The sequence below is a fragment of the Microbacterium sp. genome (assembly GCF_049650565.1).
Classification (GTDB): domain Bacteria; phylum Actinomycetota; class Actinomycetes; order Actinomycetales; family Microbacteriaceae; genus Microbacterium.
In genome coordinates, this window is the sequence record NZ_JBASAK010000018.1 from 1 (window position 1) to 43,102 (window position 43,102).

At 69.8% G+C, this 43,102-nt stretch carries 38 protein-coding genes, 1 tRNA gene and 1 pseudogene; 35 read left to right on the forward strand and 5 right to left on the reverse strand.

The annotated features are described in order from the left end of the window. The first annotated feature begins 25 nt into the window (after positions 1–25). The 29 genes from pyrR to WA967_RS02845 all read left to right on the forward strand — a co-directional run bounded on the left by pyrR (position 26) and on the right by WA967_RS02845 (position 31,559). Positions 26–556 carry a bifunctional pyr operon transcriptional regulator/uracil phosphoribosyltransferase PyrR gene (gene pyrR / locus WA967_RS02705; protein WP_424419359.1) on the forward strand — a complete coding sequence of 177 codons (531 nt, stop codon included), beginning with the start codon at positions 26–28 and terminating at the stop codon, positions 554–556. Then, positions 553–1,518 (forward strand): aspartate carbamoyltransferase catalytic subunit, encoded by a 966-nt coding sequence (locus tag WA967_RS02710; RefSeq protein WP_424419360.1) that lies wholly within the window; start codon positions 553–555, stop codon positions 1,516–1,518. Before pyrR ends, WA967_RS02710 begins: the two co-directional genes overlap by 4 nt. Continuing rightward, positions 1,515–2,816, forward strand: a complete 1,302-nt coding sequence (locus tag WA967_RS02715; protein WP_424419361.1) for a dihydroorotase — start codon at positions 1,515–1,517, stop codon at positions 2,814–2,816. The genes WA967_RS02710 and WA967_RS02715 overlap by 4 nt, the downstream gene beginning before the upstream one ends. After that, on the forward strand, positions 2,813–3,319 hold the full coding sequence (locus WA967_RS02720; RefSeq protein WP_424419362.1) for a hypothetical protein: 507 nt from the start codon (positions 2,813–2,815) through the stop codon (positions 3,317–3,319). Before WA967_RS02715 ends, WA967_RS02720 begins: the two co-directional genes overlap by 4 nt. After that, positions 3,316–4,509 (forward strand): glutamine-hydrolyzing carbamoyl-phosphate synthase small subunit, encoded by a 1,194-nt coding sequence (gene carA, locus WA967_RS02725; RefSeq protein ID WP_424419364.1) that lies wholly within the window; start codon positions 3,316–3,318, stop codon positions 4,507–4,509. Before WA967_RS02720 ends, carA begins: the two co-directional genes overlap by 4 nt. Then, entirely contained in the window at positions 4,509–7,796 is a 3,288-nt protein-coding gene (gene carB / locus WA967_RS02730) for a carbamoyl-phosphate synthase large subunit (RefSeq protein WP_424419365.1), read from the forward strand. The genes carA and carB overlap by 1 nt, the downstream gene beginning before the upstream one ends. Further along, entirely contained in the window at positions 7,793–8,653 is an 861-nt protein-coding gene (gene pyrF / locus WA967_RS02735; protein ID WP_424419366.1) for an orotidine-5'-phosphate decarboxylase, read from the forward strand. Before carB ends, pyrF begins: the two co-directional genes overlap by 4 nt. After that, positions 8,646–9,554, forward strand: coding sequence for a guanylate kinase (gene gmk / locus WA967_RS02740; protein ID WP_424419367.1), 909 nt, complete (start codon positions 8,646–8,648; stop codon positions 9,552–9,554). The genes pyrF and gmk overlap by 8 nt, the downstream gene beginning before the upstream one ends. A gap of 75 nt (positions 9,555–9,629) precedes the next feature. After that, positions 9,630–9,884, forward strand: a complete 255-nt coding sequence (rpoZ, locus tag WA967_RS02745; RefSeq protein WP_298864808.1) for a DNA-directed RNA polymerase subunit omega — start codon at positions 9,630–9,632, stop codon at positions 9,882–9,884. Positions 9,885–9,998: 114 nt separating this feature from the next. After that, positions 9,999–11,195 carry a methionine adenosyltransferase gene (metK, locus tag WA967_RS02750; RefSeq protein ID WP_424419368.1) on the forward strand — a complete coding sequence of 399 codons (1,197 nt, stop codon included), beginning with the start codon at positions 9,999–10,001 and terminating at the stop codon, positions 11,193–11,195. A gap of 67 nt (positions 11,196–11,262) precedes the next feature. Further along, positions 11,263–13,179: a primosomal protein N' gene (locus WA967_RS02755; protein WP_424419369.1), complete on the forward strand. Its 1,917-nt coding sequence runs from the start codon at positions 11,263–11,265 to the stop codon at positions 13,177–13,179. A gap of 36 nt (positions 13,180–13,215) precedes the next feature. Beyond that, positions 13,216–14,136, forward strand: a complete 921-nt coding sequence (gene fmt, locus WA967_RS02760) for a methionyl-tRNA formyltransferase (protein ID WP_424419370.1) — start codon at positions 13,216–13,218, stop codon at positions 14,134–14,136. Then, positions 14,133–15,518 carry an RsmB/NOP family class I SAM-dependent RNA methyltransferase gene (locus WA967_RS02765; protein ID WP_424419371.1) on the forward strand — a complete coding sequence of 462 codons (1,386 nt, stop codon included), beginning with the start codon at positions 14,133–14,135 and terminating at the stop codon, positions 15,516–15,518. Before fmt ends, WA967_RS02765 begins: the two co-directional genes overlap by 4 nt. A 3-nt stretch (positions 15,519–15,521) precedes the next feature. Next, a complete protein-coding gene (gene rpe, locus WA967_RS02770) occupies positions 15,522–16,202 on the forward strand; it encodes a ribulose-phosphate 3-epimerase (RefSeq protein WP_424419372.1) in 681 nt (226 codons plus the stop codon). Further along, entirely contained in the window at positions 16,199–16,462 is a 264-nt protein-coding gene (locus tag WA967_RS02775; protein ID WP_424419373.1) for a phosphoribosyl-ATP diphosphatase, read from the forward strand. Before rpe ends, WA967_RS02775 begins: the two co-directional genes overlap by 4 nt. Positions 16,463–16,501: 39 nt before the next feature. Next, positions 16,502–17,344, forward strand: coding sequence for an ATP phosphoribosyltransferase (gene hisG, locus WA967_RS02780; RefSeq protein WP_424419374.1), 843 nt, complete (start codon positions 16,502–16,504; stop codon positions 17,342–17,344). After that, positions 17,344–18,105, forward strand: a complete 762-nt coding sequence (gene hisF / locus WA967_RS02785) for an imidazole glycerol phosphate synthase subunit HisF (protein ID WP_424419375.1) — start codon at positions 17,344–17,346, stop codon at positions 18,103–18,105. The genes hisG and hisF overlap by 1 nt, the downstream gene beginning before the upstream one ends. Continuing rightward, positions 18,102–18,458, forward strand: a complete 357-nt coding sequence (gene hisI / locus WA967_RS02790; protein WP_424419376.1) for a phosphoribosyl-AMP cyclohydrolase — start codon at positions 18,102–18,104, stop codon at positions 18,456–18,458. Before hisF ends, hisI begins: the two co-directional genes overlap by 4 nt. A gap of 2 nt (positions 18,459–18,460) precedes the next feature. Continuing rightward, positions 18,461–19,054 carry a Trp biosynthesis-associated membrane protein gene (locus WA967_RS02795; protein ID WP_424419377.1) on the forward strand — a complete coding sequence of 198 codons (594 nt, stop codon included), beginning with the start codon at positions 18,461–18,463 and terminating at the stop codon, positions 19,052–19,054. Positions 19,055–19,088: 34 nt separating this feature from the next. Beyond that, positions 19,089–19,319, forward strand: a complete 231-nt coding sequence (locus WA967_RS02800) for an HGxxPAAW family protein (protein WP_298864771.1) — start codon at positions 19,089–19,091, stop codon at positions 19,317–19,319. A 2-nt stretch (positions 19,320–19,321) separates the two neighbouring features. Further along, a complete protein-coding gene (trpC, locus tag WA967_RS02805; RefSeq protein ID WP_424419395.1) occupies positions 19,322–20,122 on the forward strand; it encodes an indole-3-glycerol phosphate synthase TrpC in 801 nt (266 codons plus the stop codon). Between the two features lies 1 nt (position 20,123). Further along, complete coding sequence (gene trpB / locus WA967_RS02810) at positions 20,124–21,332, forward strand: tryptophan synthase subunit beta (RefSeq protein WP_424419378.1); 1,209 nt, start codon at positions 20,124–20,126, stop codon at positions 21,330–21,332. After that, the gene (trpA, locus tag WA967_RS02815; protein WP_424419396.1) at positions 21,326–22,132 is read left to right on the forward strand and encodes a tryptophan synthase subunit alpha; all 807 of its coding nucleotides are present in this window, start codon (positions 21,326–21,328) and stop codon (positions 22,130–22,132) included. Before trpB ends, trpA begins: the two co-directional genes overlap by 7 nt. Positions 22,133–22,142: 10 nt before the next feature. Then, positions 22,143–23,141, forward strand: a complete 999-nt coding sequence (gene lgt / locus WA967_RS02820) for a prolipoprotein diacylglyceryl transferase (protein ID WP_424419379.1) — start codon at positions 22,143–22,145, stop codon at positions 23,139–23,141. A 161-nt stretch (positions 23,142–23,302) separates the two neighbouring features. Continuing rightward, entirely contained in the window at positions 23,303–27,808 is a 4,506-nt protein-coding gene (gltB, locus tag WA967_RS02825; protein ID WP_424419397.1) for a glutamate synthase large subunit, read from the forward strand. Next, on the forward strand, positions 27,801–29,267 hold the full coding sequence (locus tag WA967_RS02830) for a glutamate synthase subunit beta (RefSeq protein ID WP_424419380.1): 1,467 nt from the start codon (positions 27,801–27,803) through the stop codon (positions 29,265–29,267). Before gltB ends, WA967_RS02830 begins: the two co-directional genes overlap by 8 nt. 56 nt (positions 29,268–29,323) lie before the next feature. Beyond that, positions 29,324–30,772, forward strand: a complete 1,449-nt coding sequence (pyk, locus tag WA967_RS02835) for a pyruvate kinase (RefSeq protein WP_424419381.1) — start codon at positions 29,324–29,326, stop codon at positions 30,770–30,772. A 63-nt stretch (positions 30,773–30,835) separates the two neighbouring features. Then, a tRNA-Leu gene (locus tag WA967_RS02840) sits at positions 30,836–30,918 on the forward strand. Between the two features lie 26 nt (positions 30,919–30,944). Further along, positions 30,945–31,559 carry an ANTAR domain-containing response regulator gene (locus tag WA967_RS02845; RefSeq protein ID WP_424419382.1) on the forward strand — a complete coding sequence of 205 codons (615 nt, stop codon included), beginning with the start codon at positions 30,945–30,947 and terminating at the stop codon, positions 31,557–31,559. A gap of 69 nt (positions 31,560–31,628) precedes the next feature. Here WA967_RS02845 and WA967_RS02850 read toward each other — a convergent pair whose 3' ends face one another. Then, positions 31,629–32,069: a hotdog fold thioesterase gene (locus WA967_RS02850; protein WP_424419383.1), complete on the reverse strand. Its 441-nt coding sequence runs from the start codon at positions 32,067–32,069 to the stop codon at positions 31,629–31,631. 45 nt (positions 32,070–32,114) lie between these two features. On the opposite strand from WA967_RS02850, the gene polA reads away from it, so the two are divergent. The 6 genes from polA to WA967_RS02880 all read left to right on the forward strand — a co-directional run bounded on the left by polA (position 32,115) and on the right by WA967_RS02880 (position 40,068). Continuing rightward, a complete protein-coding gene (gene polA / locus WA967_RS02855; RefSeq protein WP_424419384.1) occupies positions 32,115–34,754 on the forward strand; it encodes a DNA polymerase I in 2,640 nt (879 codons plus the stop codon). 33 nt (positions 34,755–34,787) lie between these two features. Next, entirely contained in the window at positions 34,788–36,461 is a 1,674-nt protein-coding gene (locus WA967_RS02860) for a DUF885 domain-containing protein (RefSeq protein ID WP_424419385.1), read from the forward strand. A gap of 68 nt (positions 36,462–36,529) precedes the next feature. After that, on the forward strand, positions 36,530–37,882 hold the full coding sequence (locus WA967_RS02865; RefSeq protein WP_424419387.1) for an MFS transporter: 1,353 nt from the start codon (positions 36,530–36,532) through the stop codon (positions 37,880–37,882). A gap of 43 nt (positions 37,883–37,925) precedes the next feature. Further along, positions 37,926–38,681, forward strand: coding sequence for an SGNH/GDSL hydrolase family protein (locus WA967_RS02870; protein ID WP_424419389.1), 756 nt, complete (start codon positions 37,926–37,928; stop codon positions 38,679–38,681). Next, complete coding sequence (locus WA967_RS02875) at positions 38,678–39,322, forward strand: YczE/YyaS/YitT family protein (RefSeq protein WP_424419391.1); 645 nt, start codon at positions 38,678–38,680, stop codon at positions 39,320–39,322. The genes WA967_RS02870 and WA967_RS02875 overlap by 4 nt, the downstream gene beginning before the upstream one ends. A 2-nt stretch (positions 39,323–39,324) precedes the next feature. Beyond that, complete coding sequence (locus tag WA967_RS02880) at positions 39,325–40,068, forward strand: formylglycine-generating enzyme family protein (RefSeq protein ID WP_424419392.1); 744 nt, start codon at positions 39,325–39,327, stop codon at positions 40,066–40,068. Between the two features lie 6 nt (positions 40,069–40,074). Here the strand turns inward: WA967_RS02880 and WA967_RS02885 are convergent, their stop codons facing one another. The 4 genes and pseudogenes from WA967_RS02885 to WA967_RS02900 all read right to left on the reverse strand — a co-directional run. Further along, positions 40,075–41,400: an MFS transporter gene (locus WA967_RS02885; protein WP_424419393.1), complete on the reverse strand. Its 1,326-nt coding sequence runs from the start codon at positions 41,398–41,400 to the stop codon at positions 40,075–40,077. A gap of 9 nt (positions 41,401–41,409) precedes the next feature. Beyond that, entirely contained in the window at positions 41,410–42,360 is a 951-nt protein-coding gene (locus WA967_RS02890) for a MerR family transcriptional regulator (RefSeq protein WP_424419394.1), read from the reverse strand. Between the two features lie 64 nt (positions 42,361–42,424). Continuing rightward, positions 42,425–42,730, reverse strand: a pseudogene (locus WA967_RS02895) (HIT family protein); the annotation flags it as partial. A gap of 97 nt (positions 42,731–42,827) precedes the next feature. After that, on the reverse strand, positions 42,828–43,102 hold a 275-nt coding region (locus WA967_RS02900; protein ID WP_424419398.1), incomplete at its 5' end, for an HNH endonuclease signature motif containing protein.

Genomic DNA, 43,102 nt, shown 5'->3' on the forward strand with positions numbered 1-43,102 from the left:
GTGAGGCGGAGAAGGGAAGTGGCCATTGTCTGCACGCACAGTGCTGCAGGAAGCCGACATCTCACGCGCGCTGACGCGCATCGCCCATGAGATCCTCGAATCCAACCGCGGTGCCGAAGGGCTCATCCTCCTCGGCATCCCGACCCGCGGGGTGACGCTCGCCGATCGGCTCGGTCCCATCGTCTCCGGCATCGCCGGCACCGAGATCCCGGTGGGCTCCCTGGACATCACGCTCTTCCGCGATGACCTGTCCAAGCATCCCACCCGCTCGCCCAAGCGCACTGAGATCCCCGACGGCGGCATCGACGGCAGAACCGTGGTCCTCGTCGACGATGTGCTGTTCTCCGGGCGCAGCATCCGCGCGGCGCTCGATGCCATCCAGTCCATCGGACGCCCGGCCGTCGTGCGGCTGGCGATCCTCGTGGACCGCGGCCACCGCGAGCTGCCCATCCGGCCCGACTTCGTCGGCAAGAACATCCCGTCCTCCCGCACCGAGCGCGTCAACGTGCGCCTGAAGGAGCTCGACGGCGCCGATGAGGTGACGATCGAGTCATGAGGCATCTGCTCGACACTCGCAGCCTCGCCCGCGAGGACGCGCTGCGCATCCTCGACGTGGCCGAGGACATGGCCGACACCCAGTCCCGTCAGGTCAAGAAGCTGCCGACCCTGCTGGGCAAGACCGTCGTGAACCTCTTCTTCGAGGACTCCACCCGCACCCGCATCTCGTTCGAGGCCGCCGCCAAGCGCCTCTCCGCCGACGTCATCAACTTCTCGGCCAAGGGATCCAGCGTCTCCAAGGGCGAGAGCCTGAAGGACACTGCGCAGACCCTGCAGGCGATGGGAGCGGATGCCGTGGTGATCCGCCACTCGGCATCCGGCGCTCCGCGCACCCTCGCCACCAGCGGCTGGATCTCCGCCGGCGTCGTGAACGCCGGCGACGGCACGCACGAGCACCCCACCCAGGCCCTGCTGGACGCGTTCACGATCCGCAAGCGCCGGTACGGGGCCGACAGCCGCGGCCGGGACCTGTCCGGCCTCCGCGTGGTCATCGTGGGCGACGTCCTGCACTCCCGGGTCGCACGGTCGAACGTGTGGCTGCTGTCGACGCTGGGTGCCGAGGTGACGCTGGTCACCCCGCCCACGCTGATTCCGCAGAACGTGTCGCAGTGGCCCGCGCGGGTTCTGTACGACCTGGATGCGGCCCTCGCCGAGGCTCCGGACGCCGTCATGATGCTGCGCATCCAGATGGAGCGCATGCACGCCGCGTTCTTCCCGACCGAGCGCGAGTACACCCGCCGGTGGGGCCTCGACGCGGTTCGGGCGGCGACGCTGCCCGAGAGTAGCATCGTGATGCACCCCGGCCCGATGAACCGCGGCCTGGAGATCTCCTCCGAGGCGGCTGACTCCGCACGCTCGACCGTGCTGGAGCAGGTCACCAACGGAGTCTCCGTGCGCATGGCGGTGCTGTACCTGCTGCTTGCAGGGGACCGGAACGAAGAACGAGGAGAAGCACAGTGACCGAGACCCTCGTCATCGCCGGAGCCAGGCTGCTCGGCGGCGACAGCGCCGACGTCGTCATCGAGAAGGGCGTCATCGCCGAGATCGGCACGGGCCTGAGCCGCAGCGGCGCACGCGTCATCGACGCGGCCGGCCTGATCGCGCTTCCCGGCCTGGTCGACCTGCACACGCATCTGCGCGAGCCGGGCTTCGAGACGTCCGAGACGGTGCTCAGCGGCACCCGGGCTGCCGCAGCCGGCGGTTTCACCGCCGTGTTCGCCATGCCCAACACGCAGCCCGTCGCCGACACCGCCGGTGTGGTGGAGCAGGAGCTCGCCTTCGGCGAGGCCTCCGGCTACGCGACGGTGCAGCCCATCGGCGCCGTCACCATCGGCCAGAAGGGCGAGCGCCTCGCCGAGCTCGGCGCCATGGCGGCCTCCCGCGCCCGCGTCCGCGTGTTCAGCGACGACGGCTCCTGCGTCTGGGATCCTCTGATCATGCGCCGCGCTCTGGAGTACGTCAAGTCCTTCAACGGCGTCATCGCCCAGCACGCGCAGGATCCGCGCCTCACGCAGAACGCCCAGATGAACGAGGGCGTCGTCTCCGCCGAACTGGGCCTGGCCGGATGGCCGTCCGTCGCCGAGGAGTCCATCATCGCCCGCGACGTGCTGCTGGCCGAGCATGTGGGCTCGCGTCTGCATGTCTGCCACCTGTCCACGGCCGGATCCGTCGACCTGATCCGCTGGGCCAAGAAGCGCGGCGTGCAGGTGACCGCGGAGGTCACGCCGCACCACCTGCTGCTGACCGACGATCTGGTGCGCGGTTACGACGCCCGCTACAAGGTCAATCCGCCACTGCGCACGGCGGAGGATGTGCAGGCCGTGCGCGCGGGCCTCGCAGACGGCACGATCGACATCGTCGCCACCGATCATGCCCCGCACCCCGCCGAGAACAAGGCGTGCGAGTGGCAGGCCGCAGCCAACGGCATGGTCGGGCTGGAGAGCGCGCTGCGCGTGGTGCACCAGGCGATGGTGCAGACCGGCATGCTCGAGTGGAATGACGTCGCCCGCGTCATGAGCACGGCTCCCGCACGCATCGGGCAGCTGGAGGGCTTCGGCTCGCTGGCAGTCGGCTCACCGGCTCATCTCGCGCTGTACGATCCGAGCGCGTCCGGCGTGTTCACGAACGCGGATCTGCACGGGCGCAGCCACAACTCGCCCTATCTCGGCCGGGAGCTGCCAGGTCGAGTGCAGTGGACGATCCATGGCGGCATCCCGACCGTCGAGGACGGCCGCCTCGTCGCGGAGCTGCAGAAGTGAGCCGCGAGGGCGCCGTGCTGATCACCGCCGCCATCGCGGTGGTCATCCTGGTGGCGATGTTCCTCGGATGGCGACGAAGGCTGCGCAGGGACTCCGGCCTCAGCGCGCCACTCGGCGTGCCCGAGCATGCGGAAGTCACTGCGCGGCACGAGATCCTGTATGTCGCGACCACCCAGCACGACCAGCCGCTGGAACGACTCGCGATCACACCGCTGGCCTACCGGGCTCGCGGTGAGCTGGTGGTCACGGACCGCGGCGCCGCCCTCAGTCTGGACGGCTCGCCCACCGTGTTCATCACCTCGTCACGGCTGGTGACGGTCGACCTCGCGACGGTCGCCATCGACCGCGTCGTGGAGCCGAACGGGCTGATCCGCCTGGTATGGCGGATCACCGACGACCTCCTTGTAGACACCTTCCTGCGTCACGCCTCCGGCGGACCGCAGCAGATCCTCCCCGAGCTCGAAGCGCTGTGCGCGAGCTCGGAGAACGGAGAACAGCTTTGACCAGTTCCACCACCGGGGCATCCGCTCTGGAGAAGCCCGCGGTGCTCGTCCTCGAGGATGGCACCCGATTCGCCGGTCGCGCCTATGGCGCCACCGGCATCACCCTCGGCGAGGTCGTCTTCGCCACCGGCATGTCCGGATACCAGGAGACGCTCACCGATCCGTCCTACGCCGGCCAGATCGTGCTGCAGACCGCGCCGCACATCGGCAACACCGGCATGAACCGCGAGGACGACGAGTCCAGCCGCATCTGGGTCGCCGGGTACGTCGTCCGCGACCCCGCCCGTCGCGTCTCCAACTGGCGCGCCGAGGAGTCCCTCGACGACGCGCTGATCCGCGACGGCATCATCGGCATCAGCGGCATCGACACGCGGGCGCTCACCCGCCGCATCCGATCGCACGGATCCATGCGCGGCGGCATCTTCTCCGGAGGGGATGCCGCGCTGGATGCTGATGAGCAGCTGAACCGCGTCATCGGCGCCCCCGAGATGTCGGGCCTGAACCTCTCTGCCGAGGTCTCGGTCACCGAGCCTCGGGTGCTGTCCGCGCGGGGGGAGAGGATCGGCAACCTTGCCGTGCTCGATCTGGGCGTCAAGCAGTCCTCGCTGGACAACCTCGCCGATCTCGGCTTCGACGTGCACGTGCTGCCGCAGTCGGCGACCTTCGCCGACATCCAGGCGGTGGAGCCAGTCGGCGTGTTCTACTCGAACGGGCCCGGCGACCCGTCCGCGTCCGATCAGCAGGTCGCCGTGCTGCGCCAGGTGCTCGACGCCGGACTGCCGTACTTCGGCATCTGCTTCGGCAACCAGCTGTTCGGCCGCGCTCTGGGCCTGGGCACCTACAAGCTCGCGTTCGGCCACCGCGGCATCAACCAGCCGGTGCTGGACCGCGCCACCGGCCGGGTGGAGATCACCGCGCACAACCACGGGTTCGCCGTCGAGGCGCCGTTGGAGGGCGTTTTCCAGAGCCCGAACGGCTACGGCGCCGTTGAGGTCAGCCACGTCGACCTCAACGACCAGGTGGTCGAGGGACTGCGCGCCCATGACATCCCGGCGTTCTCCGTGCAGTACCACCCCGAGGCCGCCGCAGGCCCGCACGACGCCCACTACCTCTTCGCCAGGTTCCGCGACCTGGTGCTCTCGACCCTTCGACAAGCTCAGGGCCCCATTTCCGGAAAGGACGCCGAGTAATGCCGAAGCGTGACGATATCGAATCCGTTCTGGTGATCGGCTCCGGCCCGATCGTCATCGGCCAGGCCTGCGAGTTCGACTACTCGGGCACTCAGGCGTGCCGCGTGCTGCGCGAGGAGGGCGTCCGCGTCATCCTGGTGAACTCCAATCCGGCCACCATCATGACCGACCCCGACTTCGCCGACGCGACCTACATCGAGCCGATCACTCCCGAGGTCATCGAGACGATCATCGCCAAGGAGAAGCCGGATGCCATCCTGCCGACCCTCGGCGGCCAGACCGCGCTGAACGCGGCCATGGCGCTGCACGAGCGCGGCATCCTCGAGAAGTACGGCGTCGAGCTCATCGGCGCCAAGGTCGACGCCATCCGCAAGGGCGAGGACCGCCAGATCTTCAAGGAGCTCGTCCTCGAGTGCGGCGCAGACGTCGCGGCATCCGTCATCTGCCACACCATGGACGAGATCCTCGCCGGGGCTGAGAAGCTCGGGTACCCGCTGGTCGTCCGCCCCTCGTTCACGATGGGCGGCCTGGGATCCGGCTTCGCGTACGACGAGGAGGACCTGCTCCGCATCGCCGGTGCCGGCCTGCACGACTCGCCCACGCACGAGGTGCTGCTGGAGGAGTCGATCCTGGGCTGGAAGGAGTACGAGCTCGAGCTCATGCGCGACACGGCCGACAACACGGTCGTCGTCTGCTCCATCGAGAACGTCGACCCGGTCGGCGTGCACACCGGCGACTCCATCACGGTCGCCCCGGCGCTCACGCTGACCGACCGCGAGTACCAGAAGATGCGCGACATCTCGATCGACATCATCCGCGCCGTGGGCGTGGACACCGGCGGTTGCAACATCCAGTTCGCCGTCGACCCGTCCAACGGCCGCATCATCGTCATCGAGATGAACCCGCGCGTCTCCCGCTCGTCGGCGCTGGCGTCGAAGGCCACCGGCTTCCCGATCGCCAAGCTCGCCGCCAAGCTCGCGCTGGGCTACCGGCTCGACGAGATCCCCAACGACATCACGGGCGTGACCCCGGCCAGCTTCGAGCCGACGCTGGACTACGTGGTCGTGAAGGTGCCCCGGTTTGCGTTCGAGAAGTTCCCGGCCGCCGACGCCACGCTCACCACCACCATGAAGTCGGTCGGCGAGGCCATGGCCATCGGCCGCAACTACACCACCGCGCTGCAGAAGGCGCTGCGGTCGCTGGAGCAGCGCGGCTCGTCGTTCCACTGGGGCCCCGAGGAGCGCTCCGCCTCAGAGCTGCTGGAGATCGCGAAGACGCCGACCGACGGCCGGATCGTCGTGCTCCAGCAGGCACTGCGCAAGGGCGCCACCATCGAGCAGGCCTTCGAGGCCACCGCGATGGACCCGTGGTTCCTCGACCAGATCGTGCTGATCAACGAGGTCGCCGAGACCGTCGCCGAGGCGCCCGAGCTCGACGCGTCCGTGCTGCGGCACGCGAAGGAGCACGGCTTCTCCGACACGCAGATCGCGCAACTGCGCGGCATCACGGAGGCCGAGGTGCGCAGCATCCGCCACGCACTCGACGTGCGCCCGGTCTACAAGACCGTGGACACCTGTGCGGGGGAGTTCCCTGCGCTCACGCCGTACCACTACTCCAGCTACGACTTCGAGACCGAAGTCGCCCCCTCGGAGCGCACCAAGGTCGTCATCATCGGCTCCGGCCCGAACCGCATCGGCCAGGGCGTGGAGTTCGACTACTCCTGCGTGCACGCGTCATTCGCGCTCTCGGATGCCGGATACGAGACCATCATGGTCAACTGCAACCCCGAGACGGTCTCCACCGACTACGACACCTCCGACCGGCTGTACTTCGAGCCGCTCACACTCGAGGACGTGCTGGAGGTGCTGGACGCCGAGGCCCGCAGCGGCACGATCCTCGGCGTGGTCTGCCAGCTCGGCGGTCAGACGCCGCTGGGCCTGGCGAAGGGCATCGAGGCGGCCGGCTACACGGTGCTGGGCACCAGCCCCGCCGCCATCGACCTGGCCGAGGAGCGCGAACTGTTCTCGCGCCTGCTGGACGAGGCCGGCCTGGTCGCGCCGCGCAACGGCACGGCCATCGACGTGGAGGGCGCGGTCCGGATCGCCGAGGAGATCGGCTACCCGGTGCTGGTGCGCCCGAGCTTCGTGCTCGGCGGCCGCGGCATGGAGATCGTGTACGACACCCCGTCGCTGCGGGACTACTTCGTGCGCACTGCGGGCAATGTGATCATCGAGGAGGGCAAGCCGCTGCTGGTGGACCGCTTCCTCGACGACGCGATCGAGCTGGACGTGGACGCGCTGTACGACGGCACCGACCTGTACATCGGCGGGATCATGGAGCACCTGGAGGAGGCCGGCATCCACTCCGGCGACTCCAGCTGCACGCTGCCGCCGATCTCGCTGGGACGAAACGAGATCGAGCGCGTCCGCACGGCGACCCTGGCCATCGCCGAGGGCGTGGGCGTGCGCGGCCTGCTGAACGTGCAGTTCGCGATCAGCGCCGGCGTGCTGTACGTCATCGAGGCCAACCCCCGCGCCAGCCGCACGGTGCCGTTCGTGTCCAAGGCACTCGGGGTGCCGATGGCCAAGGCGGCGAGCCGCATCATGGCCGGCGCCACCATCGCCGAGCTGAAGGTCGAGGGCATGCTGCCCGAGCAGGACGGCTCGAGGGTGCCGCTGGGCGCGCCGATCGCCGTCAAGGAGGCCGTGCTGCCGTTCAAGCGGTTCCGCACGCACCTGGGCAAGGTCGTCGACTCCGTGCTCGGCCCGGAGATGCGCTCCACCGGCGAGGTGATGGGCATCGCCGCGGACTTCCCGACCGCGTTCGCGAAGAGCCAGGCCGCCGCGTACGGCGGGATGCCGACCTCGGGCACCGTGTTCATCTCGGTGGCCGATTCGGACAAGCGCGACGTGATCCTGCCGGCGCACCGCCTCGCACAGCTCGGCTTCTCGCTCATCGCGACCGAGGGCACCGCTGAGATCCTGGCGCGCAACGGCATCGACGTGGCACTGGTGTCGAAGTTCAGCGACACGGCTGAGACCGGCGAGCGGAACATCGTCGACATGATCAACGACGGTGAGATCGACATCGTCGTCAACACCCCCAGCGGTGGTGCTGCGCGCGCCGACGGCTATGAGATCCGTGCGGCAGCCGTAGCCGCGGACAAGGCACTGTTCACCACCATGGCCGTGCTGGGCGCGGCCGTGAGCGGGATGGATGCCGCCGGCGAGGGCTTCTCGGTGCGCAGCCTGCAGGAGTACGAGCTGGATCGGCAGGCTGCGAAGTGACCTCGTTCGGGGCGCGCCTGCGTGCGGCCATGGATGCGCACGGGCCACTGTGCGTGGGCATCGACCCGCACGCGGCGCTCCTCGAGCAATGGGGGCTGAATCAGGATGCCGACGGCCTTCGCGCCTTCGGCCTGGCCGTCGTCGAGGCCGCGGCAGGGCGCGTGGGCGTCGTCAAGCCGCAGGTCGCGTTCTTCGAGCGGTTCGGCTCGAAGGGCTTCGCAGCGCTGGAGGACGTGATCTCCGCTGCCCGTGCGGCGGGCCTGCTGGTGCTTGCGGACGCGAAGCGCGGTGACATCGGCTCCACCATGGCCGGCTACGCGTCGGCCTGGCTCGAGCCGGGTTCGACCCTGGAATCGGATGCCGTCACCGTCAGCCCCTACCTGGGGCCGGAGTCCCTGCGGGAGACGATCACCACGGCGATCCGCGCCGACAAGGGCGTGTTCGTGCTGGCCGCGACGAGCAACCCCGAGGCGCCGTCCCTGCAGACGGCACGCACGGTCGATGTCGCGGCATCCGATGACCAGACCGTCGCTCAGCGCGTCGCGCGCGATGTGATCTGGGCCAACGGCTCACCGGCGTTCGCCGGAGGACTGGGGCCTGTCGGCCTGGTGATCGGCGCTACCGTGGACAGGAGTGAACTGGGCCTCGGCGACGACGTGCTGGACGGCACGCCGATCCTCGCTCCCGGATTCGGGGCGCAGGGTGCGACGGCGTCGGACCTGATCACGCGTTTCGGCGCCGTGGCGCCGCAGGTGCTGGCGAGCGAGAGCCGCAGCATCCTGCGCGCCGGGCCCGAGGGCATCGCGGCAGCCATCGATGAGCACGCCGCTCGGTATCTGGAGGTTCTCCGTGGTTGAAGGTCGTGTCGTCCCCGAGGTCGATCGCTTCGCGGCGTCGCAGCGCGCGCTGCAGCGCCGGCGCGGCCGGGCATCGCTGAAACGCGACCTGACCACGCGCGTCGCGACCCCGCAGGAGATCCTGCGGCGCGCGGTGGCCGACAGCGACTCGGACGCCGCGACCATGCGCATCACCGACTTCCTGATGGCGCTGCCCGCCATCGGCGCGGGCAAGCGCGATCGCATCCTCGAGGAGCTGCACATCTCGCCGGTCAAGCGCCTCGGCGGCCTCGGGGTGCGGCAGCTGGCTGCGCTGTCGGAATGGCTCGACGGGCGGTTCCCGCCTCACCGTGCGCGCGCCGGGCGCACCCGCTTGCTGGTGCTGGCCGGTCCCACGGCCGTCGGCAAGGGCACGGTGGCCGCGCACATCCGGGAGAACCACCCGGACATCCACCTTTCGGTCTCGGCCACCACCCGCGCGCCGCGTCCCGGCGAGGTCGACGGCGTGCACTACTACTTCGTCGACGACGCCGAGTTCGACCGGATGATCGCCACCGGCGAGCTTCTCGAACACGCCACCGTGCACAACAGGCACCGTTACGGCACCCCTCGCGGCCCTGTCGACGCGGCGCTTGCCGAGGGCCGCACGGTGCTGCTGGAGATCGATCTGCAGGGGGCCAGGCAGGTGCGGGCCGCCGATCCGTCCGCGACACTGGTGTTCCTGCTGCCGCCGTCCTGGGACGAGCTGGTGCACCGACTGATCGGCCGCGGGACCGAGGACGCCGAGGAGCAGGCCCGCCGGCTGCGCACCGCGCGCACTGAACTGGCCGCGCAGAACGAGTTCGATTACCTCGTCGTGAACGCCGACGTCGCGACCGCGGCCCAGGAGGTCGTAGAATTGTCGGCAGGGCTTGTGCGCTGAGCGTTCGCGCGCGCCTATAAACGTCTTCGCGGCATGCCATCATCCGATGACCGCCGCCTGAGCAGGAGGTCCACCATGGCCGCAGAGAACAAGGGCATCATCGACCCGCCCATCGACAGCCTTCTGGAGCGCGTCGAGTCGAAGTACGAGCTCGTGATCTACGCGTCCAAGCGCGCGCGTCAGATCAACGACTACTACTCCGACCTGCACGAGGGCAACCTCTTCGACAACGTGGGCCCACTGGTGGACTCGTCCGTGGAGGACAAGCCGCTCACCATCGCGCTGCACGAGATCCACGAGGACAAGCTCCGCATCCGTCACGCCGAGTGACCCTCTTCCAGACCCTGTGAGCCGCCGACGTCCGCATCCGGATGTCGGCGGCTCCCTGCAGAATGGCGCAGAGCCGGCACCGGCTCCGCATTTCAACCCCGCTTTGGAGCACAGATGAGCGCGCTGCGCCTGTTCACGTCGGAATCCGTCACGGAAGGGCACCCGGACAAGATCTGCGATCAGATCTCCGACAGCGTGCTCGACGCGCTGCTGAGCGTCGACACCGGCTCCCGCGTGGCCGTGGAGACGCTGGTGACCACGGGCCTGGTGCACGTGGCGGGGGAGATCCGAACCGACGGGTACGTGGACATCCCCACCATCGTGCGCGATGTCGTCAACCGCATCGGCTACACCTCCAGCGAGACCGGATTCGACGGCTCCTCGTGCGGCGTGACCGTGTCGGTGGGGGAGCAGTCCATGGACATCGCCCACGGCGTCGACGACGCGCAGGAGCACCGCGACGGCGGCTCCACCGACCCCCGGGACGAGCTCGGCGCCGGCGACCAGGGAATCATGTTCGGCTTCGCGACCGACGAGACCCCGCAGCTCATGCCGATGGCGGCGTGGACCGCGCACCGCATCGCCGAGCGCCTCACCGAGGTGCGCCGCTCCGGCGAGCTGCCCTTCCTGCGTCCCGACGGCAAGACCCAGGTGACGCTGGGCTACGACGGCTACACGCCCAAGACGGTGGATGCCGTGGTGCTCTCCACCCAGCATCACCCCGACATCTCGCAGGACGAGCTCAAGCAGCTCGTGCGCGCCCGGGTCATCGACCCCGTGCTCGCGCAGACCGGACTCGACTTGGCCGCCGACCTGAAGTACTACATCAACCCGGCCGGTCCGTTCGTCACCGGCGGTCCCAAGGGCGACGCCGGCCTCACCGGCCGCAAGATCATCATCGACACCTACGGTGGGGCGGCCCGCCACGGCGGTGGCGCGTTCAGCGGTAAGGACCCGTCCAAGGTCGACCGCTCGGGCGCGTACGCGATGCGCTGGGTGGCCAAGAACGTGGTCGCCGCGGGCCTCGCGCAGCGCGCCGAGGTGCAGGTCGCCTACGCCATCGGCGTGGCCCGCCCGGTGGGCCTGTACGTCGAGACCTTCGGCACCGGCACCGTCTCCGACGACGTGATCATCCGGGCGATCGACAGCGTCTTCGATCTGCGCCCGCAGGCCATCATCGAGGAGCTCGACCTGCTGCGCCCCATCTACGCGCAGACCGCAGCGTACGGCCACTTCGGCCGCGAGCTCCCGGAGTTCACCTGGGAGCGCACGGACCGCGCAGAGGAGCTGCGCCGCGCCGCCGGAGTCTGAGGCCACCGTGCCGCCGGTCCCCGAACCAGCGCCCGCCGGCAACGGGGGCGGGCGGCGCATCGCGCGCGTGCTCATCGATTCGCCGCTCCCGCAGCTGGATCGCCTGTTCGACTACGCCCTGCCGGCCGAACTCGATGAGGTCGTGGCCGGGGTGCGCGTCAAGGTGCCGCTGCGCACCGCGGGGCGGGTGGTCGACGGCTTCGTGGTCGAGGTCGCCGCAGAACCGGACGACGCCCGCGCGCTGTCCGACGTGGAGAGCGTCGTCTCATCCGTCCAGGTCTTACCCGACCGGCTGTACCGTCTCGCGCGACGGGCGGCGGACAGGGCCGCCGGCTCGGCCTCCGACATCCTGCGCCTGGCCGTCCCCAAGCGGCAGGTGCGCGTGGAGAGGTCCTGGCGCGCTCCCGAGTCCGTGCCGGAGGTCGATGCGGATGCCGTGGCGCGGGCGCACCTGGTCATCGGCGAGTACCGGGGGTTGGCGGACGTCCTCCGGGATGCCGGCCGCGCCGCCGTGGAGGCCATCCCGGTTCCGCGTGACGGGATACCCGGATGGGCTCTGCTGCTGGCATCCGCCGCCACCGTTCAACTGGCGGAAGGGCGCTCCAGCGTCCTGATCGTGCCCGACTACCGCGACCAGGAGCTGTTGCTGCAGGCGCTGGCGCTGCTGCTGCCCGATGAGGCCGTGGTCCGCAGCGACGCCAGGCAGAGCAATCCCGACCGCTACCGCGCGTTCCTGCGCACGCTCGATGAGGCTCCGTGCGTCGTGGTCGGCAACCGCTCCACCGTGTACGCACCCGTCCGCGCCGGACTCGTCGCGCTGTGGGACGACGGCGACCCATTGCTGTCGGAGCCGCTCGCCCCCTACGTGCACGCGCGGGATGCGGCCCTGCTGCGCCACGAGGACGAGGGCGGCGCGCTGCTGCTGGTGGGGCACACCCGATCCACTGACACGCAGCGGCTCGTGGAGCGCGGCTGGATGACGGACATCACCGCCACTCGTCGCATCATTCCGCAGGTGCGGTTGAGCACGCCGCAGGAGCTCGAGCAGATCGGGCGGCAGCGGGTGCCCTCCAGCGCGTTCGCGAGCGCGCGCGCGGCGACTGCCGAGGGCCCGGTGCTCGTCCAGGTGGCGCGGCCCGGGTTCGCTCCGACCCTGGTCTGCGCGAGCTGCCGTGCGCCCGCCCGCTGCCTGCACTGCGGCGGGCCGCTGGGCGCCCGCCGTCGGGGCGCGGTGCCCGTGTGCGGCTGGTGCGGCAGAGCGGCGAACTCCTGGCACTGCACGCACTGCTCCTCGGATCAGGTGCGCCTGGCATCCTCCGGCACCGAGCGCACCGCCGACGAACTCGGGCGCGCGTTCCCCGGTGTGCGCGTCATCGTGTCGGACGGCACTCATCCGGTGCAGCACGTCGACGCCAAGCCGGCCCTCGTCGTCGCGACGCGCGGTGCGGAGCCCGTCGCGGCCGGTGGGTACCGGGCGGTCATCCTGCTGGACGGCGCGCGCATGCTGCAGGCGCCCGAGCTGCGCATCGGCGAATCCTGCCTGCGGTGGTGGACCGGCGCCGCTGCCCTCGCCGCGCCCGGTGCGCCCATCCACCTCGTCGGGGTGGACGGCCCCGTCGCGCGGGCGCTGGCCACCTGGACACCCGCCGCGTACGCGCGCAGCGAGCTGGAGGCGCGCATGCCGCTGAAGATGCCTCCGACGGCCAGGGTCGCGCAGATCGAGGGTCTCGCGCCGTCCGTGCGCCGTGCCCTGGACGCGCTGGTGCCGCTGGGCGTCACGGGGGAGTCCGTGCTGGGTCCGCTGCCGGTCGACGACGACGGGCGGGTGCGCGCCCTGGTGCGGTTCAGCTACGCCTCGGGGCAGGCCGTGGCCGCGGCACTGCGCGGGGTGGTCGTCGCGGATGCCGCACAGAGCCGCCGCGGCCGTGGCAGAGCGCGCATCCTGCTCTCGGTGCACCTCGATATCCTCGAACCAGAGATCTGACCGTCCGTCGGATCGTCATCCATCCGGAGAACCTTCATGCGCCTCGTCTTCGCGGGAACACCCGCCGCCGCCGTGCCGACCCTGCACGCCCTCGCCGCCGATCACGAGATCGTCGGCGTCGTCACCCGTCCGGACGCCCCGCTGGGACGCAAGCGCGTGCTCACGCCCTCGCCCGTGGCATCGGCCGCCGAGCAGCTGGGGCTGCCCGTCATCAGGACGGCGCGGCTCGACGAGGACGCCACCGCGCGGATCACCGCGCTGGATGCCGACCTCGGTGTGATCGTCGCCTACGGCGGCATCGTCCGCGAGCCGCTGCTCTCGGCGCCCCCGCACGGGTGGATCAACCTGCACTTCTCGCTGCTGCCGGCCTGGCGCGGTGCGGCGCCCGTGCAGCGCGCCCTGATCGCGGGAGATGCCGAGTTGGGCGTGAGCATCTTCCAGCTGGTGCCGGCGCTGGACGCGGGCGACGTGTTCGCGATGCGCGCCGTCCCGCTGCCGGACGGCGCGACCGCTGAGGTCGCCCTCGGCGTGCTGGCCGCCGACGGCGCCGAACTGACCCGCGAGGTGGTCGCCGGGATCTCCGCGGGAACGGCATCCGCTGCACCGCAGGTCGGCGAGCCCACCCTGGCGCCCAAGCTCACGCTGGCCGACGGCCTTCTGGACTTCACGCAGTCGACGAGCACCGTCTTCGCCCGCTATCGCGGCGTGACGCCCGAACCCGGCGCGCACAGCACACTCGACGGTGCGCGGCTGAAGATCCTCGCAGCCTCTCCCGCCTCGGACGCTCCTGCTCTCGAGCCCGGCGAACTGCAGGGCACGAAGTCGTCGGTGCTCATCGGCACCGCCGACGGCGCGCTGGAGGTCACGCGCGTGCAGCCCGCGGGCAAGGGCGCCATGAACGCCGCCGACTGGTGGCGCGGGCTCCACGCCGAGCGCACGGTGCGGGTGGGCGCATGAGCAGTTCGAAGAAGCCCGGGATCCAGCCGGCCCGCTGGGTGGCCTACGACGTGCTGCGGGCGGTCTCGCAGGACGACGCGTACGCCAACCTGCTGCTTCCGCGGCTGATCTCCGACGCCGGTCTCGACACGCAGGATGCGGCGCTGGCCACCGAGCTGGCCTACGGCACGCTGCGCCGCCGTGGCACCTACGATGCCATCATCGCGAATGCCGCCGACCGCGGCATCGACACCATCGACCCGGGGGTGCTGGATGCGCTGCGACTGGGTGCCCACCAGCTGCTGGCCACCCGCGTCGCCCCGCACGCGGCGGTGAACGAGTCGGTCAATCTCGTCGCCGCCGAGGTGGGCCGCGGCGCCGCGGGCTTCGCGAACGCCGTGCTGCGGCGCATCAGCCGGGACGATGCCGACACCTGGCAGCAGCGCATCGAGGACGGCGCCCGCTCGGACGACGAGCGGCTGTCCCTGCGCACAGCCCACCCGGTGTGGGTGATCCGCGCCCTGCGCCGTGCACTGGCAGCCGAAGGGCGCGCCGATGAGCTCGCCACTCTGCTGGAGGCCGACAACCTCTCGCCGGAGGTCACCCTCGTGGCGCTGCCGGGCCTGGCAGACCGCGGCGAGCCCGCTCGCCCGTACGCGCCCACGGCGTTCGCCTCGCCCGGTGGCGACCCGCATGCCGTCATCGCGGATGCCGCAGGACGGATCCGCGTGCAGGACGAGGGCTCCCAGCTGGTCGCGCTCGCCCTGGCCGGCGCGACACCCGTGCGGGCGGGCGAGCGCTGGCTGGACCTGTGCGCAGGACCCGGCGGGAAGACCGCCCTGCTGGCGGCCATCGCCCACCGCGACGGCGCACAGCTGGAGGCCAACGAAGTCGTGCACGCCCGCGCGGACCTCGTCCGGCATGCGCTGGAGCCGCTGCCTGTCGACGTGCCCGTGCACGAGGAGGACGGCAGGGAGTTCGCCGCCCGGCATCCGTCGACCTTCGACCGCATCCTCGTCGACGCACCGTGCACGGGTCTCGGCGCGCTGCGCCGCCGTCCCGAGGCGCGCTGGCGCAAGGCCCCCGCCGACGTCGCCGAACTCGTCCCGCTTCAGACGCAGCTGCTGGATGCCGCCATCGACGCGCTCGCACCCGGCGGCATCGTCGCCTACGTCACCTGCTCGCCGCATCTGGCGGAGACCAGCGGCGTCGTCGAAGAGGTGCTGCGCGGCCGTTCCGACGTCATACGACTGGACACCCGCGCCGCGGTGTCCGCCGTCTCCGCCTCGCCCATCGACCTCCGCTCCGACACCGGTCCGGAGCAGGTGCAGCTGTGGCCGCACCGCCACGGCACCGACGCCATGTTCCTCGCGCTCCTCCAGCGCAACGACAAGGATGGATGACCCATGAACCTCCCCGCCGCACCGCGCATCAACCCCAGCATCCTCGCCGCCGACTTCGTCAACATGCAGGCCGATCTCGCTCGCATCGCGACGGCCGACTTCGCGCACGTCGACGTCATGGACAACCACTTCGTGCCGAACCTCACGTTCGGGCCGCAGATGGTCCAGCGCATCCAGGAGACCAGCCCCATTCCGCTGGACGTGCACCTGATGATCTCCGATCCGGATCGCTGGGCGCCCGGCTACGCCGAGCTGGGGGCCGCGAGCGTCACCTTCCACCTCGAGGCCGCCGCCGATCCGGTGGCGCTGGCGCGCAGGCTGCGGGGCATCGGCGCGCGCGCCGGCGTGGCCATCAAGCCCGGCACGGCGGGGGAGTCGCTGTACGACATCCTCGACGAGTTCGACCAGATCCTCGTCATGACCGTCGAACCGGGCTTCGGCGGCCAGGGCTTCATGCCGGAGACCATGCCCAAGCTTCGCGCGCTGCACGACGAGGCACGACGACGCGGGTCGAGCGTGTGGCTCCAGGTCGACGGCGGCATCTCCGACGCCACGATCGCGCAGGCTGCGCAGGCCGGCGCGGACACGTTCGTCGCGGGGTCCGCCGTTTACGGCGCGGATGACGTCGCAGCGGCCGTCACCCGGCTTCGGGAGCTCGCGCGAGCGGCTAGCCTGGAACAGTGAAGACATTCGACGAGCTGTTCGCCGAGCTCCAGCACACCGCGGCGACTCGCCCTGAGGGATCGGGCACCGTGGCCGAGCTGGACCGGGGCGTTCATGCGATCGGCAAGAAGATCGTCGAAGAGGCCGCCGAGGTGTGGATGGCCGCTGAGTACGAGACGCTGGACAACGCGGCGGAGGAGATCTCCCAGCTGCTCTACCACCTGCAGGTGATGATGATCGCCAAGGGCCTGGACCTGGAGGACGTCTACCGACATCTGTGAGCGCGTCTGAAGACCTCTCGCTCACACAGAAGGACATCCATGCTGCGCATCGCCGTACCCAACAAGGGCTCGCTGTCCGAGACAGCCGCCGAGATGCTCGCGGAGGCCGGCTACACCGGCCGCCGCGACGCCAAGACCCTGCACGTCATCGACGCCGACAGCGACGTCGAGCTGTTCTACCTCCGCCCGCGCGACATCGCCACCTACGTGGCCTCCGGCGCGCTGGACGTCGGCATCACCGGCCGCGACCTGCTGCTGGATGTGCGCCAGCACGATGCCCGCGAGATCGAGCAGCTGGGCTTCGCCCGCTCCACGTTCCGCTTCGCGGCTCCTCCCGGGAAGTACTCCTCGATCGAGCAGCTGGAGGGCGTGCGCGTGGCGTCCGCCTATCCCGGCCTCGTGGACGATTTCCTGCACGAGCACGGCGTGAACGCCACCCTGGTGCCGCTGGACGGCGCCGTGGAGTCCGCCGTGCAGCTGGGCGTCGCCGATGTGATCGCCGATGTGGTGGAGACCGGCACCACGCTGCGTCAGGCGGGCCTGGAGATCTTCGGCCCTGTGATCATCGAGTCCGAGGCCGTGCTGATCAGCCGCCCGGGCGATGTTCCGGGCACCGCGCGACTGCTGCGCCGCCTGCGCGGCGTGATGGTCGCCCGCCGTTACGTGCTGCTGGACTACGACCTGCCCGCCGACATGGTGGACAAGGCCACCGCCCTCTCGCCCGGCCGTGAGTCGCCGACCATCTCCCCGCTGCGCGATCCCGCGTGGGTGGCCGTGCGGGTGATGATCCCGCGCAAGGGGATGAACCAGCTGATGGACGACCTGTACGCGCTGGGCGCCCGCGCCATCCTCGTCACCGCGATCCACGCCGCGAGGCTCTGATGACGCTCGCCGCTCGCGTCATTCCGTGCCTCGACGTGGCTGCCGGTCGCGTCGTCAAGGGCGTCAACTTCAAGGATCTGCGCGACATGGGCGATCCCGTCGAGCTGGCCGCGCACTACGCCGCGCAGGGAGCCGACGAGATCACGTTCCTCGATGTCACGGCGACCGTCGATGACCGCTCCACCACGTACGGGGTGGTGCAGCGCACCGCCGAGCAGGTGTTCGTGCCGCTGACCGTGGGCGGCGGGGTGCGCAGCGTCGAGGATGTCGCGCGCCTGCTGGCCGTCGGCGCGGACAAGATCGGCGTGAACTCCGCCGCCATTGCACGGCCCGCCCTCATCGACGAGATCGCCGACCGCTTCGGCGCGCAGGTGCTCGTGCTCTCGCTGGATGTCAAGCGGGCGGCGACGACGGCATCCGGCTTCGTCGTCACCACCCACGGCGGACGCACCCAGACCACACTGGATGCCCTGGACTGGGCGCGCGAGGCCATCGAGCGCGGCGCGGGGGAGCTGCTGGTCAACTCCATCGACGCCGACGGCACCGAGGACGGCTTCGATCTGGAGCTCGTCCGGCTCATGCGGGAAGTCGCAGCCGTTCCCATCATCGCCTCCGGCGGTGCGGGATCGGCAGCCGACTTCCCGCCGGCCATCGAGGCGGGAGCGGATGCCGTGCTCGCGGCCAGCGTGTTCCACAGCGGGCGGCTGACCGTCGGCGATGTGAAGGACGCGCTGCGCGCGGACGGGGTGGTGGTGCGATGACCGCTGAAGACGCCGACATCGCCCGGGTCAACTGGAACGCCGACGGGCTCGCCCCGGTGGTCGTGCAGCAGTTCGACTCGCGCGAGGTGCTCATGCTGGCATGGATGGATGCCGAGGCGCTGCGCCGCACGCTCACCGGCGGACGCGCCGTGTACTGGTCGCGCTCCCGTCAGGAGTACTGGCGCAAGGGCGACACGTCCGGCAACACCCAGCAGGTGCATGCCGTGGCCGTCGACTGCGATGCCGACACGATCCTGCTCACCGTCGACCAGCACGGACCCGCCTGTCACACCGGCACGCGCACGTGCTTCGACGGACGCGAGTTGACGTTGTCGGCGGAAGCGGGGGAGTGATCATGCTCGCGCGCGCGCGCATGTACGCCGTCCTCGCCTTCCTCCTCTCCGGCGGCGTGGGGATCATCTCGTCCACCCAGACCTGGATCACCGCAAACAGGGCGGATGCCGCGGAGCCGCTGCTGGTGTCGGGCGCCGACGCCATGCCGCTGCTGGCGCCGCTGTCGCTGGCCGTGCTGGCACTGGGAGCGGCGCTGTCGATCGCGGGAGTCGTCCTGAGGTACGCCTTCGCGGTGCTCGGTCTCGGCGGTGCGGTCGTGCTGCTCACCGGAACCCTGCCCATCGTGCTGGATCCGCCGCTGGAGGCGGTGGCCCCGGCGCTGACCAAGGCCACCGGCCTCAGCGGGGACAAGACCCTGCAGGCCATGGTGAGCGGACTGCACTCAGGGGGCTGGGCGATCGCGGCCCTGTGCGCGTGGGCGCTGCTGGCGGCGGCCTGCGCGTTCGTGCTGGCCACTGCGCATCGCTGGAAGGCCGGCAGCCGTCGGTATGAGCAGATCTCCGACGGCCACCACGCCGAAGCCGGCCCCCTGGATGCCGTGGATTCGTGGGACGAGCTGTCGCATGGCACGGATCCCACCGGCCCTTCCCGATAGAATGATCACATCGCCGACCCTCCCGGAGGAGAACATGACCAACCCGATCGCCGACCCCGGCCACGGACATTCGCCTGCAGCCTGGACGATGGTCGTGATCATGCTCCTCGGCTTCGCCACCGGCACCGTCTTCTTCTGCGCCGGTCTGCCGGTCGGCGTCTACGTCGGCGTGGCCATCATCATCATCGGCGTCATCACCGGCTGGGTGCTCTCCAAGGCCGGTTGGGGCGTGAAGGGCCCGAAGTACACGCCCAAGGCGCACTGATGATCCTCGCCGACCTCACGGCCGGCGCTGTCGAGGACGCCGAGCGCCGCGCGCTGTCGCGACCGCTGGCCGATGTGGAGCGCGACGCTCTCGCACGCCCTGCCGCCCGCGACGCACTGGCAGCCCTGGCCCCCGCCGACCGGGTGAAGATCATCGCCGAGGTCAAGCGTGCGAGTCCTTCGCGCGGGGCCCTGGCGGAGATCCCCGACCCGGCGTTGCAGGCCTCGCTGTACGAGCAGGGCGGAGCCTCCGCGATCAGCGTCCTGACCGAGGAGCGCCGCTTCGGCGGCAGCCTGGCGGACCTCGAGGCCGTCACGTCGCGAGTGGACCTGCCCGTGCTGCGCAAGGACTTCCTCGCCACGCCGTACCAGGTCTTCGAGGCGCGCGCCGCGGGCGCCGACCTCGCCCTGCTCATCGTTGCGGGCCTGGACCGCACCGTGCTGGACGAGCTCTACGCGCTGGTCCTCGAACTGGGCATGACTCCGCTCATCGAGACGCACACCGCCGAAGAGCTCGACGTGGCTCTCGAGCTGGGCGCCGACCTCATCGGCATCAACGCCCGCAACCTGAAGACCTTCGAGCTGGACCGCGACCTGTTCGGCCGGCTCTCCGAGCGCATCCCTGACACCGCCATCCGCGTCGCCGAGTCGGCGGTCCTCGCGCCCGACGACGTCCGGCATTACCGCGAGGCGGGTGCGGATGTCGTGCTCATCGGCGAGGCGCTGGTCACCGGCGACCCCGTCGCCACACTGAACGCGTTCCTGCAGGCCGGCGACATGCCGGTGCGGCAGGGGAGAGGCTGAGATGGGACTCCGCGACCAGCACGGTCCGTTCTTCGGCGAGTACGGCGGCCGGTACATGCCGGAGTCGCTCATCGCCGCCATCGACGAGTTGACCGAGGCGTACGAGGCCGCCATCGTCGACCCGGCCTTCCAGGCCGAGCTGGCGACGCTGCTGCACTCCTACGCGGGTCGCCCGTCGCCGATCACCGAGGTGCCGAGGTTCGCCGAGCACGCCGGCGGTGCCAGGGTGTTCCTCAAGCGCGAGGATCTCAACCACACCGGCTCGCACAAGATCAACAACGTGCTGGGGCAGGCGCTGCTGACCAGGCGCCTGGGCAAGACCCGTGTCATCGCCGAGACCGGTGCGGGGCAGCACGGCGTGGCGACCGCCACTGCCGCAGCACTGTTCGGCCTGGACTGCACGATCTACATGGGCGAGGTCGACACCGAGCGCCAGGCCCTCAACGTCGCGCGCATGCGCCTGCTGGGCGCCGAGGTCGTGCCGGTGAAGACCGGGTCGCGCACCCTGAAGGATGCGATCAACGACGCGTACCGCGACTGGGTGGCCACGGTAGAGACCACCAACTACATCTTCGGCACCGCCGCAGGGCCGCATCCGTTCCCCGCCATGGTGCGCGACTTCCAGAAGATCATCGGCGAAGAGGCGCGCGAGCAGCTGCTCGCGCAGGCCGGCCGGCTTCCGGATGCGGTCGTCGCCTGCGTCGGCGGCGGGTCGAACGCCATCGGCATGTTCGACGCGTTCCTGGATGACGAGGGCGTGAGGCTCTACGGCGTGGAGGCCGCCGGCGACGGCGTCGACACGCCGAAGCACGCGGCATCCATCGAGCGCGGTCGCCCCGGCGTGCTGCACGGCGCGAAGACCTACGTGCTCCAGGACGAGGACGGCCAGACCGTCGAGTCGCACTCCATCTCCGCCGGGCTCGACTACCCGGGCGTCGGGCCGGAGCACGCCTGGCTCAGCGACATCGGCCGCGCGACGTACATCCCCGCCACCGACGACGAGGCCATGCAGGCGCTGCGGCTGCTGAGTCGCACCGAGGGCATCATCCCCGCCATCGAATCCGCGCACGCACTCGCCGGTGCGCTGCGCATCGGACGTGAACTGGGGCCGGGCGCCATCATCGCCGTCTCGCTGTCCGGGCGCGGAGACAAGGACATGGACACCGCCGCGCGGTACTTCGACCTGTACGACCGGGAGGATGCATCGTGAGTCGCGTCGAGGACGCCATCCGCAAGGCGCATGAGGCCGGCCGTGGCGCGTTCATCGGCTACCTGCCCGTCGGATTCCCCGATCTGCAGACCAGCATCGATGCGGCGCTGACCCTCGCGCGCAACGGCGTCGACGTGATCGAGCTGGGTCCGCCGTACTCCGACCCGGTGATGGACGGCGAGGTCATCCAGCAGGCCACGCAGCAGGCGCTGGCGAAGGGCTACCGCACTCGCGACCTGTTCACGGTGCTCAAGGAGATCACCTCCCGCACCGAGGTGCCGGTGGTCGTCATGACGTATTGGAACCCCGTGCTGCAGCACGGCGTCGAGCGCTACGCCGACGACCTGCTCGCCGCAGGGGGTGCGGGTCTCATCACGCCGGACATCACGCCCGAGTCCGCCGCCGAGTGGATCGCCGCCAGCACCCGCACCGGGCTGGACCGCATCTTCCTGTCCGCCCCCACTTCCTCGGATGCTCGGCTGGAGCTCGTGACGAGCTCATCCACCGGCTTCGTGTACACGGTCTCCACCATGGGCATCACGGGGGAGCGCGCCGCGCTCGACCGCGCCGCCCGCACTCTCGTCGGCCGGCTCCGCGAACACGGCGCACGCTACGCCTGCGTCGGCATCGGGATCTCCAATCCCGAGCAGGTCGCCGCGGTCGTGGACTACGCCGACGGTGCGATCGTCGGCACGGCGCTGGTGAAGGCCCTCCGCGACGGCGGGCTCGAGCAGCTCGCCGCGACCACCCGAGCCCTTGTCGACGGCACGCCGTCGGCGCGATTCTCGACAGGAAACTAGACTCTCTCTCATGTCCCTTGCGCTTCACAGCCTTGCCTCGAGTGTGCCCGCCAGCATCCCGAGCCCCCCGGTCAGCACGTTCCCGGTCTTCGGGATCACGATCCACTACTACGCGCTGTGCATCATCGCGGGCATCATCGCCGCCACGCTGATCACCAACCACCGCCTCACCCGGCGCGGTGCGGAGAAGTGGGTCGTCATCGACATCGCCATCATCGCGGTGCCGCTGGCCATCATCGGCGCGCGCATCTTCCACGTGCTCACGCATTTCAACTTCTACTTCGGCCCGGGCAAGAACACCTGGAACCCCTTCGAGCCCGGCTCCGTCTGGGCGATCTGGGAGGGCGGCATCGCCATCTTCGGCGCGCTCATCGGCGGCGCCATCGGCGCCTACCTGGGCTGCCGGTGGACGGGCATCCGGTTCTGGAGCTTCGCCGACGCCCTCGCACCGGGGCTGCTGCTGGCGCAGGCCATGGGCCGCTTCGGCAACTGGTTCAACCACGAGCTGTTCGGTCTGCCGACCGACCTGCCGTGGGGCCTGCAGATCGAGTCCACGAACCCGGCTTTCCCCGCGGGACTGCCCGACGGGACGCTGTTCCACCCCACCTTCCTGTACGAGGTCATCTGGAACAGCCTCGGCGTGCTGGTGCTCCTGTGGCTCGGCCGCCGTCTGGGCCTGCAGTGGGGCAAGCTGTTCGCCTGCTACCTGATCTGGTACAGCGCCGGCCGCATCGTGTGGGAGAGCATCCGCATCGATCCCAGCGAGGTCTTCCTGGGACTGCGCAGCAACGTGTGGGCCGCCATCATCGGCGTGCTCGTCGGAATCGTCATCCTGATCGTCCAGACGCGTCGTCACCCCGGCCTGGAGCCCTCGCCGTACACAGATGGTCGGAAGAACCCGGATGCGGTTGTAGACTCTGATCACGATTCGAACGATTACGTCGATCTGAGTGAGCCTCCGACCGACGAGATCGACGCAGGAGCACCCGCCACAAGCACGGCTCCCTGAGGCGGGCGCGTCACGCGACACGTCACCTCGCAGCGTGTGATCACTTCACACTGAACGAGCGGGCCAGCGCTGTCCCCGGTTTCACTCGACACTGAGGACGGTGACTGGTGTACTTCCAGCCTCCCTACGGCGCCTCCGGCGCTTACCCCCCGAAGCAGGGGATGTACAACCCCGCGTTCGAGAAGGACGCCTGCGGCCTGGCCATGGTCGCGACGCTCCGCGGGGAACCAGGCCACGACATCATCGCGCTGGCGCTTCAGGCGCTGCGCAACCTGGAGCACCGCGGTGCGATCGGCTCTGACGCCGGCACCGGCGACGGAGCCGGCATCCTCACCCAGATGCCGGACGAGTTCCTCCGCTCGGTCACAGGTTTCGAGCTCCCCCCGCTCGGCGAGTACGCCGCGGGCCTCGCGTTCCTCCCCAGGGAGTCGAGCGCACGCCGCGAGCAGAAGGCCGGCATCGAGCGCATCGCCGCCGACGAGGGCATCACGGTCCTCGGCTGGCGCGAGGTGCCCACCGTCAACGAGCACCTGGGCAAGCTGGCCGACGAGGCGCGCCCCGCCTTCGAGCAGCTGTTCCTGACCGCGCCCGGCCATCTGTCCGGTCTGGCGCTGGACCGCGTCGCCTACCGGCTGCGCAAGCGTGCGGCCCACGAGCTCGACGCCTACTTCGTCTCGCTGTCCTCGCGCACTCTCGGGTACAAGGGCATGGTCACCACGCTGCAGCTGGAGCCGTTCTACCCCGATCTGCAGGACGAGCTGTTCGCCTCGGAGCTGGCCGTCGTGCACTCGCGCTACTCGACCAACACGTTCCCGTCCTGGCCGCTCGCGCAGCCGCTGCGTCTGCTGGCGCACAACGGCGAGATCAACACGATCGGCGGCAACCGCAATTGGATGCGCGCCCGGCAGTCCCAGCTGGGTTCGGAGCTGCTCGGCGAGATCGCTCCGCTGCTGCCGATCTGCACCGAGGGCGAGAGCGACTCGGCCTCCTTCGATGAGGTCCTCGAGCTGCTGACGCTCACCGGGCGCAGCCTGCCGCACGCCGTCATGATGATGGTGCCGGAGGCCTGGGAGAAGCAGACCGGCCTCGACCCCGACCTGCGTGCGTTCTACGAGTACCACGCAGGTCAGATGGAGCCGTGGGACGGCCCCGCGGCGCTCATCTTCACCGACGGCACGCAGGTGGGCGCCACCCTCGACCGCAACGGCCTGCGCCCCGGGCGCTGGACCGAGACCACCGATGGACTCGTCGTGATCGGCAGCGAGACCGGGGTGCTGGAGTTCGCCCCCGAGCGCATCAAGCGCCGCGGCCGGCTGCGCCCCGGCCACATGTTCCTCGTCGACATGGAGCAGCACCGCATCGTCGAGGACGCCGAGATCAAGCGCGATCTCGCCGCCCTGCACCCGTGGCAGGAATGGCTCGACGAGGGCGCCGTGCGCCTGGCGGATCTGCCCGAGCGCGAGCACATCGTGCATCCGGCGGCATCCATCACCCGCCGTCAGCGCACCTTCGGCTACACCGAGGAGGAGGTGCGCATCCTTCTCACGCCGATGGGCCAGAACGGCGCCGAGCCCCTCGGCGCGATGGGCACCGACACTCCGATCGCCGCTCTCGCCGACCGTCCCCGGCTGCTGTTCGACTACTTCGTGCAGCAGTTCGCGCAGGTCACCAACCCGCCGTTGGACGCCATCCGCGAGGAGGTCGTCACCAGCCTGCGCCTGGGCCTCGGCCCCGAGCGCAACCTGTTGGAGTGGGGGCCGGACCACGCGCGGACGGTGAGCCTGGACTTCCCGGTGATCGACAACGACGAGCTCGCCAAGATCCGCCACATCGACCGGGCGCTTCCCGGCCGCTCCAGTGCCGTCATCCGCGGGCTCTACCACTTCGACGCCGGCCCGCAGACGCTCGCGGAGCGGCTCGATCAGATGTGCGCCGAGGCGGATGCCGCCATCGCGCGCGGTGCAGAACTGCTGATCCTCTCCGACCGCGACTCCAACAAGGACCTGGTCCCGATCCCGTCGCTGCTCATGGTCGCCGCCGTCCACCACCACCTGATCCGTCGCGAGAACCGCATGAAGGTGGGACTCATCGTCGAAGCCGGCGATGTGCGCGAGGTGCACCACGTGGCAACCCTCATCGGCTACGGCGCCTCCGCGGTGAATCCGTACCTGGCGATGGAGACCGTGGAGCACCTGGTGCGCACCGGCTACATCACCGGCATCACGCCCGAGCAGGCCGTGCACAACGTCATCCACGCGCTGGGCAAGGGCGTGCTGAAGATCATGTCGAAGATGGGCATCTCCACGGTGTCCTCCTATGCGGGCGCCCAGGTGTTCGAGGCGCTCGGCCTCAGCCAGGAGCTCGTCGACACCTACTTCACCGGCACCGAGACCAAGCTGGGCGGCATCGGGATCGAGGACGTGTTCGCCGAGAACCAGGCGCGGCACGACTTCGCCTACCCCGAGGACTCCGCCCCGCGCGCCCACGAACGGCTGTGGACGGGCGGCGAGTACCAGTGGCGCCAAGACGGCTCACCGCACCTGTTCAACCCGGAGACGGTGTTCCGCCTGCAGCATTCCACGCGCACGCGCCGCTACGACATCTTCCGCGAGTACACGAAGCTCGTCGACGACCAGTCGCATGAGCTGAAGACCATCCGCGGTCTGTTCGAGCTGCGCACGGGGGAGCGGCCCGCCGTGCCCCTCGACGAGGTCGAACCCGTCAGCGCGATCGTCAAGCGGTTCTCGACCGGGGCGATGAGCTACGGCTCGATCTCCCAGGAGGCCCACGAGACCCTCGCCATCGCGATGAACCGCCTGGGCGGCAAGTCCAACACCGGGGAGGGCGGCGAGGATCCCGACCGCCTGGTCGACCCCGAGCGCCGCAGCGCCATCAAGCAGGTCGCCTCCGGCAGGTTCGGCGTCACCAGCCAGTATCTCACCGAGGCGACCGACCTGCAGATCAAGCTCGCACAGGGGGCCAAACCCGGCGAGGGCGGGCAGCTGCCGCCGCAGAAGGTGTACCCGTGGATCGCCCAGACCCGGCACGCGACGCCAGGAGTGGGTCTCATCTCCCCGCCGCCGCACCACGACATCTACTCGATCGAGGACCTCAAGCAGCTCATCTACGACCTCAAGCGCGCCAATCCCGCCGCTAGGATCCACACGAAGCTGGTGAGCCAGTCCGGCATCGGTGCGGTGGCGGCCGGTGTGGCCAAGGCCCTCAGCGACGTCATCCTCGTCGCCGGGCACGACGGCGGCACCGGCGCGAGCCCGCTGAACTCGCTCAAGCACGCCGGCACGCCGTGGGAGCTGGGGCTGGCCGAGACCCAGCAGACGCTCATGCTCAACGGCATGCGCGACCGCGTGGTGGTGCAGGTCGACGGGCAGCTGAAGACCGGCCGCGACGTGATCATCGGCGCGTTGCTGGGCGCGGAGGAGTTCGGTTTCGCGACGGCGCCCCTGGTGGTCTCAGGCTGCATCATGATGCGCGCCTGCCACCTGGACACCTGCCCGGTGGGCGTCGCCACGCAGAATCCGCTGCTGCGCTCCCGCTTCACCGGCAAGCCGGAGTTCGTGATCAACTTCATGGAGTTCATCGCCGAGGAGGTCCGCGAGCATCTCGCGGCTCTCGGCTTCCGCTCTCTGGACGAGATCATCGGGCACACCGAGCTGCTGCGCGCGGATGCGGCCATCCGGCACGGCAAGGCGAGCGGCCTGGACCTGTCGCCCATCCTCGAGGGACCGGCGTTCCCCGCCGGTGAGCCCCGCAAGAGCGGCCGCGCCCAGGATCACGAGCTGCACCGGCACTTCGACACTCAGCTCATCGCCCTCAGCGGCGACGCGCTCGAGCACGGTGACCCGGTGCGCATCGACCTGCCCATCCACAACACCGAACGCGCGGTGGGAACCATGCTCGGGCATCACGTGACCGCCCGGTACGGGGGCGCCGGACTGCCGCCGGAGACCATCGACATCACGCTGCGAGGCACGGCGGGGCAGTCTCTGGGGGCCTTCCTTCCCTCCGGCATCACGCTGCGTCTGGAGGGCGACGCCAACGATTACGTGGGCAAGGGCCTCTCGGGCGGTGACATCGTGATCCGTCCGCCGCGGGATGCGGTCTTCGAGCCGGAGTCCAACGTCATCGCGGGGAACGTCATCGGCTACGGCGCGACCAGCGGCTCGCTGTTCATCTCCGGCGTCGTGGGGGAGCGCTTCCTGGTGCGCAACTCCGGCGCCACCGCCGTCGTCGAGGGCGTGGGCGACCACGCGCTGGAGTACATGACCGGCGGCGTCGCGGTGATCCTCGGAACCAGCGGGCGCAACATCGGCGCCGGGATGTCGGGCGGCGTGGCCTACGTGCGGAACCTGCAGGAGTCGCAGCTGAACACGGCGGCGCTGGCGAGCGGGGAGCTGCTGCTGTCCGCGCCGGATGCCGAGGACGTGGAGCTGCTCACCCACCTGCTCACCGAGCACGCCGAGCGGACCGGGTCGGCTCTGGCATCCGCTCTGCTCGCGGATGCCGACGGACTGAGCACCGCGTTCGTCAAGCTGCTGCCTCGCGACTACGCGGCCGTGCAGCAGTTGCGCAGCGATGCGCGCACCGCCGGGGAGAACCCCGACGGCGAGGAGATCTGGACCCGGATCCTGGAGGTGACCCGTGGCTGACCCGAGGGGTTTTCTGAAGACCACCCAGCGCGAGCTTCCGGCTCGCCGCCCCGTGCCCGTCCGGATCATGGACTGGAGAGAGGTCTACGAGGACACCGACCGCACCGTCCTGCGCCGCCAGGCGAGCCGCTGCATGGACTGCGGCGTGCCGTTCTGCCACTCCGGGTGCCCGCTGCACAACCTGATCCCGGAGTGGAACGACCTCACCTGGCGCGACGAGGGGGAGGCCGCCATCGAGCGGCTGCACTCCACGAACAACTTCCCGGAGTTCACCGGGCGGCTGTGCCCCGCCCCCTGCGAGAGCGCCTGCGTGCTGGGGATCAACCAGCCGCCGGTGACGATCAAGCACATCGAGCAGTCCATCGCCGACTACGCCTTCGAGAACGGCTGGATCACCCCGCAGCCCCCGCAGCGGCTGACCGGCAGGACCGTCGCCGTGGTCGGGTCCGGTCCCGCCGGACTCGCCGCCGCCCAGCAGCTGACCCGGGCAGGGCACACCGTGGTCGTGTACGAGCGGGACGACCGCATCGGGGGTCTGCTGCGGTACGGCATCCCCGACTTCAAGATGGAGAAGCACCTCGTCGACCGCCGCGTGGCGCAGCTGGAGGCGGAGGGCACGCGCTTCCGCCCCGGCGTGGAGATCGGCGTCGACCTGTCGTGGACCGACCTGCGCGCCCGCTACGACGCCGTGCTGATCGCCACAGGGGCGACAGTGCCGCGCGACCTGGCCATCCCGGGCCGCGACCTGCCCGGCGTGCACTTCGCCATGGACTACCTCGTGCAGTCCAACCGCGCCGTGGCCGGCGATGCCGTCCCCGACCAGCTCACCGCCGAAGGCAAGCACGTCGTCGTGATCGGCGGCGGCGACACCGGATCGGACTGCATCGGCACCGCGCATCGCCAGGGCGCCCTCAGCGTCACCAGCCTCGCCATCGGCCGACGCCCGGGCGATGAGCGCAGAGAGGACCAGCCATGGCCCACCCAGCCGACCCTGTTCGAGGTGCAGTCCTCGCACGAGGAGGGCGGTGAGCGCACCTACCTGGCGTCCACGGTCGAGTTCCTCGCCGACGAGCACGGTGCGCTGCGCGCCCTGCGCGTGGCGGAGACCGCGTTCGTAGACGGGCGCCGCGTGCCGCAGAGCGGGACGGAGCGGGAGATCCCCGCCGAGCTCGTGCTGCTCGCCATGGGCTTCACGGGACCGGAGACCGGCACGATCGGTCACGAGGGCGCCGCTCACGTGAGCGCGGGCGGCCGGCTCCGTCGTGACGGCAGGTTCGCGACCTCGGAGCCCGGCGTGTACATCGCCGGCGACGCCGGGCGCGGGCAGTCCCTCATCGTGTGGGCGATCGCCGAGGGCCGTGCCGCGGCCGCCTCCATCGACCACGACCTGATGGGCGGCACCGCGCTGCCGACACCCGTGAGTGCAACGGATGTCGCGCTCCGTGTCCAGCCCGCGTAGGCTGAGCGCGGCAACGTCGCCATGATCCCCCTGTTCCTCTTACCCTGGAGATGCCGTTGAGACGCGCCAAAATCGTGGCCACCCTCGGGCCTGCAACCTCGACCTATGAAACGGTCCGTGCACTGATCGAGGCCGGAGTCGACGTCGCGCGACTCAACCTCAGCCACGGGGACTACTCCGTGCACGAGACGAACTACGCCAACGTGCGCAGAGCGGCGGAGGATGCTGGACGCGCCGTAGCCGTGCTGGTCGACCTGCAGGGCCCGAAGATCCGTCTGGGCAGGTTCGAGAACGGGCCGTACGAGCTGGCCGTCGGCGACATCTTCAAGATCACGACCGAGGAGATCATCGGCAACAAGGAGATCTGCGGCACGACGTTCAAGGGCCTGCCACAGGACGTCAAGCCCGGAGACTTCCTCCTGATCGACGATGGCAAGGTGCGCGTGGAGGTCGTCTCCACCGACGGCACCGTCGTGACCACGAAGGTCGTCGTCGCCGGCGCCGTCTCCAACAACAAGGGCATCAACCTGCCCGGCGTCGCCGTCAACGTCCCGGCACTCAGTGAAAAGGACGAAGCCGACCTGCGCTGGGGCCTGCGCACCGGTGCCGATCTGATCGCGCTCTCGTTCGTGCGCAACGCCGCCGATGTCGACCGCGTGCACGAGATCATGGCCGAAGAGGGCGTGCGCGTTCCCGTGATCGCGAAGGTCGAGAAGCCGCAGGCCGTCGATGCGCTCGAGGAGATCGTCAACGCGTTCGACGCGATCATGGTGGCCCGCGGTGACCTGGGCGTGGAGCTGCCGCTGGAGGCCGTTCCGATCGTGCAGAAGCGCGCGATCGAGCTGGCCCGTCGCAACGCCAAGCCCGTCATCGTCGCCACGCAGATGCTCGAGTCGATGATCTCCAGCCCGGTGCCCACCCGCGCCGAGACCTCGGATGTCGCCAATGCCGTCCTCGACGGCGCCGACGCCGTGATGCTCTCCGGCGAGACCAGCGTGGGGGAGTACCCGGTGGTGGTCGTGGAGACCATGGCACGCATCATCGAGTCCACCGAGGAGCACGGACTCGAGCGCATCGCCCCGCTGAAGAACAAGCCCCGCACGCAGGGCGGCGCCATCACGCTCGCAGCGCTCGAGGTCGCCGAGTTCGTGGACGCGAAGTTCCTCTGCGTGTTCACGCAGTCCGGTGACTCGGCTCGCCGCCTGTCGCGGCTGCGCTCGCGCATCCCGATGCTCGCGTTCACGCCCGAACCGGGCATCCAGCGCCGCATGGCGCTGACCTGGGGCATCAGCTCGACCCTGGTCGAACTGGTGCAGCACACCGACTCGATGTTCCACCAGGTGGACGACTACCTGCTCGGGACGGGTCTCGCCGCAGAAGGCGACAAGGTCGTCGTGATCTCGGGTTCCCCTCCCGGGATCATCGGCTCCACCAACGACATCCGCGTCCACAAGGTCGGGGATGCCGTTGGCGGAGCGGCGCCGGTCTACAAGACCCGCGCCTGAGTGCATCCGGAAAGGGGCGGGCCTGCGAGCTCGCCCCTTTCTCGTGCGCTAAAGTCGATCCGGGCCGGCGTGGCGGAATGGCAGACGCGGAGCACTCAAAATGCTTTGTCCGAGAGGACGTGTGGGTTCGAGTCCCACCGCCGGCACAAGGTGAACAGATAGGATCGATCCCGTGACCGAAGAACAGCCTGAACAGCCCACGGCATCCGCTCCGCGACGCGTCGTCGTCGCCGAGGATGAGTCGCTGATCCGCCTCGACATCGTCGAGATCCTCCGCGACAACGGCTTCGACGTCGTCGGCGAGGCCGGCGACGGCGAGACCGCCGTGCAGCTGGCCACCGAGCTGCGCCCCGATCTGGTCGTCATGGACGTGAAGATGCCGCAGCTGGACGGCATCAGCGCCGCCGAGAAGCTGCATAAGGCCAACATCGCGCCCGTGGTGCTGCTGACGGCGTTCAGCCAGAAGGAACTGGTCGAGCGCGCCAGCGAGGCCGGCGCGCTGGCCTACGTGGTCAAGCCGTTCACTCCCAACGACCTGCTGCCCGCGATCGAGATCGCGCTGGCCCGCCACGAGCAGATCATCACGCTCGAGGCCGAGGTCGCCGACATGGTCGAGCGCTTCGAGACCCGCAAGCTCGTCGACCGTGCGAAGGGCCTGCTCAACGAGAAGATGGGCCTGTCCGAGCCCGAGGCGTTCCGCTGGATCCAGAAGGCGTCGATGGATCGCCGCCTGACCATGCAGGATGTCGCCAAGGCGATCATCGAGCAGCTCGCACCCAAGAAGTGAGCGCGACCCACTGACCTGGAAGGCCCTGCCATGCGGCGGGGCCTTCTCCGTTCCGGCCGGGAGCTCCGTTCAGGCCGGGAGCTCCTTGATGAGGTTCGTGATGCGGATGGTCGAGCAGCGACGGCCCTGATCGTCGCTGACGGCGATCTCGTGCACGGTCATGGAGCGGCCGAGGTGGATCGGCGTGCACACCGCGGTGACGGTCCCGGAGGTGGCGGAACGGGTGTGCGTGGCGTTGATGTCCACGCCCACTGCGAGGCGCCCAGGGCCCGCGTGCAGGTTCGCGGCGGTGGAGCCCAGCGATTCGCCCAGCACCACATAGGCGCCGCCATGCAGCAGGCCGACCGGCTGGGTGTTGCCCTCGACGGGCATCGTGCCCACGCACCGCTCGACGGAGAGCTCGGTGAAGACGATTCCCATCTTCTCGGCCAGCGCGCCCATTCCGCGCTGCGTGGCCCACTCCATGCTCGTCATCTGAGCCTGGTCCGTGATCCGGGCCTGGTCCGTCATGCGTCCTCCTCGGCGAGTGTCCGTCGTGCTCGTTAGGCTGGCAGGGTGACGGACTCCGCAAAGCCTACCCTCATGGTCGTCGACGGCCACTCGCTCGCGTACCGGGCGTTCTTCGCCCTCCCGGTCGAGAACTTCACGACCAGGGACGATCAGCACACCAACGCCATCTACGGCTTCCTGTCCATGCTCGTCAACCTCATCAAGGCCGAGAAGCCGACCCACATGGCCATCGCGTTCGACACCTCGCGGCATTCGTTCCGCACCGATGAGTACCCCGAGTACAAGGGCACCCGCTCGGAGACGCCGCAGGAATTCCGGGGTCAGATACCGCTGCTGCAGGAGTGTCTGGCGGCCATGTCGATCCCTGTGCTCACCAAAGAGGGCATCGAGGCCGACGACATCCTCGCCACGCTGTCATCCCAGGGCGCCGCGCAGGGCTTCGAGGTGCTGGTGGTCTCCGGCGACCGCGACTCGATCCAGCTGGTCAACGACGAGGTCACGCTGCTGTACCCCTCCGTGCAGGGCGTCTCCCAGCTCAAGCGCTACGACCCCGCCGCCGTGCAGCAGCGCTACGGCGTGCGGCCCGAGCAGTATCCCGACGTCGCGGCATTGGTCGGCGAGACCAGCGACAACCTCCCCGGGGTGCCGAAGGTGGGGGAGAAGACCGCCGTGAAGTGGCTCACCCAGTTCGGCACGCTCGACGAGTTGCTGGAGCGCGCCGACGAGATCAAGGGCGTCGTCGGCGGCAACCTCCGCGAGCACATCGAGGATGTCAGGCGCAATCGGCGCCTGAACCGTCTGCTCACCGATGTCGAGCTTCCCGTCGGGCCTGCCGACCTGGCCGTCGCCCCCATCGACGCGCAGGCCGTGCGCGACATCTTCGCGCGTCTGGAGTTCCGCACGCTCCTGCCGCGCGTGTTCGAGGCCGTCGGCGCCGGCGACGACGCCGTTCACGGCGAGCCCGCCGTCGCGCTGCCGGACGCCGTCGAGTCGACCGCATCCGAACTGGTCACGTGGCTGTCCGCGCAGACCGGGGAGGTGGGTCTCACGCTGGTGCGGAACGGACGCGCGATCACGCGCGTGGGGGTAGCCACCGTCGGCGAGCTGCGCGAGTGCGACTGGGACGACGAGACGGCCGCGGCGCTGCGTTCCTGGCTGGAGTCGGATGCCGCCAAGGTGCTCAACGACGCCAAGCCGCAGGTGAAGGCTCTGCTGCACGCCGGCATCCGCCTGGGCGGCCTGGCCTACGACACGCTGCTGGCCGGCTGGCTGATGCGCCCGAGCTTCCCTGACAAGACTCTGGCGCACCTGGTGACGCGCTATCTCGACGAGAAGCTGCCCGAGGCCGACCCGACCCAGCTGGTCCCCGAGCACGACGGCGCCACACCCGCGCAGGAGGCCTGGTTCACCCTCCGCACCGCCACCGCGATCCGCGAGGCCATGCCCGAGCCGGTGGCGTCCGTGCTGGTCGACATCGAGTTCCCGACCCTGGCGACCCTCGCCGACATGGAGGTGGCGGGCGTGGCCGTCTCGCACGAGGTGCTCACCGGCTTCTCGGGCGAACTGCTCGCGCGCGTCGACGCACTCGCCGCCGCCTCGTTCCAGCTCGTGGGGCGCGAGTTCAACATGGGCTCGCCGAAGCAGCTCCAGGAAGTCCTGTTCGAGGACCTCCAGTTGCCGAAGACCCGCAAGACGAAGACCGGGTACTCCACGGATGCGGCATCTCTCGCCGACCTGCAGGAGAAGTCCGCGGACCCGCATCCGTTCCTCGAGCTGCTCTCGCAGCACCGCGAGGCCACCAAGCTGCGCCAGATCATCGAGTCGCTTGATGTCGCAATCGGCGCGGAGGGACGCATCCACACCACGTACGTGCAGACCGGCAGTCAGACGGGGCGCCTGTCCAGCACCGACCCGAACCTGCAGAACATCCCCGTGCGCACCGAGGAGTCCCGCCGCATCCGCAGCGCGTTCCAGGTGGGCGAGGGGTACGAGACCCTGCTGACCGCCGACTACTCGCAGATCGAGATGCGCATCATGGCGCACCTGTCGGGTGACGCGGGCCTGATCGAGGCGTTCAACACCGGCGAGGACCTGCACCGCTTCGTGGGATCCCGCGTGTTCGGCGTCGCGCCGTCCGAGGTCACCGCGCACATGCGCACGAAGGTCAAGGCCATGTCGTACGGCCTTGTCTACGGTTTGTCGGCGTTCGGCCTGTCCAAGCAGCTGCGCATCGAGCAGTCCGAGGCCAAGCAGCTCATGGTGGAGTACTTCGCCCGCTTCGGCGCCGTGCGCGACTACCTGCGGGCCTCGGTGCTGCAGGCCAAGGAGGACGGCTACACCGAGACCATCTTCGGCCGCCGCCGCCCGTTCCCCGATCTCAGGAGCCCCAACCGCGTGCTGCGGGAGAACGCCGAGCGTGCGGCGCTGAACGCTCCCATCCAGGGCAGCGCGGCCGACATCATGAAGATCGCGCTGTTCCGCATCCACTCCGACCTGCGCGAGGCGGGTCTCCGGTCGCGCGTGCTGCTGCAGATCCACGACGAGCTCGTCGTGGAGATCGCGCCGGGGGAGTGGGATGCCACCGAGCGCATCGTCCGCGATCGGATGTCCGGTGCGGCCGATCTCACGGTTCCGCTGGACGTGCAGGTCGGGCGCGGCCGCAATTGGAACGAGGCGGCGCACTGATCTCGGGGAAGCCACGGCGCTAGGCTCGAGGCCATGACTGCTGAACCCCGCACCCCCTCCGCGATCGACCAGGTCGCCGAGCGCTGGGTGGACACCCTCGTCGAACTGTCGCCGACGCTGGCGACCTACATCGGCCGCAACGAGGCGAATGGAAGACTCGACGATCTGAGTCTCGAGGGCCAGGAGCGCTCGGTCGACGCCGCCCGAGCGACCCTCGCGGAGCTGGACGCCCTGGAGCCGGCGGATGAGATCGACCGCGTCACCAAGACCGACCTGTCGGCGGAGCTGCGCCTGCAGATCGAGCTGCACGAGGCGAACTGGCACCTGCGCGAGCTCAATGTCATCGCCTCCGCACCGCAGGACTTCCGTCAGGCGTTCGACCTCATGCCGACCGCGAGCATCGACGACTGGAGCGTCGTCGCCGAGCGGTTGGCGGCGATCCCCGCGGCGCTGAAGGGCTACGCGCAGACGCTCCGCGAGGGCATCCGCCGGGGTGTCGTGCCCGCACGGCGCCAGGTGACCGAGGTCGCCACGCAGGTCGCCCGGTACACCGCCGACGACGGCTTCTTCGCCTCGTTCGTCGCCGACGCCGCTCCCGAGGAGGGCCAGCTGCCGGCGTCCCTCGCGAAGGAGCTCGCCGACCGCTCGGGTGCGGCACGGGTCGCGTACGACGAGCTGCGCGACTTCCTCACCGGTGAGCTGGCGCCTGCCGCATCCGAGCAGGACGCCGTGGGCCGCGAACTCTACGCGCTGAACTCCCGCCGATTCCTGGGCGCCACGATCGACCTCGATGAGACGTACGAGTGGGGCCGCGAGGAGCTCGCGCGGATGATCGCCGAGCAGGAGTCGATCGCGAATGAGATCCTTCCCGGCGCGAGCGTCGAGGAGGCCGTCGCGCACCTCGAGGCCGACGCGTCTCGCAAGCTGCACGGAACCGATGCACTGCAGCGCTGGATGCAGGAGACCAGCGACAGGGCGATCGCCGACCTCGGCGCCAGCCACTTCGACATCCCGGAGCAGATCCGCGAGCTGGAGTGCATGATCGCCCCCACGCAGGAGGGCGGGATCTACTACACCGGCCCCACGGACGACTTCTCGCGCCCCGGACGCATGTGGTGGTCCGTGCCCGAGGGCGTGACCGAGTTCGACACCTGGCGCGAGCTGACGACGGTCTACCACGAGGGCGTTCCCGGCCATCACCTGCAGATCGCGCAGGCCACCTACAACCGCGCAGAGCTGAACACCTGGCGACGCGTGCTGGCGGGCACGTCCGGGCACGCCGAGGGATGGGCGCTGTACGCGGAGCGGCTCATGGAGCAGCTGGGCTATCTGGACGACCCGGCCGACCGGCTCGGAATGCTGGACGGCCAGCGCATGCGCGCCCTGCGCGTGGTGCTGGACATCGGCGTGCACCTGGGCAAGCCGCGCCTGGACGGCGACGGCATCTGGGACCACGACTACGCGCTGGACATGATGCGCCGCAACGTGAACATGTCCGACGAGTTCCGCCAGTTCGAGGTCAACCGCTACCTGGGATGGCCGGGACAGGCGCCCTCGTACAAGGTCGGCCAGCGCATCTGGGAGCAGGTGCGCGACGCGGTGCGCGAGCAGCAGGGCGAGGCATTCTCGTTCAAGGAGTTCCACAAGCGCGCCCTCGACGTGGGCGGAGTCGGCCTCGACACCCTGCGCTCGGTGTTCCTCGGCTGAGAGCTGCGCACGGTTCTCGGCGTCGTAGTAGGTGTGGTCATGATGACCACACCTACTACGATGGGAGCATGTCCGAACCCACTCTGACGAGCCGCTCCTCGCTCTCCGCGCGCCTGGATGCGCTGCCGTTCACCCGCTCCCACTTGCGCGTCCTGACGGGATCCGGCGTGGGCTGGGCGCTGGACGCGATGGATGTCGGCCTGATCTCGTTCATCATCGCGGTTCTGGCCGAGCAGTGGTCGCTGAGCCCGGCCACTGCAGGCTGGATCGCGTCGGTCGGATTCATCGGCATGGCCGTCGGCGCCAGCGTGGGCGGGCTGCTGGCCGACCGGCTGGGCCGCAGGCACGTGTTCGCGATCACGCTGCTCATCTACGGCATCGCCACCGGCGCCAGCGCGCTCGTCGGCGGCGTGGCGCTGCTGCTGGTGCTGCGCTTCTTCGTCGGTCTCGGGCTCGGCGCGGAGCTGCCGGTCGCGTCGACCTACGTGAGCGAGTTCGCACCGGCCCGCATCCGCGGTCGCGTGATCGTGATCCTCGAGGCCTTCTGGGCGGTCGGCTGGACGGCATCCGCGCTGATCGGATACTTCGTGATCCCGGCATCCGAGAGCGGGTGGCGGTGGGCGTTCGCGCTCGGCGCGATCCCCGCCGTGTACGCCGTAGTGATCCGCTGGGGCCTGCCGGAGTCGCCGCGCTGGCTGGCGTCACGCGGTCGCCTCTCCGAGGCCGAGCGGATCGTGTCGAGGATGGAGACGGATGCTGCGCTGCAGCGCACGCCGGCGATCAGGAAGGAGCCGGTGCGCGAGACGCTGGTCGTCTCCGGCGTGGGCCGGGTCGGGATGCTGTGGGCGCCGGAGTTCCGGCTGCGCACGCTGAGCGTCTGGACGGTGTGGTTCTGCGTGAACTTCGCCTACTACGGCGCGTTCATCTGGATCCCGTCGATCCTGGTGAAGTCCGGCTACGACCTGATCCACTCCTTCGGTTTCACCCTGGTGATCACGCTCGCGCAGCTGCCCGGATACGCTGCCGCTGCATGGCTCATCGAGGTGTGGGGCAGGAAGGTCACCCTGTCGGTGTTCCTGGCCGGGTCGGCGATCTCGGCGATCGTCTTCGGTCTGGCGGACTCGCAGGCCATGGTGATCGGCGCTGGCATGGCGCTGTCCTTCTTCAACCTCGGAGCCTGGGGCGCACTGTACGCCGTGACGCCGGAGATCTACCCGACCTCGCTCCGCGGAACAGGCGCGGGATGGGCCGCCGGCATCGGGCGCATCGCCTCGATCATCGCGCCCCTGCTGGTGCCGGTCATGCTCGCGAGCGGCGGCGCACTGCTGGCCTTCGTCGTGTTCTCCGTGTTCTTCGCCATCGCCACGGCCGCGGCGTGGGGCCTGGTGGATCGCCGCGGCGCCGCTCTCGACGACCGCTGACACGGCGGCGCCTGAGGCATCCGCTCGGTTCTAGGCTGGTGTGATGGCAGAAGTGCGTTTCGTGGCGATCGGCGACTCGTTCACCGAGGGCGTCGGCGACGAGCTGCCGGACGGCGGTGTCCGCGGCTGGGCCGACATCGCCGCGCAGGGCTGGGCGGATGCCTCGGGCCACAGCATCCATTACGCGAATCTCGCGATCCGCGGCAAGCTGGCCTGGCCCATCGTGCAGCAGCAGCTGGAACCAGCGCTCGCCCTGAAGCCCACGCATCTCTCGTTCAACGCGGGTGGCAACGACATGCTGCGTCCGAACGCCGACATCGAGCACATCGCCGACTCGTTCACGCGCGTCCTGCGACGCTGCGATGAGGAGGGTGTGCGACTGATCGTGCTCTCCGGAGCCAACCCCAGCGAGCGTCTGCCGATGGGGAGGATGGTGCAGCGCCGAGGGGACGAGCTGTCGGATGCCGTGATGCGGCGCATCGAGGATCGCCCCGACGTGGTGCGCGCTCTGAACTGGCCCGACACCGAACTGTCCCGCGCCCCGTACTGGTCCGACGACCGGCTGCACATGAACGCGCACGGCCATCACCGGGTGGCCGCCCGCGTGCTGGACGCGCTGGGCCTGGAGCCTCCGCAGGAGTGGTGGGAGCCGGTGCGGACACCCCGGATGGGTCCCAGCGGCTACACCTACTACCGGCAGTTCGTCGGTCCGTGGATCACGCGACGCCTCACCGGCACGTCGTCGGGCGACGGTCGCACCGCCAAGTTCGGCACCTGGTCGCAGAGGGACCCGCGGTGAGGGCTGGGTCGAGCAGGCGGCTGGGGCGCCGCATCCTGCAGCTGCTGATCGGCCTGTTCCTGTACGGTCTCGGCATCGCGCTGATGATCCGCGGAGTGATCGGCGCCGCGCCCTGGGACGTCCTCTCGCAGGGGCTGGCCACGCACCTCCCGCTCACCTTCGGCACGGTCACGATCATCGTCAGCGGCATCGTGCTGCTGATGTGGATCCCGCTGCGGCAGAGGATGGGCATCGGCACGATTCTCAATGCGCTGCTGATCGGCCCCTCCGCCGACGTCGGATTCCTGATCATCCCGGTCACCGAGGTGCTGTGGATCCGCGTGATCTCCTTCGCGGTCGGACTCACGATGGTCGGCGCAGCGACGGGACTGTACATCGGCGCGCGCTTCGGCCCTGGCCCGCGCGACGGCCTGATGACCGGGTTGCACCGGGTGACCGGACGCCCCATCTGGGTGGTGCGCACGGCGCTGGAGGTGACCGTGGTCGTGATCGGATGGCTGCTGGGCGGCAACGTCGGCATCGGGACCGTCGCCTTCGCCTTGCTGGTCGGGCCGCTGTGCCAGTACTTCATGCGCATCTTCGACGTCGTGCCGCAGGGGGAGAGGCCGCTCCAGCCGCACTCCGACCCCGTGGAGGGGTGAGCATGGATCTCCCGGAGATGCGCGGCCTCCCGCCGGGCACCGTGACGCTGCACGACGCGCGGCGCGGAGAGCACCGGACAGTGCACCTCGAGGCGTTCGAGATCGGCGTGTTCGCGGTCACGGAGGAGCAGTTCGCCGAACTGCTGGGGATCCCCGCATCCCATCCCCGTCGCCCCGCAAGGGATCTGAGCTGGCAGCGGGCTGTCCGATTCTGCAATGCGGCCTCGGAGTGGGAGGGCCTGGACCCCGCCTACGCGTTCGACGGCGAGGAGGTCGCCTGGCACATCGACAGCGACGGCTACCGTCTGCCCACCGAGGCGGAGTGGGAGTACGCGTGCCGTGCCGGCTCGACAGGGCCGCATTACGGGCCGCTCGAGGAGGTCGCCTGGACAGCGCTGGATGGCGTCGATCATCCGCAGGGTGTGGGGATGAAGTTGCCGAACCTCAACGGCCTGTTCGACACGCTCGGGAACGTCTGGGAGTGGTGCTGGGACTTCCTGGACGTGGAGCGCTATGACGACTACCGGGTGTTCCGTGGCGGCGGCTTCGCCGATGATGCCTGGAGCGTGCGGGCTTCGGTGCGTCGCGGGGGCGGACCGCGGATGCATCACGACGATGTCGGCATGCGGCTCGCGCGAGGCGGGTTCGATGCGGCGGACGCGGCTCAGGGCTGGTCCGCGCAGGCGGATGCGGAACGCGCCGGGCGCGGGGGAGCGCACTCCGTGGGGTGGACGCCGCGACGCTGACCGGACTCAGCGGCGCTTGCGCTCCGGGTCGAGCCCCATTCGGATGCGGGTGTGCTTGCGTTCGATGACGATCATCGTGATGCCGAGGATCCACAGCGGCAGCTGGGTGATGAACGCCCAGCGGAACGGCCCCAGCGCATAGGTGGCGGGAGTGCCGGCGCCCTGCAGATCGAGGGTGAGCCCGATGAGGAAGATCGCGGTGAGTGCCGCGAGGAATCCGCCGGAGTTGGTCACGCCGGTGGCGGTGCTGAGTCGGTGCACCGGGTTGTGGGTGCGAGCGTGGTCGAAAGCGATCATGGATGCCGGACCGCCAGCCCCCAGGCACACCACGAGCACGGCCAGCAGCCACACCGGTGCGGGGCCGGGCCAGACGGCGATGGCGATCCACGCGATGACCTGGACGCCGATGCTGGGGAGCACCAGGGCTAGAGAGCGGCGCGTGGGGATGCGCCGGGACAGCTCGCCGAGGATGGGCCCCAGCACCATGGCGACGATCACGTTGAGGGAGAGCAGCCCTGCGGCAGCGGCCTTCGACAGGCCCTCGCCTTCGGTGAGGTACGGCATGCCCCACAGCAGCAGGAAGGCCGTACCGGCGAACGGGGTGGTGAAATGCGTCCAGAAGGCCAGTCGCGTGCCCGGGTGCGCCCACGCGGCGCGGATGCCGACGCCGGTGTCGATGGCGGAGGTGACCACACGGACGACGCCGGTCTCGGTGTTGACGGAGACGTCCTCGTCGCGGTGCGCGGGGCGGTTGCGCACGATGGCCCACAGCAGCACCGCGAACAGCACGCCCAGGCCCGCAACACTGCCGAACGTGATGGTCCAGGTGGTGGAGTGCAGGAGAGCTGCGAGTGGGAGAAGTGCGACGAGCTGCCCGCACTGCCCGGCGATGCCCGTCATCTGCACCATGATGGGCGCCCGCTGCGCGGGGAACCAGGTCGCGACCAATCGGATGACGGCGGGGAAGATCGCGGCGTCGCCGGCGCCGAGGAGCACACGGGCGATGATCGCGACGCCGATGCTGGGGGAGACCGCCATCACGAACTGCCCGACGCTCATCAGCAGCATCCCGATGACCATGACCGGACGCGACCCGTACTTGTCGAGCAGGATGCCGATCGGGATCTGCATCCCGCCGTAAACGGCCAGCTGCACCACGGCGAACAGCGACAGCGTCGCGGCATCCGCATGGAATCGCTCGGCGGTGTCGACGCCGACAGCGCTCAGCGAGCTGCGGTTGACGATCGCAAGGACATACGCGGCGACGGCGACGGTCCAGATCAGCCAGGCGCGCCAGCCCGGACTCAGACGGGGGAGGGGAGCGGCTGTCACCGTCTCAGGTTAGTCGGAGTCGAGCGGATGCCGGACCAGCCACTCCAGCACCTGCTGCGCATGTTCGTTCGGCGGGAAGATCGGGTAGAACGCGTGCTCGATGACGCCGTCTCGGATCACGAGGGTCAACCGGGAGTACAGGCGCGGATGGCCGGGGGCGGCGAAGGTGGGCAGGAGCAGCGCGTCGGCGAGCCGGAAGCCCGCATCGGAGAGCATCGCGAAGGGGAGTCGCAGTCGGTCGACGACCTCGGCCTGGTAGTCGATGCTCTGGCTCGAGAGCCCCCAGACCCGCGCAGCGCCCGCTGCCTGCAGGTCGTCATGGTGATCTCGGAAGTCGCAGGCCTCCGTCGTGCAGCCTCGAGCTCCGGGGATCGCGTCCCAGCCCTCGGGCAGATCCACGCCGGGGCGGCCGGTGAGCGGGTAGAGGTAGAGGATGGTGCGTCCGGCGCCGAGATCAGTGAGGTCGACGCTGCGGCCGTCGCTGGCAGTGAGCGTGATTGGCGGCATCCGCATTCCCGGAAGAGGGGAGGCGGCGCCGTCGTCGGTCGGTACCGGCAGGTCATCGGGGATGCTGGTGTAGTCGCTCATGGTGTCCTCCTGGATGAAGCCGCGTTCGGCGCTGTCGTTCAGCCGCGAGACGAGTCGCGCGCGGCGGTCGTGGAGGAGCTCGATCAGCCGATCGACCTCGCGGATGCTGTCGCGGTACGACGCGAGCGACGACACGCAGTCGTCTCCGTGCTGGTGACCGAGATCGAGGCATTCTACGAACGGCGCCGTCGCCCGGGCCGGAATGCCGATGCCCGTGAGGTCGCGAATCTCCCGGACCGCGCGGAGGTGAGCCTCGCCGTAATCGCGGTAGCCGTTGGGCAGGCGCTCGGGCGTGATCAGGCCGAGCCGCTCGTAGTACCGTACGGCTTTCACCGTGGTGTTCGCTCGGTGCGCGAGTTCGCTGATCTGCATGATGTTCCTCCGATGACGACGCTAGACCTTGACCTGCAGGGCAGAGTCAAGCCGGCTCGCTCGTTCAGCCCTGCTCACGCGTCGGCACTGGATGCTGACCGACGTGCCTTGAATACTCGAATGCGCTGCGGGCGATATCCTCGTGGGATTCGATGCCGATCACGATGGGCACGATGCGCTGGAGGCGCGCGAGCAGGATGACGCCGTCAGCACCCAGCGCAGGCTGCAGAGTCCGCCCGATCCGCTGAGCCGTGAACATGGTTGCTGTCAGGTCATCAGGGGAGATCTCGAGGAGATCGGCGCTGTGCCGGTTGGGGATCACCAACAGGTGTCCGTCGGCGCCGGGATCGGTATCCATGAACGCGAACGTGTCCTCGTCCTCGTCCTCGTAGACCTTCGCGCAGGTCCCTGACCCTGTCGAAGGGTCGGTGGTGAAACGCTGTGGCTCGAGGCGGACTGGGTCCGGTTCAGAAGGGTGATCTGGTTTGTTGTGCGGTGAGGGGTGTGTTGGGCCAGGTGATGCTGGTGCGGAGGGTGTCGGTGGGGATGAACATGACGCGGGACTGCTCGAAGTCGGGGTAGGTGCGGCCGTCCGGGCTGGTCCATTGCACGGTGCGGTCGCTGGTCTGCCGGGCGGTCCAGCGGGCGAGGTCGGGCAGGGTGGGGTGCTTGAGCCCGTGGTGGGTCTTGCAGAAGTACGCCAGGTTGTCGATGCTGGTTTCGCCGCCTTGTGCCCAGTCCT

Coding starts and splice junctions, on each gene's coding strand:
- metK (WP_424419368.1), top strand. CDS start 9,999: ATGAGCGCGCTGCGCCTGTTCACGTCGGAATCCGTCACGGAAGGGCAC.
- rpe (WP_424419372.1), top strand. CDS start 15,522: ATGAACCTCCCCGCCGCACCGCGCATCAACCCCAGCATCCTCGCCGCC.
- fmt (WP_424419370.1), top strand. CDS start 13,216: ATGCGCCTCGTCTTCGCGGGAACACCCGCCGCCGCCGTGCCGACCCTG.
- WA967_RS02800 (WP_298864771.1), top strand. CDS start 19,089: ATGACCAACCCGATCGCCGACCCCGGCCACGGACATTCGCCTGCAGCC.
- lgt (WP_424419379.1), top strand. CDS start 22,143: ATGTCCCTTGCGCTTCACAGCCTTGCCTCGAGTGTGCCCGCCAGCATC.
- gltB (WP_424419397.1), top strand. CDS start 23,303: ATGTACAACCCCGCGTTCGAGAAGGACGCCTGCGGCCTGGCCATGGTC.
- WA967_RS02890 (WP_424419394.1), bottom strand. CDS start 42,360: ATGCAGATCAGCGAACTCGCGCACCGAGCGAACACCACGGTGAAAGCC.
- WA967_RS02795 (WP_424419377.1), top strand. CDS start 18,461: ATGCTCGCGCGCGCGCGCATGTACGCCGTCCTCGCCTTCCTCCTCTCC.
- WA967_RS02710 (WP_424419360.1), top strand. CDS start 553: ATGAGGCATCTGCTCGACACTCGCAGCCTCGCCCGCGAGGACGCGCTG.
- hisI (WP_424419376.1), top strand. CDS start 18,102: ATGACCGCTGAAGACGCCGACATCGCCCGGGTCAACTGGAACGCCGAC.
- WA967_RS02870 (WP_424419389.1), top strand. CDS start 37,926: ATGGCAGAAGTGCGTTTCGTGGCGATCGGCGACTCGTTCACCGAGGGC.
- hisG (WP_424419374.1), top strand. CDS start 16,502: ATGCTGCGCATCGCCGTACCCAACAAGGGCTCGCTGTCCGAGACAGCC.
- rpoZ (WP_298864808.1), top strand. CDS start 9,630: ATGGCCGCAGAGAACAAGGGCATCATCGACCCGCCCATCGACAGCCTT.
- WA967_RS02865 (WP_424419387.1), top strand. CDS start 36,530: ATGTCCGAACCCACTCTGACGAGCCGCTCCTCGCTCTCCGCGCGCCTG.
- WA967_RS02880 (WP_424419392.1), top strand. CDS start 39,325: ATGGATCTCCCGGAGATGCGCGGCCTCCCGCCGGGCACCGTGACGCTG.
- WA967_RS02860 (WP_424419385.1), top strand. CDS start 34,788: ATGACTGCTGAACCCCGCACCCCCTCCGCGATCGACCAGGTCGCCGAG.
- WA967_RS02765 (WP_424419371.1), top strand. CDS start 14,133: ATGAGCAGTTCGAAGAAGCCCGGGATCCAGCCGGCCCGCTGGGTGGCC.
- WA967_RS02850 (WP_424419383.1), bottom strand. CDS start 32,069: ATGACGGACCAGGCCCGGATCACGGACCAGGCTCAGATGACGAGCATG.
- hisF (WP_424419375.1), top strand. CDS start 17,344: ATGACGCTCGCCGCTCGCGTCATTCCGTGCCTCGACGTGGCTGCCGGT.
- trpB (WP_424419378.1), top strand. CDS start 20,124: ATGGGACTCCGCGACCAGCACGGTCCGTTCTTCGGCGAGTACGGCGGC.
- carB (WP_424419365.1), top strand. CDS start 4,509: ATGCCGAAGCGTGACGATATCGAATCCGTTCTGGTGATCGGCTCCGGC.